The sequence below is a fragment of the Corynebacterium pollutisoli genome (assembly GCF_900177745.1).
In the GTDB taxonomy this organism is placed as follows: domain Bacteria; phylum Actinomycetota; class Actinomycetes; order Mycobacteriales; family Mycobacteriaceae; genus Corynebacterium; species Corynebacterium pollutisoli.
Window position 1 is genome coordinate 53,302 of record NZ_FXAR01000004.1, and the last position, 54,636, is coordinate 107,937.

A 54,636-nucleotide genomic window follows, 5' to 3' on the forward strand; every position below is an offset into this window, starting at 1 on the left:
GGTGATTCTGGGGTGGTTGGGTGGGTGGGGCCCCGGGATCGGTTCTCCGGGATCAGTTCCCCGGGGCCCGTGCTTCCGGGCGTCGGAAACCCCGGGATCGAGCTGACCCCGGGGTCCGGATCTCGGGGACCAGATCCCGGGGACCCGGCGGGGACCCCGACCCCGATCCCGACCGCGGCAGCGGTTTGGTTTCCACCCACCCTGCCCTTTACACTGGACAAGTTGTGTGCGCTGTGCACGGGTCTCCACCGGCCGCCGTGTCCCGGCTATGCACCACGAATCTTCACCAATGGCCGGCAGCCCCCAGACAGACTTTCAAGGAGTCATTAGTGTCTACTTACCACCCGAAGAGCGGTGACATCACCCGTAAGTGGTACGTCATCGACGCCACCGACGTGGTGCTGGGCCGTCTCGCCACCCACGCAGCTGACCTGCTGCGCGGCAAGGGCAAGCCCCAGTTCACCCCGAACGTTGACTGCGGCGACCACGTCGTCATCATCAACGCCGACAAGGTTCACGTGTCCTCCAACAAGCGTGACCGCGAGATGCGCTACCGCCACACCGGTTACCCGGGTGGTCTGCGCTCCATGACCCTGGGCAAGGCTCTGGACACCCGCCCGGAGCGCGTGGTCGAGGAGGCTATCACCGGCATGATGCCGCACAACAAGCTCTCCCGCGCTTCCGTCAAGAAGCTCCACGTTTTCGCTGGCTCTGAGCACCCGTACGCCGGCCAGCAGCCCGAGACCTACGAGATCAAGCAGGTGGCACAGTGACCGAGCAGAACGAGAACCTGAACGAGGACCAGAACGTGGCTGAGGCCGGCGACATCGAGGCCGCCACCGCCGCCACAGAGGAGTTCAACTACACCATCGGCGACGCTGTCGCTCCGGAGGTCTCCGAGGAGGAGGCTGCCGAGGTGGCTGCTCCGATCGAGCTCGACGGCCCGATCCAGACCGTCGGTCGTCGTAAGCGCGCCATCGCCCGCGTCCACCTGGTCGCCGGCAACGGCTCCATCACCTGCAACGGCCGCCCGATCGAGGAGTACTTCCCGAACAAGCTGCACCAGCAGGACATCATGCAGCCGCTCGCTCTCCTCGAGCGTGAGGGCCAGTTCGACATCAAGGCCAACATCTCCGGTGGCGGCCCGACCGGCCAGTCCGGCGCTCTGCGCCTGGCCATCGCCCGTGCGCTGAACCTGTACAACCCGGCTGACCGCGCCGCCCTGAAGAAGGCCGGCCTGCTCACCCGTGACGCTCGTGCTGTCGAGCGTAAGAAGGCTGGTCTGCACAAGGCACGTCGTGCCCCGCAGTACTCCAAGCGCTGATTTTTCAGTCCGCTGTCGACGCCGCTCCACCGCACGGTGGGGCGGCGTTCGCCGTTCCCGGACTGCAGCAGGCATAATATCCTTCATGACTCGACTTTTCGGAACTGACGGCGTTCGCGGCCTGGCGAACAAGGATCTCACTGTCTCCCTGGCTCTGCAGCTGGGGGCGGCGGCCGCGCACGTACTCACGCAGCACCGGCAGTCGAGTGAGCGTCGTCCGATCGCCATCGTCGGCCGTGACCCGCGTGTGTCCGGTGAGATGCTGGCCGCCGCCCTGGCCGCGGGTATGGCCTCCCGGGGCGTCGATGTGCTGCGTGTGGGTGTCATCCCGACCCCGGGCGTCGCGTTCCTCACCGACGACTACGGGGCGGACATGGGCGTGATGATCTCCGCCTCGCACAACCCGATGCCGGACAACGGCATCAAGTTCTTCTCCGCCGGTGGGCGCAAGCTGCCGGACTCGGTGGAGGACGAGATCGAGGCGGCCATGTCGTCCCTGCCGGACAACGGCCCGACCGGCACCGGTGTCGGCCGAGTCATCGAGGAGTCCCCGGACGCGCAGGAGCGTTACCTCAAGCACCTGGCGGAGGCGTCCCCGATCGATCTCACGGGCATCAAGGTGGTCGTCGACGCCGCGAACGGTGCGGCCTCCGTCGTCGCGCCGAAGGCCTATGAGGCGGCGGGCGCCGAGGTGGTGGCGATCCACAACAAGCCCAACGCCTACAACATCAACGACAACTGCGGTTCCACCCACATCGGTCAGCTGCAGAAGGCGGTCGTCGAGCACGGCGCGCACCTGGGCCTGGCCCATGACGGTGATGCGGACCGTTGCCTGGCCGTCGACGCCGAGGGCAACGTCATCGACGGTGACCAGATCATGGCGGTCCTCGCGGTGGCCATGAAGGAGAAGTCGGAGCTGCGGAAGAACACGCTGGTGGCCACCGTCATGTCCAACCTGGGTCTGCGCCTGGCGATGGAGGAGCAGGGCATCACCATGCTGGAAACGAAGGTCGGCGACCGTTACGTCCTCGAGGAGCTCAACGCCGGCGGCTACCGCCTGGGTGGCGAGCAGTCCGGTCACATCGTGCTGCCGGTGCACTGCACCACGGGTGACGGCACCCTCACCGGCCTCAAGCTCATGGCCCGCATGGCGGAAACCGGTCAGTCGCTCGGCGAGTTGGCATCGGTCATGACGGTGCTGCCGCAGGTGCTCATCAACGTGCCGGTGGACGACAAGGCCGCGATCATGGGGTCCGGTTCCGTCCAGGACGCCATCCGCGAGGCCGAGGCCGAACTGGGCTCCACCGGCCGTGTGCTGCTGCGTCCCTCCGGCACGGAGGAGCTGTTCCGCGTCATGGTCGAGGCCGCGGAGACCGAGCAGGCACGCCGTGTGGCGGGCCGTCTGGCCGCGGTGGTGGCGGCCGTTTAGTCACCCCCGGGAACCTTTTGCCCTCTTGCGCAGTCCAATGATGGTGGGACCACTCACCACGGACGACGCAAGGGGGATTTTTCTTGTCCGGGATCATCATCGACCACACACAGACACTGACCGCGTTGGCACGGATGCGCGCCGACACCGAGGAACAGCGACAACGCCACGCCAGTACCCGCCCGGCCCTGCCACCCACGGCCGTCGGCCGGGCGTTCACCGACCGCGGGGCCGCGATCGCCGCCATGCTGCAGCAGGTCCACGAGGCCGGTGCCGCACGCATCGACGCCCTCCGTGACACCACCGACGCCGCGCAGGCGCAGGTGCGGGTGTTCGGGGACGCCGACAAGCAGTTCGGGGGTGAGCTGTCGTGAGCGACATCGCCACCGCATTCCGGGGCGTCGAGCGGATGCTCGTCGGGGCGTCGGCGGGCCGCTACGGCGGGGCCGGGGTGAGCCCGGAGACCATCGCACAGGCGGCGGGCACCGTCGACGGACTGGACCCGTCCCTGCTGCTCAGTAACACGCACGCCGCCGTCACCGGCTCCCACGCGCGGGGCCTGCGTGGTGGGATCCTCGGCGAGGTCCTCGAGTTCGTCGCCCAGGCCGCCTTCGGCGAGATCCTCGGCCGGCTGGCCGAACGCGCCCAGGACTGGTTCCTCAACCGTGACAGTTCCGAGGAGCTTATCGACGCCGCGTCCGACGCCGCCGACGCCCTCGACGAGGTCACCGAGACCTCCGACGCCGCCTGCGGGGAGGTGCTCATCGCCCTCGAGGCGGTCATCGCGCAGCTGTGCGCGTTCCTCGCCCGCGTCGATCCCCGGGAACACCCGGGCATGTTCGCCGAATGCGTCGACGCCGGGGCGGAGCTCATCGATTCCGCGGGAGCCTGCATCGTGGACACGTGCCGGGACCGCGACGCCGCCGTGGCCGGGTGCCTCGACGCGTTCCTCGCCCGCGGGCAGGCCGTGTGTGAGCAGCCGGTGAGCCCGGGCGTTCCGGGCGTCGCCGAGCCCGCCCCGCCGCCGAAGAAGCAGGTGGGGGAGTTGCCCACCGCGCCGCAGGCGGTTCAGGAAGCACCGGAGCCAGCAGCGCCGCCGAAGAAGCCGATGGAGGTCGGGGAGCCGCCTGCGCAGGAGCCTCCCGCGCCGCCGAAGAAACCGATGGAGGCCGGGGAGGCACCCGCGCCGGAGCCAGCAGCGCCGCCGAAGAAGCCGATGGAGGTCGGGGAGGTGCCGACGACCCCACAGACGGTGACACCGGAGCCGGAGCCGGAGCCGGAACCGGCGCCGGTGGAGGAATGTGACGTCGCTGCACCGGGCACCGAGTTCTGTGGCGCACTCGGGTTGGTCGGCGTGGGTGTCGCGCTCATCGGGGTGGCGCTTGTCCTCGAGGCTCTCGCGGACTGCACGGTGTCCGAGCCTGTCCCGGTGCCCGAGCCCGCACCAGAACCGGCACCCGAGCCCGTCCCGGAGCCACCGGCCCCGCCGACACCGGACCTGGCGGAGGTGCCGGAACCACCGCCGCCCCCGAAGAAGATCGAGGCCACCCCGGCTGCAGCGCCGCCACCGCCACCGGCCCCAGCCCCGGCCCCACCCGTTGAGTCAGCACCCACCCCGCCGGCGTCGCCGGCGGGCGCACGAAAGGCAGGTACCTGGTGATGGAGTTCGAGGAGTTCGCGCGACAGTTCCGCCAGCGGACGACGCAGCGGATGCGGGAGTTCGAGAAGGCGTTGGCGGAGGCGCAGGGGCGGGTGGAGACGTCGGTGCAGCAGCCTGCCCGGCGGCCGTCCCCGCCGCGTCCGGTGCCGGAACAGCGGCAGACCCCGCCCCGCCCGGGGTCTGCGCGCGGGCGGGTGCAGGGTCTGCTGCGGAAGGGGTGACCTCCGGGGCTACAGCTTGGTGCTGGATCCCAGGTCGATGCCGGCCTTGTCGGCGAGGTCGGCGTCGGAGAAGGAGGTGACGCCGGGGCCTTCGGCCATCTGCTCGGAGAAGTCGGAGTACTTGCGCTCTCCGGCGAGCTGGTGGAGGAGGAAACCGGTGAGCAGGCCGCGGGCGGTCTCCTGGGCGGAGTAGCGCGGGAGGCCCTGGCCGAGGGCCAGCTTGACGAAGGTGTCCTCGGTGAAGGTGGCCTGGTTGCCGTTCTTCACCTCGCGGTAAATGACGTCGCCGCCCCAGTTGAACGCGACCTTGGCGGGGTTGCCGGGGTCGAGGAGGTCGCCGATGAGTCCGGGGTGGCCGCCCCCGATGATGAGTCCGGGAACGGTGACGGCGCGGGCCGCCTCGACGGCGGGCGGGGCGGTGGCGGCGGGGTAGATGGCGGCGACGGCCTTGACGCGCGGGTTGTTGGCGGCGCAGAGGATGGCGGCGCCGCCGCCCATGCCGTGGCCGATGACGCCGAGCTTGCCGGGGGCGACGGTGACCTTGCCCTGGCCGAGCTTGACGCCGGCGGCGATCTGGAGAGAGGACTCGAGGTCGGCGGAGAAGCCGCGGTGGTCGGGGGCGAGGCCGGTCTCGGTGTCGGGGGCGGTGACGACGATGCCCCAGCTGGCGAGGTGGCGCAGCGTCGCGTGGTAGGCCTTGACGGACTTGATCCAGTCATGGCCGAAGGCGACGGCGGGAACTCCGTTGCCTTCCGCGGGGGCGTAGACCTTGCCGGGCAGGCCGGCGTAGTCGAGGTCGCCGACGAGCACGCGGTGCGGGCCACGCTTGGACAACTGGGCCAGATGCTTCTTCAGATTCGCAGACACGTCCCCAGGATAACGTCAACGGGGGCGTTATGAACGTCACACCGCGGAAAACCGGGTGTTGAGGGCGCGGACGGGGAGGAAAAGGGGGCGTCGATAAGCGGTGATACCTGTTATGGGAAAGGCGGTGTCGTCTACGATTTCCCCCATGTGTGGAATCGTTGGATACGTCGGTGAACGACAGGGACTGAGCCTCGCGCTGGAGGCGCTGCGACGCATGGAGTACCGCGGGTACGACTCGTCGGGCATCGCCGTCAACAACGGGGGGATCTCCGTGGTGAAGAAGGCGGGCAAGCTCGCCAACCTCGAGGCGGTCCTCGGGGACATGCCGGGCACCACCGCCATCGGTCACACTCGATGGGCCACCCACGGTCGCCCCACCGACGAGAACGCGCACCCGCACGTCTCCTTCGACGGCCGCGCGGCCATCGTGCACAACGGCATCATCGAGAACTTCGCCCCGCTGCGTCAGGAGCTTGTCGACGCCGGCATCACCCTCAACTCCGACACCGACTCGGAGGTCGCCGCCCATCTGCTGGCCCGCGCGTACAACGAGGGGGAGACTGCCGGGGACTTCCGGGCCTCGGCGCTCGCCGTCCTGGGGCGCCTCGAGGGCGCGTTCACGCTGCTGTTCACGCACGCCGATCACCCGGACCAGATCATCGCGGCCCGCCGCTCGACCCCGCTCATCGTCGGCGTCGGCGAGGGGGAGATGTTCCTCGGTTCAGATGTCGCCGCCTTCATCGAGTACACGAAGAACGCGGTGGAGCTGGACCAGGACAACGTGGTCGTCATCACCCGTGACGGCTACGAGGTGCTCAACTTCGACGGCACCGCTGCCGAGGGCCGTCCCTTCACCATCGACTGGGACCTCGCCGCCGCCGAGAAGGGCGGTTTCGACTCCTTCATGATGAAGGAGATCCACGAGCAGCCCGCCGCCGTCCGCGACACCCTCGGTGGCCACTTCCACGACGGGCGCGTCTTCCTCGACGAGTCGGACATCTCCGAGACGGACCTCAAGTCCATCAACCAGGTCTTCGTCGTGGCCTGCGGCTCCGCCTACCACTCCGGCCTGCTGGCCAAGTACGCCATCGAGCACTGGGTGCGCATCCCCGTGCAGATCGAGGTGGCCTCCGAGTTCCGCTACCGCGACCCGGTTCTCGATGAGCGCACCCTCGTCCTCGCCATCTCCCAGTCCGGCGAGACCGCCGACACCCTCGAGGCCGTCCGCCACGCCAAGACCCAGGGCGCGAAGGTGCTGGCCGTGTGCAACACCAACGGTTCCCAGATCCCGCGCGAGTCCGACGCCGTCCTGTACACCCACGCCGGGCCGGAGATCGGCGTCGCCTCCACGAAGGCGTTCCTCGCGCAGGTCGCCGCCAACTACATCGTCGGCCTGGCGCTCGCCCAGGCCAAGGGCACGAAGTACCCCGACGAGATCGCCGAGATCTGGGCCTCCCTCGAGGAGATCCCCGCCAAGATCGAGGAGCTTCTCGACGTCCGCGAGCAGATGGCCGGCATCGCCGACGAGCTCGGCGCCGTCCAGACCATGCTCTTCCTCGGCCGCGGCGTCGGCTTCCCCGTCGCGCTGGAGGGGGCGCTCAAGCTCAAGGAGCTCGCCTACATCCACGCCGAGGGCTTCCCGGCCGGTGAACTCAAGCACGGCCCGATCGCGCTCATCGAGGATGACCTGCCGGTCGTCGTCGTGGTGCCCTCCCCGCGCGGCGTCAAGCTGCTGCACTCCAAGATCGTGTCCAACATCCAGGAGATCCGGGCCCGTGGTGCGCAGACCATCGTCATCGCCGAGGAGGGCGACGAGGCCGTGCGCGAGTTCGCCAACTACCTCATCGAGATCCCCGCGACCTCCTCGATCATGCAGCCCCTCCTGGCCACGGTGCCGCTGCAGTTCCTCGCCGCCGACATCGCGCGTGAATGCGGCAACGAGGACATCGACAAGCCGCGCAACCTGGCCAAGTCTGTCACCGTCGAGTAGTCACCCGCGGGATGCCGCCAGCTTGTGCAGCCGCGGCACGGGCATCCGCATGTCCAGGGCCGCGGCGGCCCCGTGTCCGGGCCAGTGGATGACGAAGGAGCGTTCGTCCACCGAGCCCTTGACCACCACCGGCGCCACGTCCTCTCGGGGCGGGGTGCCGGAGACCTTGAGGCTCACGCCCCACTGGTCGGTCCAGAAGTAGAAGGGGTGGTCGCGTTCGGGGGCGTCGTCCCCGAGCAGCAGTCCGTCCGCGGCGACGCGCCCCTGCTCGAGGGCGGAGGTCCACACGGGGGAGCGGCGCGGGCCGGCGGGGTCGTCGAGCCAGCACACGTCACCGGCGGCGACGATCCCGGGGTGGCCGAGGACACGCTGTCGGGTGTCGACGATGAGGCGGCCGTCGACAAGCAGTCCGGAGGAGGCGAGCCAGTCGACCTCGGGGTCGTCGCCGATGCCGGTGAACACGATGTCGGACTCGAGGACCTCACCGGACGGGAGTGTCACGGCCATGCCCTCGGCGGTCTCCGTGACGGACTCGACGACGGTGTCGAGGATCCGCACGCCCGCCTCCGCCGCCAAGGACGCGAGGATCCCGCCGAGCAGCGGGCCGAGGTGCCGGGCCAGCGGAGTGCCGGGGTTGAGGAGGGTGACCTCGCAGCCCAGGCCGACCGCGCCGGACGCCACCTCCATGCCGAGGGGTCCGCCGCCGATGACCGTCACCCGGGGGCGTTCCAGCAGGCGGGCGCGCAATGCCTCGGCGTCGGCCAGGGACCGGAGGGTGTATTCGCGCGGTGAGTCGGTGAGGCGGCGGGCACGCGACCCAGTGGCGATGACGAGGCCGTCGTAGGGCAGCGCCCGGCCGTCGTCGAGAAGCACGGCCTCCGGTTCGAGCGCGACGGCGCGGTGGCCGAGGATCTCGGTGGCCGCGGCGAAGGTCGGCAGCGGGGCGATGTCGACCGGGTCGGGGTGCAGCGCCGCCTTGGACAGGGAGGGGCGCGGGTAGGCGGGGACGTCCTCGGCACCGACGTAGGTGAGCTCGCCGTCGAAACCCCGGCGGCGGAGGGTGTCCCCGCAGGTCACGCCGGCGATGCTGTGGCCGACGATGACGATCCGGTCCATCACTCCACCAGGGAGAGGGCGGTAACCGGGCAGGCGCGGACGGCGTCGCGGGCGGCGTCGAGATGGTCGGCGTCGAGGTCACCGGGGACGTCGATGATGAGGGTGTCATCGTCGTCGAGGTGGACGAGGTCGGGGGCGGCCTGCTCGCACAGCCCGTGGGCCTCGCAGCGGTTGGTGTCGAGATGTAGGCGGGTCATGTGACCAGAATCGCAGAATAAACCCGGGAAGTCGATGGATATTTCATCACGATCTACGCTGGCCCGCATGAGTCTGCACTTCACCCACGACACCCTCGGCCAGCGCGTCATGCTCGGGGCCGGCCGCGCCGCCGAGCACCTGCGGGCCGAGGTCGAGCGCCTCGGGGCCGCCCGCCTCATGGTCATCTCCTCGGAACGGGGCGTGGAGCAGGCCCGGGAGGTGGCCGGGCTCATCGACGTCGCCGTCCATCACACCGACGTCGCCATGCACGTCCCCGTGGAGGTGGCGGAGCGGGCGCGGGACGTCGCCCGGCGGCACGACATCGACCTCATGGTGGCCGTCGGCGGCGGCTCGGTCATCGGGCTGGCCAAGGCCGTCGCCCTGACCAGCGGAATCCCCTCCATCGCCGTGCCCACCACCTACGCCGGCTCCGAGGCCACCAACGTGTGGGGCCTCACCGAGAACGAGCGCAAGACCACCGGCACCGACGACCGCGTCCTGCCCGTCACCGTCATCTACGACTCCCACCTCACCCTCAGCCTGCCCGTGGAGATGTCCGTGGCCTCCGGGCTCAACGGACTGGCGCACTGCGTCGACTCGCTGTGGGCCCCGCGCGCCGACCCCATCAACGCCGCCCTGGCCACCGAGGGTGTCCGCGCCCTGGCGGAGGGGCTGCCGCAGATCGTCCGCGACCCGCAGGGCAGCGACGGCCGCGACGGCCGCGACCTCGCCCTCTACGGCGCGTACCTCTCCGCGGTGTCCTTCGCCTCCGCCGGATCGGGCCTGCACCACAAGCTCTGCCACATCCTCGGCGGCACCTTCAACCTGCCCCACGCGCAGACCCACGCCGTCGTCCTGCCGCACGTCCTCGCCTTCAACGCGCCGTACGCCCCCGCGGCGGAGCGCCGCCTCGCCGCGGCCTTCGGTGCGCCGTCGGCTGTGGAGGGGCTGGCGCATCTCCGCGAGCTTCTCGACGCCCCGCGCTCCCTCGCCGCGCTCGGCTTCACCGCCGAGGGCATCCCCACCGTCGTCGAGCAGGCCCTGGCGGCCGTGCCCGCGGGCAACCCGCACCCGGTGACGAGGGAGAACCTCACCGAGCTGCTGCGGGGAGCCCTAGGCGCCGGGCAGGTCTGAGCCACGTGTCACCGGGAGTGGCACAATAGCATCCATGGATCTTCTGACCACCCGCATCGACCTGGACGCCATCGCCCACAACACCCGCCTGCTCAAGGACCTGGTGGGGGATGTCCTCCTCATGGCGGTGGTGAAGGCCGACGCGTACGGTCACGGGGCGGCCCGGGTGGCGCAGGTGATGGCGGCCAACGGCGCCGACCGTTTCGGCGTGGCCACGCTGCGGGAGGCGATCAACCTGCGGGAGTCGGGTGTGTCCAAGCCGATCCTCGCGTGGATCTGGTCCCCGGAGCAGGATGTCGCGGAGGCGCTGTCCCTCAACATCCGGTTGGGCGTGCCGTCGGTCGCCCATGCGCAGGCGCTCGTCGACGCGGCCGTGCCCGCCCGGGTCTCCGTCAAGGTCGACACCGGCCTGCACCGCTCCGGTGTCGACGAGGCCGACTGGGCGCAGGTGTTCACCCTGCTGCGTGACGCCGAGCACCTCACCGTGACCGGCATCTTCTCCCACCTGGCCTGCGCCGACGAGCCGGACAACCCGATGAATGACCGGCAGGGGGAGGCCCTCGGGCGGGCCATCACTCTCGCGCGGTCGCTGGGGCTGGAGGTCCCGGAGAACCACCTGTGCAACTCCCCGGGCACCCTCACCCGCCCCGACCTGCATCACGAGCTCGTGCGCGTGGGCCTGTCGATGTACGGACTGTCCCCGATCCCGGGCGTCGATCCCGGCCTCAAGCCGGCCATGAGCTGGATCGGCCGGGTGCTCGTGGTCAAGCCCGTCGCGGCGGGCGAGTCCACCTCCTACAACCACACCTGGACCGCTGAGGAGGACGGCTGGCTGGCCGTCGTCCCCGCCGGGTATGCCGACGGCGTGCCCCGCTGGTGGCAGGGCAAACTGCAGGTGGGCATCGGCGGCAAGCTGTACCCGCAGGTGGGGCGCGTGTGCATGGACCAGATCGTCGTCTCCCTCGGCCAGAACGAGTTCGACGTGCGGCCCGGCGATGAGGCCGTCCTCTTCGGTGAGGGCGGCATGAGCGCCACCGAACTGGCGGAGGCCACGGACACCATCAACTACGAGATCATCTGCCGCCCGACGGGCCGCACCGTCCGCGAGTACGAGGGAGGCATCGACCTGTGACCGAGACGTTCCCGCCGGAAGGCACCCGCGAACTGGCCACCGCCGAGGACACCCGGGCCTTCGCCGAGGACATGGGCCGCTCCCTGCAGGCCGGGGACGTGGTCATCCTCGACGGCCCCCTCGGTGCCGGCAAGACCACCTTCACCCAGGGCCTGGCCCGCGGTCTGCAGGTCAAGGGCCGGGTGACCTCCCCGACGTTCGTCATCGCCCGCGAACACCGCTCGACCGTCGGCGGCCCCACGCTCATCCATCTCGACGCCTACCGGATGCTCGGGGAGGGCTCCTCGGGCGATCCGCTGGGGGAGCTCGACGCCCTGGACCTGGACACCGAGCTCGCCGACGCCGTCGTCGTCGCCGAATGGGGCGGCGGTCTCGTCGAGCAGATCGCCGAGCGCTACCTGCTCGTGCAGTTCGACCGCGAAACGGCCGTGATCCGCGACCCCGGGTCGGAGGCGCGGATCATCAGCTGGCGGTGGGTGGAGCAGGCGGACTAGCTGTCCCCGCCGGCGACGAGCTTCGCGGCCTGCACGTAGTAGGGCTCGGATTCGCGTCCGGCGTTGAGGCTGGTGAAGGAGCGACGCTCGATGCCGCCGGCGGTCTCGTCGTAGATGTAGAGGATGGGCTCGGCGCCCAGGCGGGCGAAGGTGGCGCGCAGCGGCTGCGAGCCGAGGGCCCGGGTGAGGGCCGGGGTGGAGTCGAGGTGGGCGTCGAAAAGCGCGCAGACCTCGGTGAGGCGGGGAGTCTGCAGGGCCAGGCCGCAGGACGCGGGGGACCAGCGGTGGACCGGGGAGAGGCAGTCGTCGCCGAGATCGGCGAGGACATTGAAGGACGGGATGAGGGTGGATCCGGTGCGCACGAGGGTGGCACCGTAGATCTTGTCTCCCGGCAGGCGGTCGGTGTGGTGCTCGAGGGTCTCGATGAGTGCGGTGGACAGGACGTGGCTGAACGATTCAATGGTCATGGTTCCTCCTGTGATGAGGCCGAGCATTCCACACCCTAACTTCCCGGGCGGGCGCACGCTCGGTGAGCGCGGGGGCCGCCCACCATGCCGGATTGTCCGCCGGTGCCCCCGTGGAGAACCACGCCCGCGCCTTGGCCAGCTGCCAGTCGAGGAGCGTGCGCGCCGGGTCGGCGGACTGCAGGGCACGGTCGGTGGCGAGGACGAGCTCACGCAGCGGGTGCATCCCCGCGGGGAGGGTGGCCTCGGTGGGCAGGGTCCACAGGCTGGCGACGACGGTCTGCGCACCGCAGGCGACAGCGGCCGTCGCCAGGCCGAACGGCTCGGGATAGCGCAGGTCAGAGCCCGAGGAGCAGCCGATGAGACCCACCCGCCGTGGTGCCCGCCATCCGGCCCGCAGCAGGTCGCCCGCCGTCACCGGTTCCGAGAGGTGCAGCGTGGAGGATTCGGCGCTGGCCGTCTCCTCCCCGGCGGCGGAGACGTGCCCGACGAACAGCAACGAGCCGGCCCGGGCGGAGGAGGCGAGGAACTCCTGCCGTGACATCGGTACGCGGGCCAACCCGGAGTAGGTGTCGGCCGCGGGCAGGGTGGTGGGGCGGACGAGCGGGGCCAGCGGGTCGGTGTCGACGGGGCGGCCCAGGACCGACCCCAGCGGGCCGGTCGGGGGCTGCCCCGGGATCTTCGGGTCGATGACCATGAGGTCCGCGTCGCCGTCGTGGGGAGCCCCGGCGAGCGCGCGGACGGAATCGGGCACCCCCAGCACCACGTCGGCCAGCTCCCCGAGCAGCCGGCCGTCGGGGTGGGTGGGCAGCACGGCCCACGGCACCTGGGCCAGGCTGGGGGAGGGCCGGATGATGAGCCGACTGCGCCCCGCGCCGCGCAGCAGGGCGATGAGCTGCTGCGGGATGAGCATCGCCCCGAGCTGGGAGAAGTACGTCCACGTGTCCTGCGGGGAGCGGAAGGCCCCGTCGTGGAAGGTGCGGCGCAGGGCGTCCGCGGCCCCCTCCCCGGGGTGGATGTCGGGGAGTGTACAGGGGAAGGAGTCACGCAGGGCGTCCATCTGCGCCGGGATCAGCCGGGCGGTGAGCACGTCCCCGGAGCCGGCGGCCCGCCACGAGAAGTAGGTGGTGACCGCGTCCGCGTACGTGAGGTGGACCGTGTGCATGCCCCTCAACCTAGACCAGAACGGTTAAAGGCCCCGACCGAGGGCCGGGGCAGGGGTGGGGCGGATTAGGGGCAGATGACCTCCAGTTCGAAGGACTTCTCCTGCGGGCCGGCCATCGGGTTGTTCATGTCTGCGGCGATGAGGGTGCCGCTGACGGTGTAGGTGTCGCCGTCGCGGGTGGCGGTGGCCTCGTTGCCGGGCACCCCTCGGGGCGTAGGCCAGGGCCTCACCGGTCTCGGTGGAGCCCATGCCGACTGCCTGGACCTCCGGGGAGTCCCCGGTGCCGAGGACGGCGCTCAGCCCGGTGGCCTCCGTCATGCTGGTGGAGGCGATGGAGAGGGAGATGGAGTCACCCTGCTCGGCGCAGACGACGGTGGCGTCGTCGATCTCGATGGGCGTGCCGTCGACGCTGGCGCTCCACTCGCCGGAGCCGTCGGTGGACACGGCGACGTCGCCGGCGGTGATCCCGGCGGCCCTGGTGGATTCGGCGGATGCGGTGTCGGATCCGGAGTCGGTGCAAGCGGCGAGTCCGAGGCCTCCGGCGAGGAGGGCGGTGGCGGCGGCGGTGAGCTTGAGGGCGGTGCGGGACATGAGGTTCTCCTTGTCTTCCCCGGTCAGCCCCTGTGGCTGTCCGGTGATCTCAAGGTATGAATCGGCCGCGGCTACCGATCACGAAAAGCTCACCAGTCGTCGAGAAGCAGCGCGCTTTCCGCCTGGTAGAGCGGCCCGTAGTGGTCCTTCCAGGTGGACACCGCCGCCGCGCGCTGGGAGTTCGCCCGTTACTGGGCGACCGAGGCCGTCGAGGTGTGCTGCCACCTCGCCTTCGAGATCGGCGACAACCGCTCCGTGGCCGACATCATCGACCTCGTGGCGGCCACTCCCGCGGTCCGCGTGGCCGGGCCCTCCCTCCTCGTGAGTGCGCCGCCGCGGATCGGTGGCCTGCAGGAGGCGTACCGGATCGCGGCGGCGGAGTACGGGGTGCGGGTGGAGGACCCGGACCCCAGGGGGTAGGTGCCCCGGGGGTTACGCGCGGCGGCGGAACAGCAGCAGCGCGCCACCGGCGACGGCGAGGACGGTGAGGGTGCCGCTGGTGCCGTTGGTGGCCAGCTGCACCTGCTGGGCGGCCGGGGCCGGGGTGACCTCGGCGGCCGGGGCTGCCTGGGCACCTTGCGGGGTGGCGGTGCCGGCAGCCGGGGCGTTGAGCGCCTGCTGCTGGGCGAGGACCTTGTGGTCGACGGTGTTGGTGGCGGAGTCGGACAGGACCTGGTACTCGACGTCCTCCTCGGTGCCTTCCTCGGTGCCGTTGCCGCCCTCGTCACCCTCGACCTCGCAGGTGATCTCCTCGCGCTCCTTCCAGGTGCGGGTCTCGGTGATCTCCTCCTCCACGACGGTGAACGGGACGTGCTCGAGGACCTGGTTCTTGCTGTAGCCGAAGTGGTAGACGGTCACGGTGTAGTCGCCGGTGGGGGTGTCGGCGGGGATGGTGGCGGTGATGGTGCGCTCGGCGGAGTCCGGGCCGGTGGACTCCGGCTTCTCGAAGGTCCAGCCCTCCGGGCCCTCGACGTCGCCGACCGGCCACTCGCCCTCGCGGGTGGCGTGCTCGGCGACGGAGCGGGTGCCCACGACCTTCTCCTCGGTCATGGACTTCTCGATGTAGCACTTGTCGCCGACCTCGATGATCTCGCCGGTGCCCTCGGCGAGGGCGGCGGGGGCCTGGAGGGCCAGGAGGGCGAGGGTGGAGCCGGCGATCGTGGCCGCAATGCGCTTGTTCATCACTGTGTCTCTTTCGGTGAGGGAAGGTCCGGAAGCAGGCGGACACTTGCTATGTGCTACAACGCTACAACACTCAAGTTAAAGTTGAGACTTGAGAGTTGGGGAGTGTCGAAAAGTCCATGAGTGTCCAGTTATTGCAGCCCTTTTCGGGGGTGTTTTCACGTAAGAAACGATGTCAGAGTCAATCTGTGGTGTGCATGGGAAAACTCTGACAATAATTACACCCTGGGACAGGAAAAGCGCCGATCATGCCCGGTTTCCGCTGGAACGGGCATGATCGGCGCTACGTGCGGCGTCGATAAGCTCCGATAAGCTCCGATGAGCTCGCTAGAGTGACTCGCCGAAGTCCTCGCGGAACTTGGCCACCAGCTTCTCCAGCCAGTCGGTCTTCGGGGTGAGTCGACCGTAAAAGAAGCGCAGGATCTCCGGCTCCTCCTCCCACTCGAGGCCGCCGATGAGGGAGCGGTTCTGGTACAGCCAGTCGAGGCGGTCGATGACGTAGTTGACCTGGGAGAGGGTGAACACGCGGCGCGGCATGGCCAGGCGGACGAGCTCCATGTCGGCGAGCGGCTCGACACCGTCGGCGTCGCGGGCCTCGGACATGGTGCCCCGCTCCATGCCGCGGACGCCCGAGCAGACGTAGAGGGCGGCGGCGAGGGAGGCGGCCGGGTACTCGTTCTGCGGGATGTGGTCGACGAAGCGCATGGCGTCGACGTGGGCGCCGAGGCCGCCGGCCGGGGTGATCACCGGGATGTTGCGCTTGTCCAGCTCGGTGACCATGTACTCGATGAACTGCGGACCCTGATTGATCATGTCCTCGTCCATGGTCTCCTCGAGGCCGACGGTGATGGCCTCCATCTCGCGGACGGACATGCCGCCGTAGGTGAGGAAGCCCTCGAACATCGGGACGTAACCGCGCATCTGCTTGTACAGCTCCTCGTCGCGGATGCAGATGCCGCCGCCGCGACCGAAGCCGAGCTTGCGGGCGGAGAAGTAGAGGACGTCACACAGGTCGGCGATCTCGCGGGTGATCTCGCGGATGGACTTATCCCGGCAGGATTCCTCGCGGACCTTGTTGAAGTAAAGGTTGTCGGCCAGCAGGGAGGCGTCCAGCACGAGCGGGATGGAGTGCTCGCGGCACACCTCGGACACCTCGCGCAGGTTCTGCACGGAGAAGGGCTGGCCGCCGATGAGGTTGGTGCCGGCCTCCATGCGCACATAGGACAGGGCGTCGGCACCGCGCTCGTCGATGAGCCCGCGGAGCGCGCCGACGTCGAGGTTGCCCTTGAACGGGTGGTCCGAGGTGACCTCGAGGCCCTCGGGGATAACCAGCTCGACGACCTCGGCACCGTTGACGGTGATGTGCTGCTTCGTGGTGGTGAAGTGGTAGTTCATCGGCACGAGGGTGTCGGGGCGGATCATCACCTGGCTGATGATGTTCTCCGCGGCGCGGCCCTGGTGGGCGGGGAGGAAGTACTCCATGCCGAAGATCTCGACGAGCTTGTCGTAGAGGCGGGTGTAGGTGGCGGAGCCCGCGTAGGCGTCGTCGGCCATGAGCATGGCGGCCTGCTGGTCCTGGGACATGGCGTTGACACCGGAGTCGGTGAGCATGTCGAGGAAGACGTCCTTGTTCTCCAGGAGGAAGGTGTTGTAGCCGGCCTGGGCCATGGCCTCCTGGCGCTCCTCGATCGGCAGAAGCGTGAGCTTCTGGATGATGCGGACCTTGTGCATCTCGAGCGGCAGCTGCTGGCCGCGGAAGAACGTCACCTTCGACACGGTGAGACTCCTTAAGGAAAGGGAATGAATGAAATTCGGCTAGACCGTCTGTCATTGTTTCACGCAGCGGCCGGGCAGGGGCGATGGGCCGCCGCTTGCCGACGCCCCCGCCCCGGCGTTCAATGGGCCTCGTGTTGGATTTCCTCGCCGCCCAGCCCCTCATCGCGCTCATCGCGATCCTCACCGTCGGTCTCGCCCTCGGCAAGATCCGCATCCTCGGCATCTCGCTCGGCGCGGCCGCGGTGCTCTTCGTGGCGCTGGGATTGTCCACCGCGAACCCGGACATCCAGATCCCGCCGCTGCTCTACCAGCTCGGACTGGCGATGTTCGTCTACGCCATCGGCCTGACCGCGGGCGCGCAGTTCTTCGCGGAGTTCCGCTCCCGCGGCTGGCGGCTCACCGTGTTCATGCTGCTCCTGCTGGCGACCCTGGTGGGCGTGTCCTACGGCGTGGTGCGGATGCTCGGCCTCGGCGAGCTCATCGGCGCCGGCATGTTCGCCGGCGCGCTCACCTCCACCCCCGGCATGGCGGCGATCGTGGACATGGTCGAGGGGGGTTCGCTTATCGACGCCACCCGCGCCGGCGAGCCCGTCATCGGTTACTCCCTGGCCTATCCCGGCGCCGTCGTCGGCTCCATCCTCGTCGCCGCGATCGGCGCGAAGCTCCTGCGGGTCGACCACGAGGCCGACGCCCGCCGGGAGGGCCTCATCATCGCGCCGCTGCAGTGGGACGGCGTGCTCATCGGGCCCGGCGTCGAGGGCACCGTCGCACAGTTACCGGCCCTGGCGGGGGCGGAGATCATCGCCACCCGCATCGTCCACAGCCCCACCGACCACAGCCTCGCCGCGCCCACGGACCGCCTCCACGAGGGGATGGTGCTGCTCATCAACGGCACCCGCGAGGACATCGTCACCGCCCAGCGCGCCCTCGGCCAGCCCGCGCAGGTGACCATCGAGGGCACCGACCTGGTGTACAAGCGCGTCACCGTCTCCAACCCGCGGGTGGTGGGCCGCCGGATCGAGGACCTGGACACCGTCTCCGCCGGCTTCCAGATCGCGCGCATCCGCCGCGGCGACGCCGAGGAGGTGCCGCACGCCGACGACGTGCTCAACTACTCCGACCGCGTCCGCGTCGTCGCCCCGCCCAACCGCATGGGCGAGGTCCGCGCCTTCCTCGGCGACTCCGAACGTTCCCTCGCCGCCCCCGACCTCCTGCCCTTCGCCCTCGGCCTGCTCGCCGGTCTGTTGCTCGGCTCGATCCCCATCCCGTTGCCCGGCGGTTCGGTGCTCTCCCTCGGTTTCGGTGGCGGTCCCATCGTCGCGGGCCTCATCCTCGGTGCGCTGCACCGCACGGGTCCGGTGACGTGGACGATGCCGTACCACGCCGTCAACACGCTCAGCACGCTGGGACTCTCGCTCTTCCTGGCCGGCGTGGGCACCACCGCGGGTGCCGGGTTCAAGGACGCGCTCACCGACCCCTCCTCGCTCACCGTCATGGCGGCCGGTCTGTTCATCACGGTGGCCTCCGCCCTCCTCTGTGCCGTCGTGGGCATGCTGGTGCTGCGCCTGACCTGGGACGAGGCGATGGGCGTGGCCGCCGGTGCGACCACCAACCCGGCGGTCATCTCCTACCTCAACGGCCAGACCGGCACGGAGCTGGCCACCCGCGGGTACGCCACGGTGTACCCCACGGCGATGATCGGCAAGATCGTCGCCAGCCAGATTCTCCTGCTCCTGTTGCTGTAGGTCCAGCGGACAGGCAGGTGGAGGGAGTACGGTAACGGGGTCTGTCCCCGTTCTACCTAGGAGTCACCCCGTGCGTCTGTCCACCACCGGCCGCTACCTCATCGCCATCCTCGTCGTCGCCTGGATCGGTGTCCTGGCCCTGCTCATCGGTATGCGCACCGGCACGGGCGCCGAGACCCGCTTCGCCACCGCCGGCGCCCTCGAGCGTGGTGTCGCCGCCGCCGCGGACAACAACCAGTCCATCGTCGGCCTCGTGCCGCATGACCTCTACGGCGAGGAGTGGGTCGCCGCCGCCATCATCTGCTCCTTCGAGAGCGAGCAGGGCATCTCCCAGAACTACGACGTCGACGCCTCCGAACTGGAGCTCGGCGCCGCCGGCGTCCCGGAGGACACCAACTACCTGCTGCTGCGTTCCGCGGACGGCGGCCACGCCTTCGACCGCATCGACCGCGCCGACATCGACCTGTGCACCGTCCCGCTGGGCCAGTACATCGACGCCCGCGCCATGCTGCCGCTGGGCCAGACCGAGCAGGGTGGTTGGGCGCTGCTCAACTAGCACTAGGCTGGTGTCGTGCTTGTACTGGCGATCGACACCTCCACCCCCGACCTGGTCACCGGCCTGGTCGACACCACCACCGGGAACACCCACGACCGGGTGATACCCGGCACGCGCGCCCACAACGAGCAGCTCACGCCCACCGTGCGTGCCCTGCTCGCCGATGCCGGCGTCACCTTCCCCGACCTTGACGCCGTCGTCGTCGGCTGCGGCCCCGGCCCCTTCACCGGGCTGCGCGTCGGCATGGCCTCCGGGGCCGCCTTCGGTGACGCCCTGGGCATCCCCGTCCACGGGGTGTGCTCCCACGACGCCATCGCCCGCCGCCTGCCGGCCGGGCGGGCCCTCGTGGCCACCGACGCCCGCCGCCGCGAGATCTACTGGGCCACCTACGACGACGGGGTGCGCACGACCGGACCGGGCGTCGACAAGCCCGCGGAACTGGCGGTGCCGCACGACGTCGACGTCATCTCCGTGCCGGAGCACCTCGCCGCGCAGCTGCCGGAGGCGCTGCAGGACCTGCCGCGCCACGACCTCGCCCCCGACGCCGCGTCGCTGGTGGCCGTCGCGGATCTCGCCGCCACCCCGGAGCCCCTCGTGCCGCTCTACCTGCGCCGCCCCGACGCCGTGCCGCCCAAGGCCGTGCCGAAGTCCCCGGCCATCCCGGAGGTGGAACTGTAATGGAGATCCGCCGCCTCACCTTCGAGCACGCCGCCCGTTGCGCCGAGCTGGAGGAACTGCTCTTCCCCGGTGACAACCCGTGGCCCCGCGACATCTTCGTCGTGGAGTTCGCACAGCCCACCAACCTCTACCTCGGTGTCTTCGACGGCGATGACCTGCTCGCCTACGGCGGCATCTCCCAGCTCGGGCCCCGGCACGACCCGGAGTTCGAGATCCACACCATCGGCGTCGACCCCGAGCACCGTCGCCGCGGGCTCGGGCGCCTGCTCATGGACCAGTTCATGCAGCTGGCCGACGGACTCGACGGGGAGGTCTTCCTCGAGGTCCGCACCGACAACGAGGCCGCCATCGCCATGTACGAGGCCTTCGACTTCCGCATCATCGGGGAACGCAGGCGCTACTACCAGCCCTCCGGGGCGGACGCGTTCACGATGAAGCGGGCGTCGGGAAGCGAACGACGCGGGGTGTAGCCTTGGGGACCATGATTGTCCTGGGTGTGGAGACCAGCTGTGATGAGACCGGCGTCGGCATCGTGGAGCTTGCCGACGACGGCACCGTGACCATCCTCGCCGACACCGTCGCGTCGTCGATGGCGGAACACGCGCGCTTCGGCGGCGTGGTGCCTGAGATCGCCTCCCGGGCCCACCTCGAGCAGATGGGCCCGGTGATGCGGGCGGCGCTGGCGGAGGCGGGAGTCGAGAAGCCGGACGCCGTGGCCGCGACCGTCGGCCCCGGCCTGGCCGGTGCCCTGCTCGTCGGGGCCTCCGCAGCCAAGGCTTACGCCGCCGCCTGGGACGTCCCCTTCTACGGCGTCAACCACCTCGGCGGGCACGTGGCCGTGGCCAACCTCGAGGGCGAGCCGCTGCCGCACTCCGTCGCACTGCTGGTCTCCGGCGGTCACACCCAGTTACTCGAGGTCGACGCCGTGGGGCGGCCGATGCGCGAGCTCGGCTCCACGCTCGACGACGCCGCCGGTGAGGCCTACGACAAGGTCGCCCGCCTCCTCGGACTGGGGTATCCGGGCGGACCCGTCATCGACCGCCTGGCGCAGCGCGGCGACCGCGACGCCATCCCCTTCCCGCGCGGACTGATGAAGAAGTCCGACTCCCGCCACGACTTCTCCTTCTCCGGGCTCAAGACCGCCGTCGCCCGCTACATCGAGGCCGCCGAGCGGGAGGGCCGGGTCATCTCCGTCGAGGATGTGTGCGCTTCCTTCCAGGAGGCCGTCTGTGACGTCCTCACCTTCAAGGCCGTGCGCGCCTGTCAGGACGTGGGGGCGCAGGTCCTGCTGCTCGGCGGGGGAGTGGCCGCCAACTCACGCCTGCGGGAACTGGCGGGTCAGCGCTGTGCGGCCGCCGGTGTCGAACTGCGGGTGCCGCGGTTCTCGCTGTGCACCGACAACGGGGTCATGATCGCCGCGCTTGCGGCCCAGCTCATCCACGAGGGGTCGGACGCCAGTGAGCTGAGCGTGGGCACCGACCCGTCGCTCGAGGTGGAGATCCCGCTCGTCGCCTCCTGAGGCATATCCCGGCAGGCATAGCTCGGCAGGTATATCCCGAGTGGCCGGCCCGTCGGGCGACCCGGCCACTCGAGGTATCCATGGGGTGATATGCCTACCGGGATATGCCTACCCGGATATGCCTCCGGCTGACCCGGTTCCGCTCGCGCTGCGGGCCGGGGCCTGCGGGGTTACGGTGAACGCGACATGTCTGCAGATTCCCCGAGAAGAGGACACACCCATGATCACCGGATTCCTGGTTCGCCCCGACCTCACCCACAAGACCGTCAAGTTCGAACTGGACTCCGCCGCCCAGTTCCTCGGCGGCCTCAGCCAGGACCGTGTCGCCGTGGCGTTCCAGGAGGACGGCACCGACTACGCGGCCCTGTTCAACCCGGAGGCCAAGGGCTACGGCGCGGAGCCGAACCCGGTCGCCTCCCTCGGCCGCAACGCCGCCGCCACCGGTGACGCCTCCTTCTTCTCCGACCCGACCGCCGCCATCTGCGGCACGGTCATCTTCGTCGGCGCCGAGGGCGAGGACATCGGCCTCGACGACATCCGCCGCGTCAAGGACGGTATCCGCGCCGTGCGTAACTACCAGCAGGACCAGCCGGAGGAGTTCGCGCTGTGGCGCGCGGCGGTCCTCAACATGGGTGAGTTCAAGGTTGACTAGCGTCTGGCAGCCGTGAATGTTGAGTGCTGGCACTCGCAAGGGTAGAGTGCCAGTCAGGTTGTTTGACCCACAGTTGTTCACCCGCGACGACGGCTGTGCTGGCACCACAACCGGCACATAGAAGATCAACTCACTTTCACGGAGGAATATCGTGGCAAACGTCAACATCAAGCCGCTCGAGGACAAGGTCCTGGTTCAGATCGTCGAGGCCGAGACCACCACCGCTTCCGGCCTGGTCATCCCGGACTCCGCCAAGGAGAAGCCGCAGGAGGCCACCGTCATCGCCGTGGGCCCGGGCCGCACCGATGAGAAGGGCGAGCGCGTCGCGGTCGACGTCAAGGAGGGTGACACCGTCATCTTCTCCCGCTACGGCGGCACCGAGCTGAAGTACAACGGCCAGGAGTACCTGCTGCTGTCCGCTCGTGACCTGCTCGCCATCGTCGAGAAGTAAAGCGGGGTAGTACAGCCACATGGCTAAGCTCATCGCATTCGACCAGGAGGCCCGCGAGGGCATCCAGCGCGGCGTGAACACCCTCGCCGACGCCGTCAAGGTCACCCTCGGCCCGCGGGGCCGCAACGTCGTGCTCGACAAGGCCTTCGGTGGCCCGCTGGTCACCAACGACGGTGTCACCATCGCGCGTGACATCGACGTCGAGGACCCCTTCGAGGATCTCGGCGCCCAGCTGGTCAAGTCGGTCGCCATCCAGACCAACGACGCCGCCGGTGACGGCACCACCACCGCGACCCTGCTCGCCCAGGCGCTCATCGCCGAGGGCCTGCGCAACGTCGCCGCCGGTGCCAACCCGGTCGAGCTCAACAAGGGCATCGCCGCCGCCGCCGACAAGACCGTCGAGCTGCTCAAGGCACGCGCCACCGAGGTGTCCTCCTCCGCGGAGATCGCCAACGTCGCCACCGTCTCGTCCCGCGACGAGGTCGTCGGCGAGATGGTCGCCGGCGCCATGGACAAGGTGGGCAAGGACGGTGTCCTCACCGTCGAGGAGTCCCAGTCCATCGAGTCCACCCTGGACGTCACCGAGGGCATCTCCTTCGACAAGGGCTTCCTCTCGCCCTACTTCATCACCGATGTGGACACGCAGCAGGCCGTGCTCGACGACGCCCTGGTGCTCCTCGTCCGCAACAAGATCTCCTCCCTGCCGGACTTCCTGCCGGTCCTGGAGATGGTGGTCGAGTCCGGCCAGCCGGTGCTCATCATCGCCGAGGACATCGAGGGCGAGCCGCTGCAGACCCTCGTGGTCAACTCCATCCGCAAGACCCTGCGCGTCGTCGCCGTCAAGGCCCCGTACTTCGGCGAGCGTCGCAAGGCCTTCATGGATGACCTGGCCGTGGTCACCGCCGCGACCGTCATCGACCCGGAGGTCGGCGTCAACCTCAACGAGGCCACCCCGACCGTCTTCGGTTCCGCCCGCCGCATCACCGTGACCAAGGACGATACCGTCATCGTCGACGGTGCCGGCACCCCGGAGGAGGTGGAGACCCGCCGCGAGCAGATCCGCCGCGAGATCGCCACCACCGACTCCTCCTGGGACCGCGAGAAGGCGGAGGAGCGACTGGCCAAGCTGTCCGGTGGCGTCGCCGTCATCCGCGTCGGTGCCCCCACCGAGACCGAGGTCAACGAGCGCAAGCTGCGCGTCGAGGACGCCATCAACGCGGCCCGCGCGGCCGTGCAGGAGGGCGTCATCGCCGGCGGCGGTTCCGCACTCGTGCAGATCGCCGAGGAGCTCAAGGCCTGGGCCGAGGAGTTCGAGGGCGAGCAGAAGACCGGCATCCTGTCGGTGGCCCGCGCCCTGGCAAAGCCGTGCTTCTGGATCGCCGAGAACGCCGGCCTCGACGGCGCCGTCGTCGTCGCGCACACCGCCGAGCGCCCGAACGGTGAGGGCTTCAACGCCGCCACCCTCGAGTACGGCAACCTCATCGAGCAGGGCATCATCGACCCGGTCAAGGTGACCCACTCCGCAGTGGTCAACGCCGCGTCCGTGGCCCGTATGGTGCTCACCACCGAGGCATCCGTCGTCAACAAGCGTGAGGAGGTGGCCGGTGCCGCCGGCCACGGCCACCACCACTAGCTGACACGCAGCGAAGCCCGGTCGGAGTTCTGCTCCGGCCGGGCTTTGTCGTGTTCTCGGGTTCCTGTGTCGGGGTCAGCCGCGGGTGGCGACGGCCACGCGCACCTTCTGGCGCTCGCTGCGGTTGCGCAGCACGGCCATGCGCTCGGACTCGGAGAGCCCGCCCCAGATGCCGTAGGGCTCGGCGACCTTGAGGGCGTGCTCGCGGCAGGCGGCGATGACGGGGCAGGTGTGGCAGATGGCCTTGGCGCGGTTCTCACGCTGGGCGCGGGCGCGACCACGCTCGCCGTCCGGGTGGTAGAACACGTCCGACTCCTCTCCGCGGCAGGCGCCGTGGAGCTGCCAGTCCCAGAAATCGGCGTTCGGTCCGGGCAGCAGGTGGGGCTGTGACATTGTTCTGTTCTCCTCAGGTCAAGAAGGTCAAGAATGATGCGGGGTGGACGGGTGTCGTCCGACGCACCTGTGGAGTGTGGTCCGCGGTGGTGAACAAATGGTGTCCGGATCGTGGCCCTGTGGTTGCCCGGGCCTGTATGTGCGTTGGTGTAGCGCTGTGAGCTGCATAAATGCTCAAGGTGAACCCTTAATGAACTTTTGGTGCAGTAGTCATAGGTCACATTGGGCGGCAATTGAAACTCAGTTTCTTCCCGAAAGGGGGTATTCTGATTCCGCCCGCGGAAACCAGATCGGACGCGGGTGATCCGGAGGAGAGCGACGTGAGTGAAACCGAGGCAGAGCTGGCAGACCTGGTGCCGCTGGCCGTCGACGGTGACCGCCGGGCCCTCCAACGCATCATGGCGATCGTCCACCCGATGGTGCTGCGCTACGCGCGCGCCCGCGTCGGTGGGGGGCGGACGCCGACCCCGGAGGACATCGCCCAGGAGATCTGCCTGGCGGTGGCGACGTCGATAGGCAACTACGTCGACAAGGGACGTCCCTTCATGGCGTTCGTCTACGGCATCGCCTTCAACAAGGTGGCGGATGCGCACCGCGCGATGGCGCGCGATCATTCGCTGCCGACCGACGAGGTTCCCGATACGCTCACCGAACGGGATACCCCCGAGGACTACGCCCTCACCGCGGACGGAAGTAACAGAGTGAGGGCTCTGCTCGATTCATTAAGTGAGAAGGCGCGCGACATCGTGATTCTGCGCGTTTTCGTCGGACTGTCGGCGGAAGAGACCGCCGCGGTTGTGGGAAGCACCCCGGGTGCCGTGCGCGTTGCACAGCACCGGGCGCTGGCCACGCTGCGCAAGACCCTGGGCACTCAGGATGACGCCCAGGTCACCAATAGTGAAGGAGCACGGTGATGAAGCGTAGGCACCGCGATGCCAACGAAGGTGACATCACGACCGAGCTGGGACCGCTGGTCGATGATGACGCCTTTCTCACCGCGCTCTCCGAGGGTGTGGACCCCTCCGGTGGGGAGGATGAACTCGCCGCCCTTTTCCTCGAACTGCGCGATGACGTGGAGCGGCAGATGCCCCCGGCACCCCTCATCGAGGGTGCCGACGAAGAGCCCGCGGTCATCTCCCTCGCTTCTCGACGGAACAGGCGCGCCGCCCGTTCCGGCCGCCCCTTCGTCTCCGGCCTGCTCGGTGCCGCCGCCGCAACGCTGGTGATCGCCGGCTCCGGTTCCCTGCTCTACAACGCCACCCCCGATTCCCCGCTGTGGGGCCTGTCGAGCTCCCTGTTCAGCGACCGTGCGGCCGTCGTCGAACTCGCCGGCACGCTGGAGGAGATCGACTCCCGCGCCGCCGAGGGCGACATGGACGGCACCCGGGAGCTGCTCGAGGAGGCCCGCCGCGTCGTGGCCAACCTCAAGGACTCCCAGAACGACACCCAGGAGACTCCGCGCGCCCCGGGCACCACCGCCACCACGACGGTCACCCGCCCCGGCACCCCGACGACCCATCAGCCGTCGGCGGAGGCGGTCACCGAGACCGTGACCGAGACCTCCCACCACGTGGAGACCCAGACCGAGACGGCCACCGCCACGGTCACCGTCACCGAGGGCCCGCCGCCGGTGCGCCCCAACCCGCTGCCCACCCCGACGGAGCCGGTGCCGCTGCCCGTCGACCCCGATCCGTTCGACCCCTATCCGGTCGACCCGATCCCTACCCTGGATCCGCCGCAGATCCAGGAGTAGCGGGCGTCGGTAAGCGTAGAAAGGGCCACCGGGGGTAACCCCCGGTGGCCCTTTCCTGTGAGCCGGGAAATCGCTGAGATGGGCGGAAATTCGACACTGCGGACGTTCTCGGAAATCGATTTCATTTAGCTGTGAAGTCTTCCACAGTGTTACGGGGGGCAGTGCTGTCTCATTGAAGGAAGACATACGTTGAATAAGCGCTTTGCCGGGATCATCGCCGGCACCGTCCTCACCGCCTCCGCCGTCCTCGTCCCGGGAGCGGCAGCCCAGCCCCACACCCACGACGGGCGGGCAGGCGACTACACCTCCGTGACCGTGCGCGACGGGTTGGCCGACATGCACGGCCAGTACGTGTTCGTGCGGCACGGTACCTCGCTCGCCTCCGGCGGTGCCTGCTACGACGACTCCGCACTGCTTATCGACAAGCTCACCCCGGTGGCCGGCTGGTCCGGTTACTACACGGTCGACGCCTCCTGCCTCACCGGTGCACAGCCCGGTGATGATGCCGATGAGCAGCAGGGTGTCCCGCGCCCCGGCGACCAGAACCAGACCCCCGGCGATCAGGGGCAGGTCCCGGGTTGTCAGACCCCGGTCCAGCAGGAGCAGGAGCAGAGCCAGCAAGAGCAGGAGCAGGGTCAGGTGCCGGTCGAGGACTGCCAGATCCCCGTCGTCCCCGAGCCGGGCGACTGCATCAACCTGCCCGGCGACTGCCATGACGATGACACCGAGGATGACACCGAGGAGGAGAAGGAGGAGGGTTCCTCCGTCGTCGGCGGAGCCTTCCTGGGGCTGTCCGCGCTCGCGGGTCTGGCGTTCTCGGAGCGCTCGCCATCGGTCTGGTGGCCGTGGCCGCGGGTGTTCTGCTGATCCTGCGTCGTCGCTCTTTCTAGGGCAGACTGCGGCCGAGGGGAGCCCTCATTCCTCGGCCCGGGTCGTGCACTTATACCCTCACCGTCTGCCGCGAAACGGCCTTGGTAATAAGTCCTCAGTCAGGGTGATAGTGCAGCTGGCCGGGAACCTCTCGCCCGTGGAGGCGGCAGAGGCACGGTACGAGCACGGCGTGACGCCTCCCCGCCCGCGAATTCCTCGCGGTAAGGGACTCACCCCAGGCCGATAAACGCACAGAAGGACCGCCGGGACATCTCCCGGCGGTCCTTTCCTGTTTCCTCCTAGCGCGCGTTGAGTCCGTCGAGGAATCCGACGGCGTACTCCCACGGCACGTATGCGTTGACGTCGGGCTCCATGGAGGGCTCGTGGACGGGGGCCAGCTCGTTGCGGAGGCTGGCGGCCATGTTCGCGGCCATGATGTCCCAGTCGTAGTAGTGCAGGTCATCGCAGTCCTCGCAGAGGAAGAAGATGCCGAGGATGCCGTGCGGCGTGAGCTCCTCGCGGAAACGGGCCACGAGGGCCAGGTCCTGGGTGATGTGCAGTCGCTCCTCGTCGGACAGCGGCGGAGCGGGCTCGTCGGGGTCCAGGAAGGACGCCGGGTCGTTCGGGTCGTTCGCGAACGGGTCGAGCGGCATCTGCGAGTCGTAGTTCACACCCGCCACACTATTGTGGACCAGCTCAATGGGCAATTCCCTGCCGCTACCAGTCCGGGATGAAAAGGCACTAAGGTGAAGTCATTGCGGAAGCCACACAGTGCGAAGGAGCCCCATTTCCATGACCGATCAGCGTGTGTCCACCGGCGGAGACAACCCGAACAAGATCGCCCTGCTGGGCCTGACCTTCGATGATGTCCTCCTGCTGCCGGCGGAGTCCAACATCATCCCCAGCGAGGTGGACACCTCCACCCAGTTCACCCGCAACATCCGTCTGGGCGTCCCGGTCATCTCCGCCGCCATGGACACCGTCACCGAGGCACGGATGGCCATTGCCATGGCCCGTCAGGGTGGCCTCGGTGTGCTGCACCGTAACCTCTCCGCGGAGGAGCAGGCGGAGCAGGTGGAGATCGTCAAGCGTTCCGAGTCCGGCATGGTCACCGACCCGGTCACCGCCAGCCCGGACATGACCATCGGTGAGGTGGACGCCCTGTGCGCCCGCTTCCGTATCTCCGGCCTGCCGGTCGTCGACGAGGACGGCACTCTCGTCGGTATCTGCACCAACCGCGACATGCGCTTCGAGCCGGACATCAACCGCCGTGTCGCCGAGGTCATGACCCCGATGCCGCTGGTCGTCGCCCCGGAGGGTGTCACCAAGGAGCAGGCGCTCGAGCTGCTGTCCGCCAACAAGGTGGAGAAGCTCCCGATCGTCGATAAGCAGGGCAAGCTGGCCGGCCTCATCACCGTCAAGGATTTCGTGAAGACGGAGCAGCACCCCAACGCCTCCAAGGACTCGCAGGGTCGCCTGCTCGTCGCCGCCGGTATCGGCACCGGCGACGAGTCCTGGGACCGCGCCGGCAAGCTTGTCGACGCCGGCGTCGACGTCCTCGTCGTCGACTCCGCCCACGCCCACAATAACCGTGTGCTCGAGATGGTCTCCCGCGTGAAGAAGGACTTCGGTGACCGCGTCGACGTCGTCGGGGGCAACCTGGCCACCCGCTCCGCCGCGCAGGCCATGATCGACGCCGGCGCCGACGCCATCAAGGTCGGCATCGGCCCGGGCTCCATCTGCACCACCCGCGTCGTCGCCGGCGTCGGCGCCCCGCAGATCACCGCCATCATGGAGGCCGCCGTCCCGGCCCACGCCGCGGGTGTCCCGATCATCGCCGACGGTGGCATGCAGTACTCCGGCGACATCGCCAAGGCCCTGGCCGCTGGCGCCTCCTCCGTCATGCTCGGCTCCATGCTGGCCGGCACCACCGAGTCCCCGGGCGACGTCGTCGTCGTGGGTGGCAAGCAGTACAAGCGCTACCGCGGCATGGGCTCCATGGGCGCCATGCAGGGCCGCGGCCTGTCCGGTGAGAAGCGTTCCTTCTCCAAGGACCGCTACTTCCAGGCCGACGTCAGGAGCGAGGACAAGCTCGTGCCGGAGGGCATCGAGGGTCGCGTGCCGTTCCGTGGCTCCATCGACGCCATCACCCACCAGCTCGTCGGCGGCCTGCGCGCCTCCATGGGCTACACAGGTTCCGCCACCATCGCCGACCTGTGGTCCAAGCAGTTCGTGCAGATCTCCACCGCGGGTCTCAAGGAGTCCCACCCGCACCACATCCAGCAGACCGTCGAGGCACCGAACTACCACTAGTCCGCCTCTTCCGCCGCCAGGCCGGGGACCCCGCTCCAGGGGCCCCGGCCTGCTCCGTGTGCGGTAGAGTTGATCCGGTTAACCAGAAAGGACCGCATCCATGCGTGACTACGTCGAGATCGGCGTGGGCCGGGAGGCCCGCCGCACCTACAGCCTGTCGGACATCTCCATCGTCCCGTCGCGACGCACCCGCTCCTCCAGCGACGTCGACACCACCTGGCACATCGACGCCTACACCTTCGGCATCCCCGTCATGTCGCACCCCACCGATGCTCTGGCCAGCCCGGACTTCGTCATCGAGATGGACAAGCAGGGTGGCCTGGGTGTCATCAACGCGGAGGGCCTGTGGGGCCGCCAGGCGGATCTCGACGCCGCCGTCGCCCGCGTCGTGGAAGCCGTGACCTCCGACGACAACATCGACGGCGCCAGCGCGCAGGCCATCGCCCTGCTGCAGGAACTGCACGCCGCGCCTATCGACGAAGACCTGCTCGCCGACCGCATCGCCGAGGTCCGCGCCTCGGGCGCCACCGTCGCGGTGCGCGTCTCCCCGCAGCGGGCCCGCGAGCTGGCCCCGATGGTGATCAAGGCGGGGGCGGAGATCCTCGTCATCCAGGGCACCATGATCTCCGCCGAGCACGTCGCCACCGGCGGTGAGCCGCTCAACCTCAAGGAGTTCATCGGCTCGCTCGAGGTGCCCGTCATCGCCGGCGGTGTCGCCGACTACACCACCGCCATGCACCTCATGCGCACCGGTGCGGCCGGCATCATCGTCGGCGGCGGCACCAACACCAATGAGTTCGCCCTGGGCATCGAGGTCCCCATGGCCACCGCCATCGCCGACGTCAGTGCCGCGCGCCGCGAGTACCTCGACGAGACCGGTGGCCGCTACGTCCACATCATCGCCGACGGCGAGATCGAGACCTCCGGTGACGTCGCCAAGGCCATCGCCTGCGGCGCCGACGCCGTCATGCTCGGCACCACCCTGGCACCCGCCGCGGAGGCCGCCGGAAAGGGCAGCTTCTGGCCCGCCGTGGCCGGCCACCCGCGTTTCCCGCGCGGCCTGGTCGAGGCCCCGCAGGACTTCTTCTTCGAGGGCGTCGAGGCCCCGAGCCTGGAGAAGATCCTCCACGGGCCGTCCACCGAGGCCTTCGGCAACCAGAACATCGTCGGCGGCCTGCGCCGTGCGATGGCCAAGTGCGGTTACACCGACCTGAAGTCCTTCCAGAAGGTGGGTCTGGCGGTCAAGCGCTAGTTTTCTCCGGTGGCAGCCCGGTCCCCGCGGTGGAGGCCGGGCTTTCTCATGCCCGGGGGTCGGTGCTGACCCGGGGTTCCCACGTGGATATGGGCGGGACCTTTTCCGCGACCTGCGGAAACGTCGGCCCCCGGAAAAATCGGCGTGGGAACACCGAGGTGATACCAACCCTCACCGTCGCGCCGTGAGCGTCGTGCCCATCGACGCCGCGACCACCATCGCCACCGCCACCAGCAGGGCGACCGACGCCGTCTGCCCCAGCACGACCCACCCGATGAGCGCGGCGAACACGGGCTCCAGCGCCAGCAGCACACCGAACACCGCCGGCGGCAGGGACCGCAGCGCCACCAGTTCGAAGGAATAGGGGATGAGGGAGGCCAGCACGGCGGTGAGCACCGCCAGGCCGAGCAATCCGGGCGAATCCAGAATCGTCGCCACCCCACCCGCCCCGAACGGCACCACCATGGCTGCCGCGAGCAGGAACGCCACGGCGAGCCCGCCCTGGCCGGGGACGAGTTCACCGACGCGTCGAGAAGCGAGGATGTAGCCCATCCAGAAGGCGCCGGCGACCAACGCCCAGGTCACGCCCCACGGGTCGAGGGATTCCCCGGTCCAGGAATCCCAGCCGAGCAGGGCCAGGCCACCGGCCGCCAGCCCGACCCAGAGGAATTCCCGCGCGCCGCGTGAGAGCAATGCCGCCAGCAGCAGGGGTCCGATGAACTCGATGGTCACCGCCGGGGCCAGGGGGATGAGGGCGATGGCGGCGTAGTAGAAGCCGTTCATCCCGGCCAACGTCACGGCGAACAACCCCACGGCCACCCACTGCGTCCGCGACCAGTCCCGTACCGCGGGTCGGGCGATGGCGAAGAGCAGGAGACCGGCGACGAGGAGGCGGATCGTCGTCACGCCCCACGGGCCGGCGTGGGGGAAGACGTGGGTGGCCACCGCGCCACCGAGCTGGAGGGAGGCGCAGGAGGCGAGGACGAGGCCGACGGCGCCGGGGGAGACACGATTCGACATGGTGACATCACCATAGCTGAGCAGGGAATACGGGGGCGTCGAGAAGCGGGGAGTTAGATGCGTCACTTCGCGGGAAGTGAATACGATACTTTTGCCTCCGGCCCATCTTTCGGCGATACGCTCAACCGGTTCGTCACCGTGACGCCCCACGAAAGACCATTGCCACGATGACCATCCACCATCAGATGTCCCGCTTCGCTGCCGAACACCACGTGCAGGAGGTGGGGGTCGATGACCTGTTCTTCTCCACGACCGACCACCGGGGAGTGGTGACCGACTTCAACGACGTGTTCGTCCGCCTCTCCCGCTTCCCGGCGGAGGAACTCAACGGCGCTGCGCACAATGTCATCCGGCACCCCGACATGCCGGGCGGGGTGTTCCGGGTCATTTGGGACACCCTCCACGCCGGGGAGCCCTTCGTCGGTTACGTGCGCAACCGGGCGAAGGACGGGGCGGGCTATGACGTCCTCGCCACCGTCACCCCGCTTCCCGACGGCGGCTTCCTCTCTGTCCGCACCGCCCCCACCACCGATACCTTCGCCCTGGCCTCCCGCCTCTACTTCGAGATGAACGACGTGGAGCAGTGGGTGATCAACAATGACGGGGTGAATCGGCGGGACGCGGCGGATGTGGGCTCCCGCCGTCTGCAGGAGGAGCTGGAGAAGGAGGGGATCGCCGGGTACCGCGACCTCATGTACGACCTGCTGCCCGGGGAGGTGGCGGAACTGGAACGTCGCTCGGGGATCGACATCGACGAGCTGGGGCGTCGTAACGCGATGTCGGCGGCCGTGGTGGCCGTCTACCGCGCCCTCGACGACTTCATGGCGGAGCAGGAGGCGATGACCGCCACCGTGACGGCCCTGCAGGCGGTGAGCGCCCGCCTCGACGAGGAGACCGAGACCACCAGCCGCGTCGCCGGGGAGATGGACAACCTCCGCATCGAGGGGCCGGCCGCGACGCTGCTGTTCGCTCCGCTGCAGGTGTGGGCCAACATGCGTGACATCGTCGCCGAGTACATCGCGGCCCTGCAGGAACTGCTCGCCTGCTGCCGCCGCTGAGTGAACAGGCCCGCTTCTACGTCGCCCTGGCCCGCCTCCACGCCCTCATGACCTCGCAGTTCGCCGCCGGGGAGGCGGACCGCAGCCAGTCGATACGCACGCTGGTCGCGGCCCTCAAGGAGGGGCTGGCGACGATGAGCCCCCTCGTCGCCGAGCGGCAGCGGGTGTCGCGCCGGGTGGAACTCAAGGACGGCTCCGTGCTCAACCTGCTGGAGACCCCCGCCTCACGATCGGCGGCTGGCTCGACGACACCCGCGCCGCGGAGCTGGCGGAGGGCACGGACACACTGGTGGCGCAGGCGCGCGAATCGATCGGCCGTTCGGACGCCGCGATGCAGGAGCTGCGCGTCCTGGGGGAGGCGCTCGGCGGGCAGCGTGACCTCGGTTTCGACCAGCTGCGGATCGCCGTGGGGCACCTCGCGGAGGCGGTGGACGGGGACTGAACGGCCGACGGGGGTTGGTGCGGGCCGCGTAGTAGGATCAGACGCGTGACTTCCGCAACCCCCCGCCCCGTCCTCGTCGTGGACTTCGGCGCCCAGTACGCGCAGCTGATTGCCCGTCGCGTCCGTGAGGCCCGCATCTACTCCGAGGTTGTCCCGCACACCGCCACCGTCGAGGAGATCAAGGCCAAGAACCCGGCCGCGCTGGTCCTCTCCGGTGGCCCGTCCTCCGTCTACGCCGACGATGCCCCGAAGCTGGATCCACAGGTCCTCGAGCTGGGTGTCCCGGTGTTCGGCATCTGCTACGGCTTCCAGGCGATGACCGCCGCGCTCGGTGGCACCGTCGCCGAGACCGGTGCCCGCGAGTACGGCCGCACCGACCTCGACGTCATCGGAGACGGTGGCGTGCTGCACGATCAGCTCGCCGCCCAGCACAAGGTGTGGATGAGCCACGGTGACTCCGTGACGCAGGCCCCGGAGGGCTTCACCGTCACCGCGTCCTCGGAGGGCGCGCCGGTGGCGGCGTTCGAGAACGTGGAGAAGAAGTTCGCCGGCGTGCAGTACCACCCGGAGGTCCTGCACTCCCCGCACGGCCAGCAGGTGCTCACCCGCTTCCTCACCCAGATCGCGGGCCTGGAGCGTTCCTGGACCCCGGCGAACATCGCCGAGCAGCTCATCGAGGCTGTCTCCGAGCAGATCGGCCCGGAGGGCCACGCCATCTGCGGCCTGTCCGGTGGCGTCGACTCCGCCGTGGCCGCCGCCCTCGTGCAGCGCGCCATCGGCGACCGCCTCACCTGTGTCTTCGTCGACCACGGTCTGCTGCGCTCGGGTGAGCGCGAGCAGGTGGAGAACGACTTCGTCGCCGCGACCGGCGCCCGTCTGGTGACCGTCGACGAGCGGCGGGCGTTCCTGGACAAGCTGGCCGGCGTCAGCGAGCCGGAGGCCAAGCGCAAGGCCATCGGTGCCGAGTTCATCCGTTCCTTCGAGCGCGCCGTCGCCGGTGTGCTGGAGGGCGAGCAGGTCGACTACCTGGTGCAGGGCACCCTGTACCCGGACGTCGTCGAGTCCGGTGGCGGTTCCGGTACCGCCAACATCAAGAGCCACCACAACGTCGGTGGCCTGCCGGATGATGTCGAGTTCGAGCTCGTCGAGCCGCTGCGCCTGCTGTTCAAGGACGAGGTCCGCGCCGTGGGCCGCGAGCTGGGCCTGCCGGAGGAGATCGTCAATCGGCAGCCGTTCCCGGGTCCGGGCCTGGGCATCCGCATCATCGGTGAGGTCACCGAGGAGCGCCTGGAGATCCTCCGCGCCGCTGACCTCATCGCCCGCAACGAGCTGACCGCCGCCGGCCTGGACGACCAGATCTGGCAGTGCCCGGTGGTGCTGCTCGCGGATGTCCGCTCCGTCGGTGTCCAGGGCGACGGCCGCACCTACGGCCACCCCATCGTCCTGCGGCCCGTCTCCTCCGAGGACGCGATGACCGCCGACTGGTCCCGCATCCCCTACGAGGTGCTCGAGCGCATCTCCACCCGCATCACCAACGAGGTCAAGGACGTCAACCGCGTCGTCCTCGACGTGACCTCCAAGCCGCCGGGAACCATCGAGTGGGAGTAGTCCTCCCCGCGGCAGCCCCCTCTGACACCGTTGTCGGGGGGCGCTGTTTTTGCTTATCGACGCCCGCGTGACGATGTCGTCACCCACCCTGGAGGGTTCATGTTCGGGAGGGTGGGCCTAACGTAGTGTGCGGGCCGGGGCCCGGGTGACGATATCGCCATCGGAATCCGATGATCCCCGCCGCGAGCAACCACAGCGCCGACCACAGCACCACCGCGGCGGCGATGTCCGGGGCCCAGGGCCACAGGATGTGCAGCGGGTATCCGAGGACGTACGGGGTGGCCAGGGAGACCACGGCGATGAGCACCGCGAACACCGCCACCCAGCGGCGGGGTCGCAGAGCCAGGGCGAGGACGGGGAGGAGGCACGCCATCATGAGCCACAGTGACAGTCGGGAGGGGGCGGGCAGCGGTTCGACCTGCCCGCCGAGTTCCGCGCGGACGATGTTGTCGGCCCATGCACCCAGGCGCTGCGCCTCGGTCTCGCCGTAGTAGGTGGTGAGCAGCACCACCGCGCGGTCGAGCTCGGGAACGAGGGTGACGTGGGCGAAGTAGCCGGGCACCGCGCCGTTGTGGCGGTAGGTGGTGACCTCGGTGCCTGCGCGGGCGTCGATAAGCATTGACTCCTGGCGCCACGCGGCGGAGGGCTCGGCGAGCTGCCGGGCAGCGAAGTCGGCGAGGGTGGTGATGTCGCCGGCGAGGTAGCCGTAGCCGAGGCCGGTGGGGTCGTGACGCGCGGGCAGCGGCATCCGCCAGGAGAGGAAGGGGACGGAGCCGGCGGGGACGTCGCCGTCGGTGACCACGCCGGGGGCGACGGTGGCGAAGTCCGGCCCGGTCTCCTCCAGCACGGCCTGCAGGAGCACGTAGTTGAGGCTGGAGTAGCGGTAGCCGCGCTCACCCAGAGGTTGGTCGGCGACGTCGCTGAGCTCCACCCCGTCGCCGTCGGTGAGGGTGATGTCGTGCGGCAGCCCGGAGGTGTGCTCGAGCAGGTCCGCGAGGGTGGTGCCGCGGTGCGCGAGTTCGGTGTCCCGCAGGGCGGGGAGCACCTCGGCGACCGGGGTGGTGAGTGGGAGATCGCCGGCCTCCACGGCTGCGGCGGTGATGGTCTTGGACACGGAACCGAACTGGTAGAGGCGGCCCGGGTCGGTGTGCGCGGCGTCGGTACGCAGGATGCCCGCGGAGGACACGACGGCCATCTCGGTGGGCGTGGCGGGGGCGGGGCATCGAGGGTGCCACCGCCCACCGCGGCTGCGATCAGGGCCGGGGCCAGCAGGCGGGAGAACATGGTCAGTCCTGGGCGGGAAGGTCACGCGGCACCGTGACCTTGACGGGACCGATGCCGCCCTCGACCTGGAGCGTGAGCGTGCCGCCGGGGGAGCGGTCGTTGTAGGTACCCTCCGCGCAGTCCATCTCGCCGAGGCCCTCCTCGCAGGTGAGCGTCACGGGGATGGCGGAGGGCAGGTGGACGTTGACGGGGCCGAGTCCACCTTCGACGCGGACGGTGTGGGAGTCATCGAGCGGGGGCAGTTGGCGCAGATCCACCTCGAGGGAACCGATCTCGCCCTGGTAGTGGTCCTGCAGCTCCGCCTCGGCGGCGGGGGTGAAGGTGAGGTCCCGGCCGATCTCGTCGTTCTGGTACAGGTAGGTGCCGAACACGCCGACGGCGATGGTGGCGGCACTGAGGGCACCGACCAGGCCGAGGGCCACCCAGGGCCAGATCCGCGGCTTCCGGCGGACCGGCTGCGGGGGGAGGCCGGGCTCGGGCAGATCCCAGGCGAAGGGGGCGGTGCCCAGCGGATCCCAGGACGGCGGGGTCTCACGCCCCGGCGGGAAGGCGGTGCCCTCGGCCGGGTAGTAGCCGCTCAGGTCGACGGGGGCGGACATGGTGGGTGCCGGTTCCTCCCGCTCGGCCAACAGGCCGGCCGGCGGCTGCGGGGTGCGCTGGTGGAGCAGCCACCAGGTGCCCAGAAGAAGCCCCACGGCCAGCAGGCCGGAGGAGAACAGGGCCCCCTCCGTGCCGAAGGAGCCGAAGGTGAGGATGAAGAAGATGAGCAGCCACCAGCCGGCGGTGCGTTCCCGCGATTCCGGTGGGCTCAGTGTCTCCTTCCGGCGGGAGATCGCCGTGATCGGTGCGGTGGTCATGCCGTAGCGGGGCATGCACATCCAGGCCAGCAGGTAGGCGGCCAGGCCACCACCGAAGGTGAACAGGGAGACGACGAAGAGGACGCGGACGATGGTCGGGTCGATCTGGTAGCGCGCGCCGATGCCCTCACAGACACCGGCGATCTTGGCGTTGCCGCCCTGCTCGGCGGGGATGCGGGGCGGGCGGGTGGCCCACATGCGGGAGACGGTGTCGGCGAAGGTCTGCGTGGTGGTCATGACTTCATTGTGGGTTGTTGTGGTGGGGAAACGGTATCGGGATCCACCCTGATTTCAAGTTTTCAGGGTCTGCCCCGATGTGTCCGGGGTGTGCGTCTGACAGGATCAGGGGCATGAGCAACGCCACCCCGGTCCCGTACGGGACGGATCCCGCCCGCGCCGCCACCGGCCCCTACCCGACGTACCGCCGCCCCCGTTCGGGCCGCGTCATCTCGGGTGTGGCCGGTGGTCTGGCCGTGCATCTGGGGGTGGACGTGTTCTACGTCCGGCTGGCGTTCATCGTCGCCTCCTTTCTCTCCGGTCTGGGCGTCATGGCGTACGCGGGACTGTGGATGTTCTCCAAGGCCTCCGACGAGGTGGTGCTGCCGGAGCGTACGCATCAGCTCTCGCGCCCGGTGTACCTGCTGCTGGCGGTGGTTGGCGGCCTGGGCTTCTTCATGTCGGTGACGCTGGTCTCCGGTGTCCCGGGGGCGGTGCTCGTGCCGCTGCTCGTCGCCGGTATCGGTGCGGTGCTCGCCTGGCAGGCCTACGACCGGGGCCTGGAGTCGGGGCGCAGTTACGTCAGCATCATCGGCGGCGCGGCGCTGGTGCTGGCGGGCGTGGTGGTGACCATCTTCTTCGCCGACAGCTCCGGTGGCTTCGCGGCGGCGCTCATCGCGGTGGTGCTCACCCTGGCGGGTGTGGCGGCGCTCGGTGTGCCGCTCATCATCCGCCTGTGGGATTCCCTGGCGGAGGAGCGCGCGGCGAAGGCGGCGAGCGAGGAGCGGGCGGAGATCGCCTCGCGCCTGCACGACTCGGTGCTGCAGACGCTGGCGCTGATACAGAAGCGTTCCGACGACCCCGCCGAGGTCTCCCGCCTCGCCCGCGGGCAGGAGCGTGAGCTGCGGCAGTGGCTTTTCGACGCCGAGGAGAAGATCCACCAGACCGTCTTCGCCGCCGTCGAGACCGCGTGCGGCGAGGTGGAGGATCTCTTCGGCATCCGTATCGCCCCCGTCACCGTCGGCGAGGACCTCGATCTCAGTGAGGAGACGCAGGCCGTCGTCCTGGCGGCGCGGGAGGCGATGGTGAATGCGGCGAAGCACGCGGGCGTCGAGAAGCTCGATGTCTACGCGGAGATCCTCGCCGGCGAGCTGTCCATCTTCGTGCGCGACCGCGGGGCGGGGTTCGATCCGGCCGATATCCCGGAGGACCGTCACGGTATCCGCGATTCCATCGAGGGCCGCATGGAGCGGATCGGCGGCACGGCACGTATCCGCTCCACACTGGGGGAGGGCACCGAGGTCACCGTGAGCTACCGACTGCCGGTATCCTGAACCGCATGGTGAAGGTGTTCCTCGTCGACGATCATTCCGTCTTCCGCTCCGGTGTCCGCGCCGAACTGTCCGGCCAGGTGGACATCGTCGGCGACGCCGGGACCGTCGCCGAGGCGATCGCGGGTATCGACGCCGCGCGCCCCGACGTCGTGCTTCTCGACGTCCACATGCCCGACGGCGGCGGCCTCGCCGTCCTCCGCGGCGTCTCCTCGGATCCCGTGTTCCTGGCGCTGAGTGTGTCGGATGCCGCCGAGGACGTCATCTCCCTCATCCGCGCCGGTGCCCGCGGTTACGTGACCAAGAACATCTCCGGCACCGAGCTGGCCGAGGCCATCACCCGCGTCCACTCCGGTGACGCCTACTTCTCCCCGCGCCTGGCCGGCTTCGTGCTCGACGCCTTCGCGGGTGGGGAGATCGTCGAGGACGAGCCGGAGGAGCCGCAGAAGATCGAGGACCCGGTGGTGGACGCGCTCACCCGCCGTGAGCTGGAGGTCCTGCGCCTGCTGGCCCGCGGTTACACCTACCGGGAGATCGGGCAGGAGCTGTTCATCTCCGTCAAGACGGTGGAGACCCACGCCTCCAACATCCTCCGCAAGACCCAGCAGTCCAACCGCCACGCGCTCACCCGCTGGGCGCACTCGCGGGACCTCGACTGATATGAAGACCTACGATTTCTCCTTTGGCCGAGTGCTGCTGGCCGCGGCCGTGTTCACCGCGATCCTCGCCTGGCAGGCCGACCTCTCCTGGAACTGGTGGCTGCCGGCGTTCTTCGTGGTGGCCGCGATCTTCGCCCTCATGCACGCCTTCTACAACTGGGCGAACCGCAAGCTCAATGCGATGGGGCGCCGGGCGCGCGAGGTGGAGGACCAGTTGTAGGGGGTGGCGGTCACCACCGTGAGAGCTGGGCGGACTCCCATCCAGGGGATGCTAGATGCCTGGGGGCGTGTGGTTTTTCAGGAACTCGTCCAGTTCGGGGCTCATCCAGCCGACAGGCAGAGTCCATAAATGGATGAGGTCACTCCCCAAGGATTTCCGGTGTTCAATCAGTGCTGAACGGGCCGACGCCTCGCTCACAGTGGCGGTGAGCAGGTTCTGGCCGGGAAAAGTAAACGCAATTTCTCCGGGTACCGGATGTGAAGTGATGAATACGAGGTGGACGTGATCGCCGACGTGTAGCTCCTCCGAGTCCTTCTATTGTGAGGTCTTCCTGTACCAGGTAGTGATCCGTGAGGCCCGGGTGCTGGAGAAGGTGTGCGATGGAACTCGGATCGACTATCAGTCCCACGCAGCACTCGAATGAAGTGTCTTTTTCCTCCAGGTAAACGAGCGTGGGTGAGTATGTCACGATGTCTCCGAATTATCTCCTTGCACTTTGGATGTATGAGGGTGTGTGTCGGGAGTCTCTGCTAGGCGTACGCCAGCGCCCGGGTGCCGTCGATGTGCGGGAACACCAGGTAAATCCACCCGAACACCGCCGCGCCGACAAGCACCGTGCCCCACACGGGCATGGGTGCGAACACGGGCACGATCATGAGCGCCAGCCACACGAGGAACAGGGGCAGCAGCTGGCCGATCTGCGGCTTGTGCACGGCGTTGTGGCGCTCGAGGAACTCCTTGATCTCGCGCCGGTAGGGGTGGCTGAACATGAGCAGCAGGCCGGCGGCGATGGCCGCGACCATGACGCCGACCTGGATACCGCGAGCCAACCCCGTCGACAGCACCGCCACACCGACGGCGATGAGCAGTGACGTACCCACGCGGACGGGCAGCGGGGTCGGAATCGGGGTCTGACGGGCGCGGATATCGGAGTACATGGAGGTCAACGCTACCAGTTGACGGACGCGGTTCCCGGGGAGCATACTGGACCCGTGAATCAAACGGGTGTTCGGAAACTGCGGGAGGTGGACGACCTCGCGGGCCTCAGCCGGGCCGAGCAGGTCGAGCTCCTGCGTTCCCGGATGGACGCACTCGGCGGGGCCGTCGAGCAGCCTGTCGTCGATGGGCCTGAGGTCATCGCCACCCCCTCTGACCTGGCCCGCGTCCTGCCCGGTGGGGGTCTGGCGCGCCGGGTGGTCACCCAGGTGGCGGACTGTCCGGCGCTCGTCGTCGAACTCATCGCCCAGGCTACCGCAGGGGGCGGACATGTCGGCATCGTCGGGTGGCCGGAGCTCTCGCTCGCCGGTGTGGTCGATAACGGGAACCTGAACAACGTCATCGCGGTGCCCGATCCGGGTGTGGATCCGCTCGGGATCATCGGGGTGCTCGTCGAGGGGCTCGACCTGGTGGTGGCCCGCTGGCAGGCCCCGCTGGAACTCTCCCCGGTGCGCGCCCGCCCGCTGCTCGGCAAATTGCGGGGCGGTTCGGCGGCGCTGGTGATGGTCGGCGCGAGCGTGCCCTCCCCGCACGCGCGGATCGACGCCGAGGTGACCACCTTCCGCGGCATCGGCCAAGGTTCGGGCCGTATCCGGGGCGTCGACATCGCCGTGCGCGTGGAGGCGAAGGGGCAGGCGCCGGCCTCGACGACCGTGACGGTGGGCAGGCGGGCCGAACTGAGGGTGGTGTGACGTGCGCGTCGCTGCCCTGTGGTTCCCGGACTGGCCGGTGCAGGCGGCGCGGATCGACGACCAGGACACGGACGAGCTGCCCGCCACCCTCGCCATCGCCCGCCAGCACCGCATCCGCGTGTGCTCGGCCGCCGCCCGCCACGCCGGGGTGCGCCGTGACATGCGGGTGCGCCAGGCGCAGGCCGTGTGCCCCGGCCTGGTCGTCCTCGACGAGGACCTCGACCGCGATGGGCGGATGTTCGAGTCCATCGCTGCCGGCCTCGACGACGTCGCCTCCTCCATCGAGGTGCTGCGCCCCGGCCTGGTGGTCGTCGACGCCGGGGCCGCGGGCCGTTTCCACGGTTCGGAGGACCGCGCCGTCGAGATGCTCATCGACGCCGCCGCCCGCCGCGGCATCGACGCCCAGGTCGGGGTGGCCGATGAGATCGCCACGGCGCTCATTGCCGCCCGCGTCGGGGCGGGGCAGGTCGTCCCGGAGGGAGGGTCGCGCCCCTTCCTCGACGTCCAGCCCGTCACTTTGCTCGCCGCCGAGGCCTCGCTCCACTGTGAGCAGTCCCTGGTTGATTCGCTCGGTGACCTCGGCATCCGTACTCTTGGGGAGCTTGCAGCTCTGCCCGCCACTGCGGTGACCACCCGTTTCGGGGCGGCGGGGGAGCGCTGCCACCGCATCGCCCGCGCCGCCGCCGACCGCCGTGTCGCCCCCGACCTGCCTGCCACGGACCTGTCGGTGGCGGTCACCCCGGAGGACCCCATCGACCGGGTCGACGCCGCCGCCTTCGCCGCCCGCCAGCTGGCGAACATCCTCCACGAACGGCTGCGCACCGCCGGGCTCACCTGCCTGCGGCTGCGCGTGCTCGCGGAGCTGGCCGACGGTACCCGCCTGGAACGCATCTGGCGCACCCGCGAACCGCTCACCGAGTCCGCCACCGCGGACCGGGTGCGCTGGCAGCTCGACGGCTGGCTCACCTCCGGAGGGGCGGGTGCCATCGCCACCCTGATCCTCGAGCCCTTGGAGTCCGCCCCGCCGGACGTCGTCGGTGCGCTGTGGGGGGAGCGGAACGACACCACCGCCGTGCGCCGCGCCGCCAACCGGGTGCAGTCGACGCTGGGCATCGACAAGGTGCTCACCCCGCGGCTCGTCGGCGGGCGGGGAGTGGCGGAGCGGATCGACTTCGTGCCGTACGGGGAGGAACGGGGCGTCGATAAGCAGGGGAGCTGGCCGGGAAGGATTCCCGGCCCCCTGCCGGCCCGCCTGACGCACCCGGCAACGAGGGTCCGGATGCTCAACGCCCGGGCGCAGGACGTGGTGGTCACCGCGGAGGCACTGCTCAGCGACACACCCCACGCGCTCGGCTGGGGGCGGCACCGCTACCGGGTGGCGGCATGGGCCGGGCCCTGGCCCGTGGACACCGGCTGGTGGGGGCCCGACGCGCAACGCGTGGCCCGCCTGCAGGTCGTCGGCCAGGCCGAGAATGAACGACACCCCCGCGCCTGGCTGCTGCTGTGGCTGAGCGGGGGTGGGTGGCGGATCGAGGCCGGCTACTGACGGTGGCGGACGTCGATGACCAGACGGTGCGGATCGTGGAGGACCTCCACCGAGTACGGCAGCTTCTCCTTCATGCCGATGACGAACTGCGAACGCCCCTCGAACGTGCCCACCGAGACGACCTCCGTGACGTTGCCCTCCCCGGCGACGGTGCCCATGTGCGGATCCTGGCGGCCCAGCTCGAAGGGGTAGGTCGTGCCGTCGATGTTGACGTTGAGTGCCACCGACCCCTGCACCTCCACCGGGTTGCCGGAACCCTGCTGCGTCGGGGCGGTGGTGTAGTCGACGAACCAGCCCGGGGCACCGTCACCGACGAGGTCGAAGACGACACGGTCGAAACCGTCGTGGGCGGCCACGCGGACGGACTCCACCATGAGCATCGCCGGGGCGTCCGGGCGGGCGGTCTTCTGCGCCACGTCCGCGGTGCCGATGGACGTGGTGTCCGAGCCGCCGAGGGTGGCGGCGGTGAGGGTCTCCACCAGGGAACGCTCCCCGTCAGCGGTGCGGTTCTCCTGCCCGACCCCGGTCCCGCAGGCCGCCAACCCCAAAGACCCCGCGGCCAGGATGGCGGCGAGGGAGGTGCGGCGTGGTGAGGTCTTGCGAAGCGGCCCCGGGGATTCATTCATATGACACACCGTAACCACAGGGGGTGGCGATGATGAACTCAGGAAGCGTCTCCGCCGGGGATCGTAATCATCTCGTTGTAAAGCAACCCTAAGTGTCGCCGGGTGACTGGCGGGGCCTGTGGTACACATCGCTAGGCTGGGGGCATGACTGAAGCTGCCGACCTCCGCTGCTCCGACGTGACCGGCGAACCGCTGCCCGGCTCCGCGAAGCAGGAACGCGTCTACGTCATCCTCGAATGGCCCCACGGCTGGAGCCGCGACGTCCTCGACGGCGGCGTCTTCGGCGAGGAGCTCACCGCCCGGCTCAAGAGCAAGCTGGGCAAGGACGCCGGGCTGCAGCTCATCCGCCACCCCGGCCGCGACGGCCGTCGCATCACCAGCCACCACCTGTTCCTGGTGTTCGCGGAGGAGGCGCGCGTCGAGAAGCTCATGGTCGACGGGCCGGAGGCCATCCTCGACCTCGATCTCAGCGGCCCGGGCCGCAACAACGCGGAGCTTATAGACGCCCCGCTCGTCCTCGTCTGCACCCACGGCAAGCGCGACGTGTGCTGCGCCCTCAAGGGCCGCCCGCTGGCGGCCGCCCTGTCGGAGCGCCACCCGGGGACGGTGGTGTGGGAGACCTCGCACACCAAGGGTCACCGCTTCGCGCCGTCCGTGCTGCTCATGCCGTGGGGCTACAGCTACGGCCGCCTCAACGAGGAGGCCGGGGACGCGCTGGTGCGCGCGGCGTTGCGCGGCGAGTACTTCCACCCCGGCAACCGCGGGCGCGGACTGCACGGGCCCCGCGGGCAGGTCGCCGAACTGGCCGTCGCCCGCGAGCTGCTGACGGCGGGGGAGCAGCTGTTCTTCGGCGAACTGGCGGTGCTCGAGTCGGACGAGGGGGTCGTCGTGGTGCACGCCGACGGCCGCTCCTGGCACGTCACGCTCGAACAGCGCGACGTCGAGGGTGTCGTCTCCTCCTGCGGTGACGCCCCCAAGACCGGCCGGGTGTGGGTGGCCGCCGACGTCCGCGCGGACCGGGCCGACCTCGGATGGGCCGACCGGGAGTAGGGGTCGGGGGTATTTCACTACGGGCAGAAGACGGGTGGTCCGCGGCCGCCACGCGATGAATGCCCGACGTGGAATACCCTGTTGCCGGCGCTCCCTACAGCCCCTCGATGATGTCGAGGAACTCCTCCGCGTACGACACCCGCTGGCGCAGCTTGGCCAGGCGGGCGCGGGCGTCATCGTGGACCCGCTCGATGGTGGCGCGCGCGGCGGGGGAGGCGGGGTGCTCGGCGGCGTCGAGGAACTCCTTCATCTCCTCGAGCGTGAACTGCAGCGGCTTCATGCGGCGCACCAGCAGGATGCGCTCGACGTCGCGCTCCGAGTAGAGGCGGAAACCGCCGGGGGTCTTGCCGGAGGGGGAGACGACGCCGACCTCGTCGTAGTGGCGCAGCGAACGGATGGACAACCCGGTGCGCTCGGCGACCTCGCCGATCTTCATGCCCTCGTCCACGTGCGCCCCTTCGGTTTGTCGGCCCGAAACTCTACCGTTACGGTAGGTTTCGTTCTCCGGTGGTCACCACCACCGTATCCTCCCCTCATCCCCGGCAAGGGAGCAGCCCGTGTCCCACCCCGTCCAGGAAGCGGCGCCCACCGGCGTCGTGGCGTCCTTCCGGCACGCCTTCTCCTCCCCGACCCGCCTGCGCACCGAGGTGCTCGGCGGGCTCGTCGTCGCGCTCGCACTCATCCCCGAGGCGATCGCGTTCTCCATCCTCGCCGGCGTCGACCCCCGCGTCGGTCTCTTCGCGTCGGTGACCATGGCCGTCACCATCGCCTTCACCGGCGGCCGCCCGGCGATGATCTCCGCCGCCACCGGCGCCGTCGCCCTGGTCATCGCGCCGGTCATGCGCGACCACGGTTACGACCACTTCATCGCCACGGTGCTGCTCGCCGGTGTCATCCAGATCGCGATGGCGGTGCTCGGCGTCGCCAAGCTCATGCGCTTCATCCCGCGGTCGGTGATGACCGGCTTCGTCAACGCCCTCGGAATCCTCGTGCTCATGGCCCAGCTCACCCACCTGTGGGACGTGCCGTGGCTGGTGTACCCGCTGTTCGCCCTCGGCATCGTCATCATGCTCGGCTTCCCGCGGCTGACCACCGTGGTGCCCGCCCCGCTGGTGACCATCGTCGTCCTCACCGCCCTCGTGGTGCTCACCGGCTGGTCCGTCCCGGACGTCGCCGACCAGGGCGAACTGCCCAGCTCGCTGCCCGAACTCTTCGTCCCGGCGGTGCCGCTCACCCTGGAGACCCTGCAGATCATCGCCCCCTACGCCTTCGCCATGGCGCTCGTCGGACTCATGGAGTCCCTCATGACCGCCAAGCTCGTCGACGACATCACCGACGCCCACTCCGACAAGACCCGCGAGAGCTGGGGCCAGGGCGTGGCCAACCTCGTCACCGGTGCCTTCGGCGGCATGGGCGGCTGCGCCATGATCGGCCAGACCATGATCAACGTCCGCGAGGCCGGCGCCCGCACCCGCTTGTCGACGCTCCTCTCCGGCGTATTCCTCCTCATCTTCGTCGTCGCCCTCGGCGACATCGTCGGCCTCATCCCCATGGCCGCCCTCGTGGCGATCATGGTGCTCGTGGCCCTGGGCACCATCGACTGGCACTCCCTCCACCCGCGGACCCTGCAGCTCATGCCGCGCAGCGAGACCCTCGTCATGCTGGTCACCGTCGTCGCGACGCTGACCACCCACAACCTCGCCGTCGGCGTCATCGGCGGCGTGCTCACCGCCATGATCATGTTCGCCCGCCGCGTCGCCCACATGGTGGAGATCGAGAAGGTCCGCGAGGTCGACGTCGACGACGACGGACAGGTCGACATCCGCACCTACCGCGTCACCGGCCAGCTGTTCTGGGCCTCCTCCAACGACCTCGTCTACCGGTTCGACTACCACGACACCGCCCGCCACATCGTCATCGATCTCTCCCAGGCCGAGGTGTGGGACGCCTCCACCGTGGCCACCCTCGACGCCATCCAGCAGAAGTTCCAGGCCCGCGGCAAGATCGTCGACATCATCGGCCTCGACGGCCAGAGCAAGTACCGCCTCGACCGGCTCTCCGGCAAACTGGGGGCATGAGCGACTTCCCCACCTGGGTGACGCAGCGCCGCCAGCAGGCGGCCGCCGCCATGGCCGAGTTGTCCGGCAACGCCTCCGCCTGCGCCCTGGGACGCGCCGGGCGCAGCTTCCCCGCCTTCAAGTACCACGAGGGGGCCACCGCGGCACTCGGGGAACTGGCGCGGGCCCTCCGCCGGGGTGACGCGGACATCACGGAACTGCTCACCCGCTGGCAGGCCCCCGGTGGCACCGGCCGCGACTGGGAGGCCTACACCGCTGGCGGACGCGAGGCGCTCGAGGAGGCCGCCGAGGCCGCCGAGCGGCTCAGGTGAGGCGACGCAGCGTCGGGGCGACGGACTCGAGGACCTCGTCCGCGGCGTCCATGACCTCGTCGGGGGACCAACCGAAGGCGTAGGAACGGTCGGCCCCGGCGTGCAGGGCCAGGTCGTTCCAGGAGTCACCGAAGGAGTAGAGCCGCACCTCCTCCCGCGGCAGCCCCAGATCCGCGATCACCTCCGCGATGCCCGTGGCCTTGTCCACACCCGCCGGCACGATGTCGAGGAAGGTGCGGTTGATGTGCACCGCCACGTCCGGGCAGGCGGCGAGGATGTCCTCCCGCAGCTGCCGCTGGCGGGAGGGGTTGTCCGGCACCCACACGGGGAGGCAGGCGACGTCGTGGTCCGCGAGCTCCGCCAGATCCCTCCGCTCCCACTCGCGCAGGATCGTGCCGGTGAGCCGGGCGGGCTGCTCCGAGAGGAGGACGTCCGGGCCGTGGAGGGTGGTGGCGTAGACGGCGACGGTGGGGTCTCCGAGCAGCGGGGTGAGGATGTCGTGGAGGCTGCCCGTGGGCACCGTCCGGGAGAACAGGTAGTTCCCGGCCCGGTCCGCCACGCCGGCCCCGGTGAACACCACCGAGTAGTCGAAGACCAGGCCGTGGGGTTCGAGGGCCTGGCGTAGCGCGGAAAGGGATTTGCCGGTCGCCGCGACGGCCAGATGGCCGGCGTCCTGCCAGGCGCGGATGGCGGCGACGTCCGCGGCGGCGATGCCGTCGGGGAACAGGAGGGTTCCGTCGATGTCGAAGGCGGCGATCTTCATGCCTCCGAGCGTAGCCGCGTTCTCACGTACCCCGATGTGTTCGCCGGTGGAACGCAACCTGGGGAAACGGCGGGCACCCCGGCACATCGGAGTACGCCACAACGCGGGCGTCGACCCGCTGCATTCATACCCCCACCGTCCGCCCCGGAACACCCGTGGTGACGTGTACTCGACAGGGGCGATAGGGCAGGTACCCGCACGCTACCCACCCCGGAGACGCGACAACCCCCGACCGGCGAGGGTCGGGGGCTGCAGCGGAAGGAGACGCGTCAGCGGCGCATGATCCTCCGCGAGAGCCAGTTGCCGAAGAGCTGGGCGAGCTGGACGATGATGACGATGACGATGACCGCCGCGTAGGTGACCTCGTAGTCGTAGGCGCGGTAGCCGTAGACGATGGCGAAGTCACCCAGGCCGCCGCCGCCGATGTAGCCGGCCATGGCGGACATGTCGACGACGGCGATGAAGATGAAGGTGTAGCCCAGGACCAGCGGGCCGAGGGCCTCCGGGATGATCACGGTGCGGATGATCCGCCAGGGGCTCGCGCCCATGGCGCGGGCGGCCTCGATGACGCCGGGGTCGATGGCCACGAGGTTCTGCTCGACGATGCGGGCCACGGCGAAGGCGGCGGCGATGCACATGACGAAGGTCGCCGCGGACCGTCCGATGGTGGTGCCGATGAACTGGAGTGTCACCGGCGCGAGCATCGCGATGAGGATGATGAAGGGGATGGGGCGGACGAAGTTGACCAGGACGTTGAGGACCCAGTAGATCGGCTTCGACTGCAGGATGCCGCCGGCGCGGGAGGTGTAGAGCAGCAGGCCGATGAGCAGGCCGCCGATGCCGCCGAAGATCATCGTCAGCGACACCATGACGAGGGTGTCGCCGATGGCGTCGATGAAGGTGCCGCCGAGGCGGTTCCAGTCGGCCGCGAGGTGGGTGGTGGTCATCGCGTGATCTCCTCGATATCGGTGGTGCGGGACAGCGTGTCGCGGAACCGGTCGATCGCCGCGTCCGGGCCGGTGAGGCGGACGGTCATCTTGCCGAAGGACTGGCGCTGCAGGGTGGTCACGCCGCCGTGGACGATGCTGATGCCCAGTCCGTCCTCGCGGGCGGCGGCTGCGGCGGTGAAGAAGCCGGAGTCCTCGGTGAGGTTGATGGTGAACAGGCGGCCGTCGTGGGCGAGGAGGTCCTCGGCCTCGACGAGGTCGGGGGTGTTGCGCAGCGAGGTGGAGACGAAGCGCTGGGCGACCTTGGTCTGCGGGTGGGAGAACACCTCGTAGACGCTGCCGTACTCGACGACCTTGCCGGCCTCCATGACGGCGACCTTGTCGGCGATGGCGCGGACCACGTCCATCTCGTGGGTGATGACGACGATGGTGATGCCCAGGTCGCGGTTGATCTCCCGCAGGAGGTTGAGCACGTCGTGGGTGGTCTCCGGGTCGAGCGCGGAGGTGGCCTCGTCGGCGAGGAGGAGGCGCGGGTTGGTGGCCAGGGCGCGGGCGATGCCGACGCGCTGCTTCTGGCCTCCGGAGAGCTGCTCCGGGTAGTTGTTGCCCTTGTCGGACAGTCCGACGAAGTCGAGGAGTTCGGCGACGCGCTTCTTCCGTTCCGCCTTGGGCATGCCGGCCAGTTCCAGGGGGTAGGCGATGTTGCCGGCGGCGGTGCGGGAGTGGAAGAGGTTGAACTGCTGGAAGATCATGCCGATGCCCCGCCGGATGGAGCGCAGCTTGGACTCGGGGAGGCCGACGACGTCGGTGCCGTCGAGAAGCAGTTGTCCGGAGGTCGTGGAGTCCAGCCCGTTGATGAGGCGGACGAGGGTCGACTTGCCGGCGCCGGAGTAGCCGATGACGCCGAGGATCTCGCCGGGTTCGACGGTGAGGGTGACGCCGTCGACGGCGCGGGTCTCGGTCTTCTTCTGGTTGGTGAAGACCTTGGTCACATCGCGGAACTCGATGCGGGTTCCGGTACGCGGCCGGATGGGGGATGCGGTGTCGGACACGGGTGCGGGGCCGTTCTGGGAGGGGATGGGTCGGTGTAAATGCTAAACCCCGCCGCGGGCAGGCGACGGGGTAGGCATGGGGTGGGGCTTACTGCTCGCCGGCTGCGAGGCGCTCCATGATCTCGGTGAGATCCTCGGCGGGGCGCTCGACGGTGACGGCGGTGTTGCCGGAGGACTCCATGATGGCGTCGGTGACGGCCTGGTCCTTCCAGATCTCGGCGAGGCGGTTGAGGGTCTCGTCGTCGGCCTTGTCCGGGGTGGTCACCCAGACGTTGATGTACGGCTCGGCCTCCTCGTTGTCCGGGTCGTCCTGGAAGATGGCGTCGAGCGGGTCGATGCCGGCGCGCTCCAGGAAGGAGTTGTTGATGACGGCGGGGCGGCCCTCGTGGAAGACGGTGGTGGTCTGTGCGGCGTCGACGGCGATGACCTGGACCTGCGAGGCTTCGGTGTCGATGTCGGCGGGGGCCGGGTCGAGCAGGCCCTCCTCCTTGAGGGTGACCAGGCCGGCCTGGACGAGGACGTTGATGGCGCGGCCCTGGTTGGTGGCGTCGTTCGGGATCGCGACCTCCTCGCCCTCGATGCCGTCGAGGCTGTCGTGGCCCTGCCAGAACAGTGCCAGCGGGTAGATCTCGGTGGAGGCGTAGGGGACGAGCTCCTCGCCGGCACCCTCGTTGTAGGAGGCGAGGAACTTGAGGTGCTGGAACTTGTTGACGTCGATCTGGCCCTGGGCGAGGGCGTCGTTCGGGGTGTTGTAGTCGGAGAACGGCACGATCTCGATGTCGATGCCCTCTTCCTCGACGAGGTCGGCGAAGACGTCCCACTCCTTGAGGTTGGCGTCGGTGGTGCCGATGCGGACGGTCTCGCCGGAGGCGGCGGCGGTGGTGGTGCCGTCGGCGGCGGTGTCGTCGGCGGAGTCGTTGCCGCAGGCGACGAGGCCCACGGAGGCGATGGCGGCGGCTGCGGCGCCGGCGAAGATACGACGGAGAGTCATGGTGTTTGTCCTTACGTGTTGATCTGCTGGTTGCACAACCTAGCACCAGGCGTACCGCTCTGTCTAGCCGGTGGGAGGCCATGCTTGGCACGGGTGTTCGATTCGCGGTAGATTGTGGCCCATGAGATTCAACGGTGGCGCGCCCCTCAACTGGTCGCGGCTGGAGCGCATCCTCTCCGGCCGTCCCGGCCCCACGCCCGTCCCCGTTGATCATCGGGGCGGGGATGCTTGTCGACGTCCCGTCAGTCCCCCGCCCGCCGTCGCGTTCGCCGAGCTCCACGCCGTGAGCTCCTACAGTTTTCTCGGCGGGGCGAGTGATCCGGAGTCGCTCGTGGAGCGGGCGGTGGAGCTGGGGCTGAGTGCATTGGCGCTGGTGGACCGCGACGGATTCTACGGGGCGGTGAAGTTCGCCGAGGCCGCGGCGGAGGCGGATCTGCCCACGGTGTTCGGCGCGGAGCTGAGTCTGGGGGAGCGGGTGCTGCCGGTCCTGGCGCGCGGCCCGGAAGGGTACCGGCGCCTGTCGCACCTCATGGCGGACGCCCACATGTCCACCGGGGTGAAGGGTGAGGTGGCCTACCCGCCGCTGCCCGGTGTCGCGGAGGCGCTGGGCGGGCACTGTGTGGTGCTCGCCGGGCATGAGTGGGCGGACGATATCGACCAGGTGATCGAGGCGTTCGGGGTCGGGGATGTCGTGCTCGAGTACGCGGTGACGATGACGCCGGAGGATGCCGATCATCACGAGAAACTCGACGGCTGTAGACGGCATGGTCTACGGGCGGTCGCCACCGCGCTGCCGGCCGCCGCCACCCGGGACCGGGCCCGCCTGGCCGGGGCGAAACGCGCCCTGGCCCGCCGCCTGTCGCTGGGGGACGCGGAACCGGACCTGCACCCCATGGGCGCGCCCTGGATGCGTTCCGGGGAGCAGATGGCCGGCCTGCTGCCGGACCGGCCGGAGCTCATTACCGCCACCCTCGACCTGGCCCGCGAGTGCGCGTTCACCCTCGACCTCGTGGCCCCGGACCTGCCGGATTTCCCCACCCCGGCCGGGCACACGGAGATGACCTGGCTGGCGGAGGTGACGCGGGAGCGGGCGGGGCGTCGATACGCATCCCGGCCGGATGAGATCCGGGCCCGGGCCGCGGAGCAGATCGAGCACGAGCTGGCCGTCATCGAGGGGCTCAACTTCCCCGGGTACTTCCTCATCGTCATGGACCTCGTCGACTTCTGCCGGGACAACGACATCCTGTGCCAGGGGCGCGGTTCGGCGGCGAACTCGGCGGTGTGTTTCGCCCTGGGCATCACCAACGCGGAGCCGATCTCCGCGGGCCTGCTGTTCGAGAGGTTCCTCTCACCCGACCGGGACGGCCCGCCGGACATCGACATCGACATCGAGTCCGGGCGCCGCGAGGAGGTCATCCAGTACGTCTTCGACCGCCACGGCCGGGACAAGGCGGCGCAGGTGGCCAACGTCATCACCTACCGCACGAAAGGGGCGCTGCGCGACGCCGCCCGGTCCCTCGGCCACCCGCCGGGCGCGGTCGACGCGTGGAGCAGGGGCACCGCCGAACCGCCCGCCGACGTGGTCGCGCTGGCCGCGCAGTTCAAGGGGCAGCCCCGGCACCTGGGGATCCACTCCGGGGGCATGGTCATCTGCGACCGGCCCATCGCCGACGTCGTGCCCGTCGAGTGGGCGCGGATGGAGAAACGTTCCGTCGTGCAGTGGGACAAGGACGACTGCGCCTCCGCCGGGTTGGTGAAATTCGACCTCCTCGGGCTCGGCATGCTCGAGGCGCTGCACCACATGATCGACCTCGTCGAGGAGCAGCACGGTCAGCGCATCCACCTGTGGGAACTCGACCTCGCCGACCCCGGGGTGTACGACATGCTGTGCCGGGCCGACGCCGTCGGCGTGTTCCAGGTGGAGTCCCGCGCCCAGCTGTCGACCCTGCCGCGCCTGCGCCCGCGGTGCTTCTTCGACCTCGTCGTCGAGGTCGCCCTCATCCGCCCCGGCCCCATCCAGGGCGGTTCCGTGCACCCCTACCTGCGGCGCCGCGCCGGGAAGGAGGAGATCACCTACGACCACCCCGTCCTGGAGAAGTCCCTGGGCAAGACACTGGGTATCCCGCTGTTCCAGGAGCAGCTCATGCAGATCGCCGTCGACGCCGCCGGCTTCTCCGGCGCGGAGGCCGACTCCCTGCGCCGCGCCATGGGCTCGAAACGTTCCCCGGCGCGGATGGCGGCGCTCAAGGACCGCTTCTTCCGCGGGGTGTGGGAGGCCAACGGCATCCCGGAGGAGACCGCGGAGAAGCTGTGGAACAAGATCGTCGCCTTCGCCGCCTACGGTTTCCCGGAGTCCCACTCGCAGTCCTTCGCGTCGCTGGTGTACTTCTCCGCCTGGTTCAAGCACCACTACCCGGCGGAGTTCTGCGTCGGCCTGCTGCGCGCCCAGCCGATGGGTTTCTACTCCCCGCAGTCGCTCATCCAGGATGCGCGTCGCCACGGGGTGGAGATCCTGCCCGTCGACGTGCAGGAGTCCGGGAAGGAGGCCCGCGTCGTCGACGGCCGGATCCGGGTCGGGCTGGGGCTCGTCACGGGGCTGGGGGCGGACGCCGCCGCGCGCATCGAGGCCGCCGCCCCCTTCAGCGGGATCCCCGACCTGGCGCGCCGGGCCGACCTCACCGTGGCGCACGTCGAGGCCCTGGCCCGGGCGGGGGCGCTGGAGTGCTTCGACGTGGACCGTCGGCAGGCGCTGTGGCAGGCGGGGGTCGCCGCCACCGAGAAGGCCGGCATGCTGCCGGGGCTGTCCGCCATAGACGCCCCGGCGCTGCCCGGCATGAACGCCTTCGAGCTCATGGTCGCCGACATCGCCGCCACCGGTGTCACCCACGACCGGCAGCCGATGGAGATGCTGCGGGCCTCGCTTGTCGACGCCGGCGTCCTCTCCGCCTCCGCCCTCCGGTCGGTGCCCGACGGCACCCGGGTGCGGGTCGCCGGGGTGGTCACCCACCGGCAGCGACCGGGTACCGCCTCCGGGCTGACCTTCCTCGGCATGGAGGACGAGACGGGGCTGCTCAACGTCATGGTCTCCGTCGGCCTGTGGAACCGGCAGCGGGTGGTGGCGCGGACGTCGAAAGCCCTGGTGGTGCGCGGAATCGTGCAGAACGCCTCCGGGGCGGTGACGGTCGTGGCCGACCACCTCGAGCCCCTGGTGCTGGGGGAGTGGCTGAGCAGGGGGTCGCGGGACTTCCACTGAGGACTCGTCAGATGTGTGCGGCCTACAATTGAGGGCATGAGTACATCGCAGGGGAGACTTGACCAGATTGCCGAGGACATCGCCCGCGCCGCCACCGTCGACGACGTCATCGCGGCACTCATCCGGGAGTGCGACCTGTCCCGGGCCGAGGCCCACCGGCTCGTCGGGGTGCAGGCCGACCACCTGTCCACCGAACTGTTCCCCGCCGGCGAACTGCCCACCGGCGAGGTCTATGACCAGCAGCGTTACGAGAACTGGCTCACCCGGGAACTCCGCACCACCTTCGCCTCCGCCATGGAGAAGGTGGAGGAGGACGTCGCGGGATTCCTCAAGGTCGTCTTCGGCCGCGGCGACGAACCCTCCGCCGAGTTCAATGCCGCCATCTTCCTCGGAGCCAAGAAGCGGGTGGCCCAGGACATCTCGTCCGTGTCCGTCGGCTACTACTGCCGCGACGGCATCGAGCACCTCAGGGCGTACGGCGCCGATTGGCGGAACCACCCATTCACCTCACCCGGCTGGTCCCGGGTGGGCACCTACGAGGTCCACCGAGACGACGAGGGGTTGTAATCGGGGGCTGCCGTCCTAGAGCCAGCGGTCGCGGACCATCTCGAAGACCGCGAGCAGCACGGCGGCGGCGATGGTACCGGCCAGCCATACGCCGAGGAAGAAGAGGATGTCGAAGATGTCCAGCGGCATCTCGCGGGTCATCAGCGTGGACACGAAGGCGATGATGACGGCGATGGTCGCGCCGGTGGGAATCTTGGACTGGAGGTACTCGAGGGCGATCACACCGGTCAGCGTAGTCACTAAGGTGGGGGCCGTGAATCCCGTCTCCCCGAAACTGACCACCGCCCGTTACCTGGGCCGTCTGCCCTGGCTCATTGTTCCGCTCCTCGGGTGCGCGGTGCTGGCGTGGTGGCAGAGCACGTGGTGGGGGATCGGGGCGGCGGCGTTCGGTGTCCTCCTGGCGTGGCAGGTCTGGCTCATCCCGGCGCAGGTGAAGCTGCTGGGGTGGCAGGAGACGGAGGATGAGCTGCTCATCACCAAGGGGAGGCTGTGGCACACGTTCACCGTCGTG

At 69.5% G+C, this 54,636-nt stretch carries 60 protein-coding genes (1 of these 60 only partly in view); 38 read left to right on the forward strand and 22 right to left on the reverse strand.

All coding sequences use genetic code 11. The features are described 5' to 3' along the window. Positions 1–329 precede the first annotated feature (329 nt). The 6 genes from rplM to B9Y70_RS06525 all read left to right on the forward strand — a co-directional run bounded on the left by rplM (position 330) and on the right by B9Y70_RS06525 (position 4,634). A complete protein-coding gene (gene rplM, locus B9Y70_RS06500) occupies positions 330–773 on the forward strand; it encodes a 50S ribosomal protein L13 (protein ID WP_085549458.1) in 444 nt (147 codons plus the stop codon). Beyond that, on the forward strand, positions 770–1,324 hold the full coding sequence (gene rpsI / locus B9Y70_RS06505; protein ID WP_085549459.1) for a 30S ribosomal protein S9: 555 nt from the start codon (positions 770–772) through the stop codon (positions 1,322–1,324). Before rplM ends, rpsI begins: the two co-directional genes overlap by 4 nt. A gap of 85 nt (positions 1,325–1,409) precedes the next feature. Further along, positions 1,410–2,753 carry a phosphoglucosamine mutase gene (gene glmM, locus B9Y70_RS06510; protein WP_085549460.1) on the forward strand — a complete coding sequence of 448 codons (1,344 nt, stop codon included), beginning with the start codon at positions 1,410–1,412 and terminating at the stop codon, positions 2,751–2,753. Positions 2,754–2,836: 83 nt separating this feature from the next. Next, positions 2,837–3,127 carry a hypothetical protein gene (locus B9Y70_RS06515; protein ID WP_085549461.1) on the forward strand — a complete coding sequence of 97 codons (291 nt, stop codon included), beginning with the start codon at positions 2,837–2,839 and terminating at the stop codon, positions 3,125–3,127. Next, on the forward strand, positions 3,124–4,413 hold the full coding sequence (locus B9Y70_RS06520; protein ID WP_085549462.1) for a hypothetical protein: 1,290 nt from the start codon (positions 3,124–3,126) through the stop codon (positions 4,411–4,413). The genes B9Y70_RS06515 and B9Y70_RS06520 overlap by 4 nt, the downstream gene beginning before the upstream one ends. Beyond that, on the forward strand, positions 4,413–4,634 hold the full coding sequence (locus B9Y70_RS06525) for a hypothetical protein (protein ID WP_085549463.1): 222 nt from the start codon (positions 4,413–4,415) through the stop codon (positions 4,632–4,634). The genes B9Y70_RS06520 and B9Y70_RS06525 overlap by 1 nt, the downstream gene beginning before the upstream one ends. A 9-nt stretch (positions 4,635–4,643) precedes the next feature. On the opposite strand, the gene B9Y70_RS06530 is transcribed toward B9Y70_RS06525, so the two are convergent. Continuing rightward, a complete protein-coding gene (locus B9Y70_RS06530; protein WP_085549464.1) occupies positions 4,644–5,501 on the reverse strand; it encodes a dienelactone hydrolase family protein in 858 nt (285 codons plus the stop codon). 145 nt (positions 5,502–5,646) lie between these two features. Between B9Y70_RS06530 and glmS the strand changes: the two genes are divergently transcribed. Continuing rightward, positions 5,647–7,491, forward strand: a complete 1,845-nt coding sequence (glmS, locus tag B9Y70_RS06535) for a glutamine--fructose-6-phosphate transaminase (isomerizing) (RefSeq protein ID WP_085549465.1) — start codon at positions 5,647–5,649, stop codon at positions 7,489–7,491. Here the strand turns inward: glmS and B9Y70_RS06540 are convergent, their stop codons facing one another. After that, entirely contained in the window at positions 7,492–8,607 is a 1,116-nt protein-coding gene (locus B9Y70_RS06540) for an NAD(P)/FAD-dependent oxidoreductase (protein WP_085549466.1), read from the reverse strand. Next, complete coding sequence (locus B9Y70_RS06545) at positions 8,607–8,804, reverse strand: ferredoxin (protein WP_085549467.1); 198 nt, start codon at positions 8,802–8,804, stop codon at positions 8,607–8,609. Before B9Y70_RS06545 ends, B9Y70_RS06540 begins: the two co-directional genes overlap by 1 nt. A gap of 67 nt (positions 8,805–8,871) precedes the next feature. Between B9Y70_RS06545 and B9Y70_RS06550 the strand changes: the two genes are divergently transcribed. From B9Y70_RS06550 to tsaE, 3 genes are read left to right on the forward strand one after another with little or no spacing between them, the layout of a single operon-like run. Further along, complete coding sequence (locus B9Y70_RS06550) at positions 8,872–9,939, forward strand: maleylacetate reductase (protein WP_085549468.1); 1,068 nt, start codon at positions 8,872–8,874, stop codon at positions 9,937–9,939. Positions 9,940–9,973: 34 nt separating this feature from the next. Beyond that, a complete protein-coding gene (gene alr, locus B9Y70_RS06555) occupies positions 9,974–11,071 on the forward strand; it encodes an alanine racemase (protein ID WP_085549469.1) in 1,098 nt (365 codons plus the stop codon). Next, positions 11,068–11,565: a tRNA (adenosine(37)-N6)-threonylcarbamoyltransferase complex ATPase subunit type 1 TsaE gene (gene tsaE / locus B9Y70_RS06560; RefSeq protein WP_085549470.1), complete on the forward strand. Its 498-nt coding sequence runs from the start codon at positions 11,068–11,070 to the stop codon at positions 11,563–11,565. The genes alr and tsaE overlap by 4 nt, the downstream gene beginning before the upstream one ends. Here tsaE and B9Y70_RS06565 read toward each other — a convergent pair. From B9Y70_RS06565 to B9Y70_RS06575, 3 genes are read right to left on the reverse strand one after another with little or no spacing between them, the layout of a single operon-like run. Then, entirely contained in the window at positions 11,562–12,032 is a 471-nt protein-coding gene (locus B9Y70_RS06565) for a hypothetical protein (protein WP_085549471.1), read from the reverse strand. The two genes, tsaE and B9Y70_RS06565, sit on opposite strands and share 4 nt — an antisense overlap. Beyond that, complete coding sequence (locus B9Y70_RS06570) at positions 12,022–13,194, reverse strand: CHAT domain-containing protein (RefSeq protein ID WP_085549472.1); 1,173 nt, start codon at positions 13,192–13,194, stop codon at positions 12,022–12,024. Before B9Y70_RS06570 ends, B9Y70_RS06565 begins: the two co-directional genes overlap by 11 nt. 24 nt (positions 13,195–13,218) lie before the next feature. Continuing rightward, positions 13,219–13,785: a lipoprotein LpqH gene (locus B9Y70_RS06575; protein ID WP_085549473.1), complete on the reverse strand. Its 567-nt coding sequence runs from the start codon at positions 13,783–13,785 to the stop codon at positions 13,219–13,221. Positions 13,786–13,938: 153 nt separating this feature from the next. On the opposite strand from B9Y70_RS06575, the gene B9Y70_RS06580 reads away from it, so the two are divergent. After that, entirely contained in the window at positions 13,939–14,205 is a 267-nt protein-coding gene (locus B9Y70_RS06580) for a hypothetical protein (protein ID WP_085549474.1), read from the forward strand. Between the two features lie 12 nt (positions 14,206–14,217). Here the strand turns inward: B9Y70_RS06580 and B9Y70_RS06585 are convergent, their stop codons facing one another. Further along, entirely contained in the window at positions 14,218–14,967 is a 750-nt protein-coding gene (locus tag B9Y70_RS06585) for a hypothetical protein (RefSeq protein ID WP_085549475.1), read from the reverse strand. A gap of 327 nt (positions 14,968–15,294) precedes the next feature. Then, entirely contained in the window at positions 15,295–16,743 is a 1,449-nt protein-coding gene (locus B9Y70_RS06590; protein WP_085549476.1) for a tryptophanase, read from the reverse strand. Between the two features lie 131 nt (positions 16,744–16,874). Here B9Y70_RS06590 and B9Y70_RS06595 point away from each other — a divergent pair, with 131 nt between their 5' ends. The 8 genes from B9Y70_RS06595 (at position 16,875) to groL (ending at position 23,977) form a co-directional block, all read left to right on the forward strand. After that, entirely contained in the window at positions 16,875–18,488 is a 1,614-nt protein-coding gene (locus tag B9Y70_RS06595) for an aspartate:alanine exchanger family transporter (RefSeq protein ID WP_085549636.1), read from the forward strand. Positions 18,489–18,558: 70 nt separating this feature from the next. After that, positions 18,559–19,044: a hypothetical protein gene (locus B9Y70_RS06600; RefSeq protein ID WP_085549477.1), complete on the forward strand. Its 486-nt coding sequence runs from the start codon at positions 18,559–18,561 to the stop codon at positions 19,042–19,044. A 15-nt stretch (positions 19,045–19,059) separates the two neighbouring features. Continuing rightward, the gene (gene tsaB, locus B9Y70_RS06605; RefSeq protein ID WP_085549478.1) at positions 19,060–19,722 is read left to right on the forward strand and encodes a tRNA (adenosine(37)-N6)-threonylcarbamoyltransferase complex dimerization subunit type 1 TsaB; all 663 of its coding nucleotides are present in this window, start codon (positions 19,060–19,062) and stop codon (positions 19,720–19,722) included. Further along, positions 19,722–20,192 carry a ribosomal protein S18-alanine N-acetyltransferase gene (gene rimI / locus B9Y70_RS06610; protein WP_085549479.1) on the forward strand — a complete coding sequence of 157 codons (471 nt, stop codon included), beginning with the start codon at positions 19,722–19,724 and terminating at the stop codon, positions 20,190–20,192. Before tsaB ends, rimI begins: the two co-directional genes overlap by 1 nt. An 11-nt stretch (positions 20,193–20,203) precedes the next feature. Further along, on the forward strand, positions 20,204–21,241 hold the full coding sequence (tsaD, locus tag B9Y70_RS06615) for a tRNA (adenosine(37)-N6)-threonylcarbamoyltransferase complex transferase subunit TsaD (RefSeq protein ID WP_085549480.1): 1,038 nt from the start codon (positions 20,204–20,206) through the stop codon (positions 21,239–21,241). 220 nt (positions 21,242–21,461) lie between these two features. Beyond that, a complete protein-coding gene (locus B9Y70_RS06620; protein WP_085549481.1) occupies positions 21,462–21,893 on the forward strand; it encodes a hypothetical protein in 432 nt (143 codons plus the stop codon). Between the two features lie 151 nt (positions 21,894–22,044). Next, the gene (groES, locus tag B9Y70_RS06625; RefSeq protein WP_085549482.1) at positions 22,045–22,344 is read left to right on the forward strand and encodes a co-chaperone GroES; all 300 of its coding nucleotides are present in this window, start codon (positions 22,045–22,047) and stop codon (positions 22,342–22,344) included. 19 nt (positions 22,345–22,363) lie between these two features. Beyond that, positions 22,364–23,977 carry a chaperonin GroEL gene (groL, locus tag B9Y70_RS06630; RefSeq protein WP_085549483.1) on the forward strand — a complete coding sequence of 538 codons (1,614 nt, stop codon included), beginning with the start codon at positions 22,364–22,366 and terminating at the stop codon, positions 23,975–23,977. 75 nt (positions 23,978–24,052) lie between these two features. On the opposite strand, the gene B9Y70_RS06635 is transcribed toward groL, so the two are convergent. Further along, positions 24,053–24,370, reverse strand: a complete 318-nt coding sequence (locus B9Y70_RS06635; protein ID WP_085549484.1) for a WhiB family transcriptional regulator — start codon at positions 24,368–24,370, stop codon at positions 24,053–24,055. A gap of 320 nt (positions 24,371–24,690) precedes the next feature. Between B9Y70_RS06635 and B9Y70_RS06640 the strand changes: the two genes are divergently transcribed. The 3 genes from B9Y70_RS06640 to B9Y70_RS06650 all read left to right on the forward strand — a co-directional run bounded on the left by B9Y70_RS06640 (position 24,691) and on the right by B9Y70_RS06650 (position 26,990). Continuing rightward, positions 24,691–25,284, forward strand: coding sequence for a sigma-70 family RNA polymerase sigma factor (locus B9Y70_RS06640; protein ID WP_085549485.1), 594 nt, complete (start codon positions 24,691–24,693; stop codon positions 25,282–25,284). Continuing rightward, positions 25,284–26,123, forward strand: coding sequence for a hypothetical protein (locus B9Y70_RS06645; protein WP_205410420.1), 840 nt, complete (start codon positions 25,284–25,286; stop codon positions 26,121–26,123). The genes B9Y70_RS06640 and B9Y70_RS06645 overlap by 1 nt, the downstream gene beginning before the upstream one ends. A gap of 189 nt (positions 26,124–26,312) precedes the next feature. Beyond that, the gene (locus tag B9Y70_RS06650) at positions 26,313–26,990 is read left to right on the forward strand and encodes a hypothetical protein (protein ID WP_085549486.1); all 678 of its coding nucleotides are present in this window, start codon (positions 26,313–26,315) and stop codon (positions 26,988–26,990) included. Positions 26,991–27,292: 302 nt separating this feature from the next. On the opposite strand, the gene B9Y70_RS06655 is transcribed toward B9Y70_RS06650, so the two are convergent. Next, positions 27,293–27,664 carry a DUF5319 domain-containing protein gene (locus B9Y70_RS06655; RefSeq protein WP_085549637.1) on the reverse strand — a complete coding sequence of 124 codons (372 nt, stop codon included), beginning with the start codon at positions 27,662–27,664 and terminating at the stop codon, positions 27,293–27,295. Positions 27,665–27,785: 121 nt separating this feature from the next. Between B9Y70_RS06655 and guaB the strand changes: the two genes are divergently transcribed. Both guaB and B9Y70_RS06665 read left to right on the forward strand, forming a co-directional pair. Next, the gene (gene guaB / locus B9Y70_RS06660) at positions 27,786–29,306 is read left to right on the forward strand and encodes an IMP dehydrogenase (protein ID WP_085549487.1); all 1,521 of its coding nucleotides are present in this window, start codon (positions 27,786–27,788) and stop codon (positions 29,304–29,306) included. Between the two features lie 100 nt (positions 29,307–29,406). Next, positions 29,407–30,558, forward strand: a complete 1,152-nt coding sequence (locus B9Y70_RS06665; protein ID WP_085549488.1) for a GuaB3 family IMP dehydrogenase-related protein — start codon at positions 29,407–29,409, stop codon at positions 30,556–30,558. Positions 30,559–30,729: 171 nt separating this feature from the next. Here B9Y70_RS06665 and B9Y70_RS06670 read toward each other — a convergent pair whose 3' ends face one another. Continuing rightward, positions 30,730–31,578 carry an EamA family transporter gene (locus tag B9Y70_RS06670; RefSeq protein ID WP_085549489.1) on the reverse strand — a complete coding sequence of 283 codons (849 nt, stop codon included), beginning with the start codon at positions 31,576–31,578 and terminating at the stop codon, positions 30,730–30,732. Positions 31,579–31,745: 167 nt separating this feature from the next. Between B9Y70_RS06670 and B9Y70_RS06675 the strand changes: the two genes are divergently transcribed. Beyond that, positions 31,746–32,636: a PAS domain-containing protein gene (locus B9Y70_RS06675; protein ID WP_143337554.1), complete on the forward strand. Its 891-nt coding sequence runs from the start codon at positions 31,746–31,748 to the stop codon at positions 32,634–32,636. A 16-nt stretch (positions 32,637–32,652) separates the two neighbouring features. Here the strand turns inward: B9Y70_RS06675 and B9Y70_RS12770 are convergent, their stop codons facing one another. Beyond that, on the reverse strand, positions 32,653–32,823 hold the full coding sequence (locus B9Y70_RS12770) for a hypothetical protein (protein WP_159449790.1): 171 nt from the start codon (positions 32,821–32,823) through the stop codon (positions 32,653–32,655). A gap of 102 nt (positions 32,824–32,925) precedes the next feature. Between B9Y70_RS12770 and B9Y70_RS12775 the strand changes: the two genes are divergently transcribed. Beyond that, entirely contained in the window at positions 32,926–33,078 is a 153-nt protein-coding gene (locus tag B9Y70_RS12775) for a hypothetical protein (protein ID WP_159449791.1), read from the forward strand. Between the two features lie 45 nt (positions 33,079–33,123). Then, positions 33,124–34,686, forward strand: a complete 1,563-nt coding sequence (gene guaA / locus B9Y70_RS06680; protein ID WP_143337555.1) for a glutamine-hydrolyzing GMP synthase — start codon at positions 33,124–33,126, stop codon at positions 34,684–34,686. Between the two features lie 97 nt (positions 34,687–34,783). On the opposite strand, the gene B9Y70_RS06685 is transcribed toward guaA, so the two are convergent. Both B9Y70_RS06685 and B9Y70_RS06690 read right to left on the reverse strand, forming a co-directional pair. Then, positions 34,784–35,881, reverse strand: a complete 1,098-nt coding sequence (locus B9Y70_RS06685; protein WP_085549492.1) for a serine hydrolase domain-containing protein — start codon at positions 35,879–35,881, stop codon at positions 34,784–34,786. A gap of 91 nt (positions 35,882–35,972) precedes the next feature. Continuing rightward, positions 35,973–37,064: a PspC domain-containing protein gene (locus B9Y70_RS06690; protein ID WP_085549493.1), complete on the reverse strand. Its 1,092-nt coding sequence runs from the start codon at positions 37,062–37,064 to the stop codon at positions 35,973–35,975. A gap of 113 nt (positions 37,065–37,177) precedes the next feature. Between B9Y70_RS06690 and B9Y70_RS06695 the strand changes: the two genes are divergently transcribed. From B9Y70_RS06695 to B9Y70_RS06705, 3 genes are read left to right on the forward strand one after another with little or no spacing between them, the layout of a single operon-like run. After that, complete coding sequence (locus B9Y70_RS06695; RefSeq protein WP_085549494.1) at positions 37,178–38,377, forward strand: ATP-binding protein; 1,200 nt, start codon at positions 37,178–37,180, stop codon at positions 38,375–38,377. Positions 38,378–38,382: 5 nt separating this feature from the next. After that, on the forward strand, positions 38,383–39,033 hold the full coding sequence (locus tag B9Y70_RS06700) for a response regulator (RefSeq protein ID WP_085549495.1): 651 nt from the start codon (positions 38,383–38,385) through the stop codon (positions 39,031–39,033). A 1-nt stretch (position 39,034) separates the two neighbouring features. After that, a complete protein-coding gene (locus B9Y70_RS06705; protein WP_085549496.1) occupies positions 39,035–39,253 on the forward strand; it encodes a hypothetical protein in 219 nt (72 codons plus the stop codon). Positions 39,254–39,783: 530 nt separating this feature from the next. On the opposite strand, the gene B9Y70_RS06710 is transcribed toward B9Y70_RS06705, so the two are convergent. Continuing rightward, positions 39,784–40,191, reverse strand: a complete 408-nt coding sequence (locus B9Y70_RS06710) for a hypothetical protein (RefSeq protein WP_085549497.1) — start codon at positions 40,189–40,191, stop codon at positions 39,784–39,786. An 87-nt stretch (positions 40,192–40,278) separates the two neighbouring features. Between B9Y70_RS06710 and B9Y70_RS06715 the strand changes: the two genes are divergently transcribed. Further along, the gene (locus tag B9Y70_RS06715) at positions 40,279–40,941 is read left to right on the forward strand and encodes a hypothetical protein (protein ID WP_240309157.1); all 663 of its coding nucleotides are present in this window, start codon (positions 40,279–40,281) and stop codon (positions 40,939–40,941) included. A 1-nt stretch (position 40,942) separates the two neighbouring features. Then, positions 40,943–42,487, forward strand: a complete 1,545-nt coding sequence (locus B9Y70_RS06720) for a Y-family DNA polymerase (protein WP_085549499.1) — start codon at positions 40,943–40,945, stop codon at positions 42,485–42,487. Here B9Y70_RS06720 and B9Y70_RS06725 read toward each other — a convergent pair. Continuing rightward, positions 42,481–43,113, reverse strand: a complete 633-nt coding sequence (locus tag B9Y70_RS06725; RefSeq protein ID WP_085549500.1) for an AMIN-like domain-containing (lipo)protein — start codon at positions 43,111–43,113, stop codon at positions 42,481–42,483. The two genes, B9Y70_RS06720 and B9Y70_RS06725, sit on opposite strands and share 7 nt — an antisense overlap. A 144-nt stretch (positions 43,114–43,257) precedes the next feature. Here B9Y70_RS06725 and B9Y70_RS06730 point away from each other — a divergent pair, with 144 nt between their 5' ends. After that, complete coding sequence (locus tag B9Y70_RS06730; protein ID WP_085549501.1) at positions 43,258–44,163, forward strand: sucrase ferredoxin; 906 nt, start codon at positions 43,258–43,260, stop codon at positions 44,161–44,163. Between the two features lie 94 nt (positions 44,164–44,257). On the opposite strand, the gene B9Y70_RS06735 is transcribed toward B9Y70_RS06730, so the two are convergent. Further along, entirely contained in the window at positions 44,258–44,599 is a 342-nt protein-coding gene (locus tag B9Y70_RS06735) for a MerR family transcriptional regulator (protein ID WP_085549638.1), read from the reverse strand. A 121-nt stretch (positions 44,600–44,720) separates the two neighbouring features. Here B9Y70_RS06735 and B9Y70_RS06740 point away from each other — a divergent pair, with 121 nt between their 5' ends. Then, the gene (locus B9Y70_RS06740) at positions 44,721–46,241 is read left to right on the forward strand and encodes a SulP family inorganic anion transporter (protein ID WP_240309158.1); all 1,521 of its coding nucleotides are present in this window, start codon (positions 44,721–44,723) and stop codon (positions 46,239–46,241) included. Beyond that, positions 46,238–46,552 carry a hypothetical protein gene (locus B9Y70_RS06745; RefSeq protein WP_085549503.1) on the forward strand — a complete coding sequence of 105 codons (315 nt, stop codon included), beginning with the start codon at positions 46,238–46,240 and terminating at the stop codon, positions 46,550–46,552. The genes B9Y70_RS06740 and B9Y70_RS06745 overlap by 4 nt, the downstream gene beginning before the upstream one ends. Here B9Y70_RS06745 and B9Y70_RS06750 read toward each other — a convergent pair. The 4 genes from B9Y70_RS06750 to B9Y70_RS06765 form a co-directional block, all read right to left on the reverse strand. After that, complete coding sequence (locus B9Y70_RS06750; RefSeq protein WP_159449792.1) at positions 46,545–47,315, reverse strand: HAD family hydrolase; 771 nt, start codon at positions 47,313–47,315, stop codon at positions 46,545–46,547. The genes B9Y70_RS06745 and B9Y70_RS06750 overlap by 8 nt on opposite strands. A 269-nt stretch (positions 47,316–47,584) precedes the next feature. Then, on the reverse strand, positions 47,585–48,262 hold the full coding sequence (locus B9Y70_RS06755) for a methionine ABC transporter permease (RefSeq protein WP_085549505.1): 678 nt from the start codon (positions 48,260–48,262) through the stop codon (positions 47,585–47,587). Further along, entirely contained in the window at positions 48,259–49,314 is a 1,056-nt protein-coding gene (locus B9Y70_RS06760; RefSeq protein WP_143337556.1) for a methionine ABC transporter ATP-binding protein, read from the reverse strand. The genes B9Y70_RS06755 and B9Y70_RS06760 overlap by 4 nt, the downstream gene beginning before the upstream one ends. 88 nt (positions 49,315–49,402) lie before the next feature. After that, complete coding sequence (locus tag B9Y70_RS06765; RefSeq protein ID WP_085549506.1) at positions 49,403–50,305, reverse strand: MetQ/NlpA family ABC transporter substrate-binding protein; 903 nt, start codon at positions 50,303–50,305, stop codon at positions 49,403–49,405. A gap of 112 nt (positions 50,306–50,417) precedes the next feature. On the opposite strand from B9Y70_RS06765, the gene B9Y70_RS06770 reads away from it, so the two are divergent. Both B9Y70_RS06770 and B9Y70_RS06775 read left to right on the forward strand, forming a co-directional pair. Continuing rightward, entirely contained in the window at positions 50,418–53,558 is a 3,141-nt protein-coding gene (locus tag B9Y70_RS06770) for an error-prone DNA polymerase (protein WP_420838435.1), read from the forward strand. A gap of 36 nt (positions 53,559–53,594) precedes the next feature. Beyond that, a complete protein-coding gene (locus B9Y70_RS06775) occupies positions 53,595–54,125 on the forward strand; it encodes a hypothetical protein (protein ID WP_085549508.1) in 531 nt (176 codons plus the stop codon). Between the two features lie 15 nt (positions 54,126–54,140). On the opposite strand, the gene B9Y70_RS06780 is transcribed toward B9Y70_RS06775, so the two are convergent. Next, positions 54,141–54,347: a hypothetical protein gene (locus B9Y70_RS06780; protein WP_085549509.1), complete on the reverse strand. Its 207-nt coding sequence runs from the start codon at positions 54,345–54,347 to the stop codon at positions 54,141–54,143. A gap of 31 nt (positions 54,348–54,378) precedes the next feature. Between B9Y70_RS06780 and B9Y70_RS06785 the strand changes: the two genes are divergently transcribed. Further along, positions 54,379–54,636: the 5' portion of a PH domain-containing protein gene (locus B9Y70_RS06785; RefSeq protein WP_085549510.1), read on the forward strand. Its footprint extends 192 nt past the window's final position; 258 of the gene's 450 nt are visible here — the first part of the coding sequence; it begins with the start codon at positions 54,379–54,381; its stop codon lies off the right edge, out of view.

Bases quoted from the DNA above. Each gene is read 5' to 3' on its own strand.
- B9Y70_RS06735 (WP_085549638.1), bottom strand. From the start codon at position 44,599: ATGAAGATCGGCGAGGTCGCCGAGCGCACCGGGTTGTCCATCCGTTCG.
- B9Y70_RS06670 (WP_085549489.1), bottom strand. From the start codon at position 31,578: ATGTCGAATCGTGTCTCCCCCGGCGCCGTCGGCCTCGTCCTCGCCTCC.
- B9Y70_RS06685 (WP_085549492.1), bottom strand. From the start codon at position 35,881: ATGGCCGTCGTGTCCTCCGCGGGCATCCTGCGTACCGACGCCGCGCAC.
- rimI (WP_085549479.1), top strand. From the start codon at position 19,722: ATGGAGATCCGCCGCCTCACCTTCGAGCACGCCGCCCGTTGCGCCGAG.
- tsaD (WP_085549480.1), top strand. From the start codon at position 20,204: ATGATTGTCCTGGGTGTGGAGACCAGCTGTGATGAGACCGGCGTCGGC.
- B9Y70_RS06645 (WP_205410420.1), top strand. From the start codon at position 25,284: ATGAAGCGTAGGCACCGCGATGCCAACGAAGGTGACATCACGACCGAG.
- B9Y70_RS06525 (WP_085549463.1), top strand. From the start codon at position 4,413: ATGGAGTTCGAGGAGTTCGCGCGACAGTTCCGCCAGCGGACGACGCAG.
- B9Y70_RS06745 (WP_085549503.1), top strand. From the start codon at position 46,238: ATGAGCGACTTCCCCACCTGGGTGACGCAGCGCCGCCAGCAGGCGGCC.
- B9Y70_RS06570 (WP_085549472.1), bottom strand. From the start codon at position 13,194: ATGCACACGGTCCACCTCACGTACGCGGACGCGGTCACCACCTACTTC.
- B9Y70_RS06755 (WP_085549505.1), bottom strand. From the start codon at position 48,262: ATGACCACCACCCACCTCGCGGCCGACTGGAACCGCCTCGGCGGCACC.
- B9Y70_RS06665 (WP_085549488.1), top strand. From the start codon at position 29,407: ATGCGTGACTACGTCGAGATCGGCGTGGGCCGGGAGGCCCGCCGCACC.
- B9Y70_RS06540 (WP_085549466.1), bottom strand. From the start codon at position 8,607: ATGGACCGGATCGTCATCGTCGGCCACAGCATCGCCGGCGTGACCTGC.
- guaB (WP_085549487.1), top strand. From the start codon at position 27,786: ATGACCGATCAGCGTGTGTCCACCGGCGGAGACAACCCGAACAAGATC.
- B9Y70_RS06750 (WP_159449792.1), bottom strand. From the start codon at position 47,315: ATGAAGATCGCCGCCTTCGACATCGACGGAACCCTCCTGTTCCCCGAC.
- B9Y70_RS06765 (WP_085549506.1), bottom strand. From the start codon at position 50,305: ATGACTCTCCGTCGTATCTTCGCCGGCGCCGCAGCCGCCGCCATCGCC.
- B9Y70_RS06550 (WP_085549468.1), top strand. From the start codon at position 8,872: ATGAGTCTGCACTTCACCCACGACACCCTCGGCCAGCGCGTCATGCTC.
- B9Y70_RS06635 (WP_085549484.1), bottom strand. From the start codon at position 24,370: ATGTCACAGCCCCACCTGCTGCCCGGACCGAACGCCGATTTCTGGGAC.
- B9Y70_RS06545 (WP_085549467.1), bottom strand. From the start codon at position 8,804: ATGACCCGCCTACATCTCGACACCAACCGCTGCGAGGCCCACGGGCTG.
- B9Y70_RS06585 (WP_085549475.1), bottom strand. From the start codon at position 14,967: ATGAACAAGCGCATTGCGGCCACGATCGCCGGCTCCACCCTCGCCCTC.
- groL (WP_085549483.1), top strand. From the start codon at position 22,364: ATGGCTAAGCTCATCGCATTCGACCAGGAGGCCCGCGAGGGCATCCAG.
- B9Y70_RS06775 (WP_085549508.1), top strand. From the start codon at position 53,595: ATGAGTACATCGCAGGGGAGACTTGACCAGATTGCCGAGGACATCGCC.
- B9Y70_RS06700 (WP_085549495.1), top strand. From the start codon at position 38,383: ATGGTGAAGGTGTTCCTCGTCGACGATCATTCCGTCTTCCGCTCCGGT.
- B9Y70_RS06690 (WP_085549493.1), bottom strand. From the start codon at position 37,064: ATGACCACCACGCAGACCTTCGCCGACACCGTCTCCCGCATGTGGGCC.
- B9Y70_RS06695 (WP_085549494.1), top strand. From the start codon at position 37,178: ATGAGCAACGCCACCCCGGTCCCGTACGGGACGGATCCCGCCCGCGCC.
- B9Y70_RS06730 (WP_085549501.1), top strand. From the start codon at position 43,258: ATGACTGAAGCTGCCGACCTCCGCTGCTCCGACGTGACCGGCGAACCG.
- B9Y70_RS06565 (WP_085549471.1), bottom strand. From the start codon at position 12,032: ATGACCATTGAATCGTTCAGCCACGTCCTGTCCACCGCACTCATCGAG.
- alr (WP_085549469.1), top strand. From the start codon at position 9,974: ATGGATCTTCTGACCACCCGCATCGACCTGGACGCCATCGCCCACAAC.
- B9Y70_RS06705 (WP_085549496.1), top strand. From the start codon at position 39,035: ATGAAGACCTACGATTTCTCCTTTGGCCGAGTGCTGCTGGCCGCGGCC.
- B9Y70_RS06620 (WP_085549481.1), top strand. From the start codon at position 21,462: ATGATCACCGGATTCCTGGTTCGCCCCGACCTCACCCACAAGACCGTC.
- glmM (WP_085549460.1), top strand. From the start codon at position 1,410: ATGACTCGACTTTTCGGAACTGACGGCGTTCGCGGCCTGGCGAACAAG.
- B9Y70_RS06575 (WP_085549473.1), bottom strand. From the start codon at position 13,785: ATGTCCCGCACCGCCCTCAAGCTCACCGCCGCCGCCACCGCCCTCCTC.
- B9Y70_RS06725 (WP_085549500.1), bottom strand. From the start codon at position 43,113: ATGAATGAATCCCCGGGGCCGCTTCGCAAGACCTCACCACGCCGCACC.
- B9Y70_RS06675 (WP_143337554.1), top strand. From the start codon at position 31,746: ATGACCATCCACCATCAGATGTCCCGCTTCGCTGCCGAACACCACGTG.
- glmS (WP_085549465.1), top strand. From the start codon at position 5,647: ATGTGTGGAATCGTTGGATACGTCGGTGAACGACAGGGACTGAGCCTC.
- B9Y70_RS06710 (WP_085549497.1), bottom strand. From the start codon at position 40,191: ATGTACTCCGATATCCGCGCCCGTCAGACCCCGATTCCGACCCCGCTG.